This window comes from Comamonas sp. Z1, from assembly GCF_008121555.1.
GTDB lineage: Bacteria > Pseudomonadota > Gammaproteobacteria > Burkholderiales > Burkholderiaceae_C > Comamonas > Comamonas thiooxydans.
This window is the reverse complement of record NZ_VOQT01000002.1, coordinates 395798-451827: the sequence shown is the minus strand read 5'-3', so window position 1 is coordinate 451827 and position 56030 is coordinate 395798. Positions and strand designations below refer to the sequence as shown.

51 protein-coding genes (2 of these 51 running past the window's edge) are annotated in these 56030 nt (G+C 62.0%); 26 read left to right on the top strand and 25 right to left on the bottom strand.

Annotated features, from left to right (window positions below; translation table 11 throughout):
• Nucleotides 1–323, bottom strand: the start of a protein-coding gene (locus FSY45_RS05465) for an AraC family transcriptional regulator (protein ID WP_003068608.1). 712 nt of this gene lie to the left of the window's left edge; the window shows 323 of its 1035 coding nt (coding positions 1–323); its start codon is at nucleotides 321–323; the stop codon falls past the left edge of the window.
• A gap of 157 nt (nucleotides 324–480) precedes the next feature.
• Between FSY45_RS05465 and FSY45_RS05460 the strand changes: the two genes are divergently transcribed.
• The 6 genes from FSY45_RS05460 (at nucleotide 481) to FSY45_RS05435 (ending at nucleotide 6433) form a co-directional block, all read left to right on the top strand.
• Nucleotides 481–1329 (top strand): TauD/TfdA family dioxygenase, encoded by an 849-nt coding sequence (locus tag FSY45_RS05460; protein WP_012840018.1) that lies wholly within the window; start codon nucleotides 481–483, stop codon nucleotides 1327–1329.
• A gap of 114 nt (nucleotides 1330–1443) precedes the next feature.
• Complete coding sequence (locus FSY45_RS05455; RefSeq protein WP_046461673.1) at nucleotides 1444–2502, top strand: 3-keto-5-aminohexanoate cleavage protein; 1059 nt, start codon at nucleotides 1444–1446, stop codon at nucleotides 2500–2502.
• Between the two features lie 17 nt (nucleotides 2503–2519).
• The gene (locus tag FSY45_RS05450) at nucleotides 2520–3488 is read left to right on the top strand and encodes a tripartite tricarboxylate transporter substrate binding protein (RefSeq protein ID WP_046461674.1); all 969 of its coding nucleotides are present in this window, start codon (nucleotides 2520–2522) and stop codon (nucleotides 3486–3488) included.
• A gap of 79 nt (nucleotides 3489–3567) precedes the next feature.
• Nucleotides 3568–4539, top strand: coding sequence for a quinone oxidoreductase (locus FSY45_RS05445; RefSeq protein WP_046461675.1), 972 nt, complete (start codon nucleotides 3568–3570; stop codon nucleotides 4537–4539).
• 250 nt (nucleotides 4540–4789) lie between these two features.
• Entirely contained in the window at nucleotides 4790–5995 is a 1206-nt protein-coding gene (locus tag FSY45_RS05440; RefSeq protein ID WP_003068617.1) for a porin, read from the top strand.
• Nucleotides 5996–6178: 183 nt separating this feature from the next.
• Nucleotides 6179–6433, top strand: a complete 255-nt coding sequence (locus FSY45_RS05435; RefSeq protein WP_003050754.1) for an acyl-CoA-binding protein — start codon at nucleotides 6179–6181, stop codon at nucleotides 6431–6433.
• Nucleotides 6434–6620: 187 nt separating this feature from the next.
• Here FSY45_RS05435 and FSY45_RS05430 read toward each other — a convergent pair whose 3' ends face one another.
• Nucleotides 6621–7619, bottom strand: coding sequence for an isopenicillin N synthase family oxygenase (locus FSY45_RS05430; protein ID WP_148747956.1), 999 nt, complete (start codon nucleotides 7617–7619; stop codon nucleotides 6621–6623).
• A gap of 471 nt (nucleotides 7620–8090) precedes the next feature.
• Between FSY45_RS05430 and FSY45_RS05425 the strand changes: the two genes are divergently transcribed.
• Genes FSY45_RS05425 through FSY45_RS05405 form a run of 5 tightly spaced genes read left to right on the top strand, consistent with a single transcriptional unit; the run spans nucleotide 8091 to nucleotide 12388 of the window.
• Complete coding sequence (locus tag FSY45_RS05425) at nucleotides 8091–9107, top strand: ABC transporter substrate-binding protein (RefSeq protein ID WP_046461677.1); 1017 nt, start codon at nucleotides 8091–8093, stop codon at nucleotides 9105–9107.
• Nucleotides 9108–9120: 13 nt separating this feature from the next.
• Complete coding sequence (locus FSY45_RS05420; RefSeq protein ID WP_046461678.1) at nucleotides 9121–9621, top strand: nucleoside deaminase; 501 nt, start codon at nucleotides 9121–9123, stop codon at nucleotides 9619–9621.
• A gap of 53 nt (nucleotides 9622–9674) precedes the next feature.
• Nucleotides 9675–10703 carry an ABC transporter substrate-binding protein gene (locus tag FSY45_RS05415; protein ID WP_046461679.1) on the top strand — a complete coding sequence of 343 codons (1029 nt, stop codon included), beginning with the start codon at nucleotides 9675–9677 and terminating at the stop codon, nucleotides 10701–10703.
• Between the two features lie 57 nt (nucleotides 10704–10760).
• On the top strand, nucleotides 10761–11609 hold the full coding sequence (locus tag FSY45_RS05410) for an ABC transporter ATP-binding protein (RefSeq protein WP_046461680.1): 849 nt from the start codon (nucleotides 10761–10763) through the stop codon (nucleotides 11607–11609).
• 8 nt (nucleotides 11610–11617) lie between these two features.
• Nucleotides 11618–12388, top strand: a complete 771-nt coding sequence (locus FSY45_RS05405) for an ABC transporter permease (protein WP_003068629.1) — start codon at nucleotides 11618–11620, stop codon at nucleotides 12386–12388.
• A 76-nt stretch (nucleotides 12389–12464) separates the two neighbouring features.
• Here FSY45_RS05405 and FSY45_RS05400 read toward each other — a convergent pair whose 3' ends face one another.
• Both FSY45_RS05400 and FSY45_RS05395 read right to left on the bottom strand, forming a co-directional pair.
• The gene (locus tag FSY45_RS05400) at nucleotides 12465–14150 is read right to left on the bottom strand and encodes a phosphoethanolamine transferase (RefSeq protein WP_223305689.1); all 1686 of its coding nucleotides are present in this window, start codon (nucleotides 14148–14150) and stop codon (nucleotides 12465–12467) included.
• 115 nt (nucleotides 14151–14265) lie between these two features.
• Nucleotides 14266–15447 carry an aminopeptidase gene (locus tag FSY45_RS05395; RefSeq protein WP_046461682.1) on the bottom strand — a complete coding sequence of 394 codons (1182 nt, stop codon included), beginning with the start codon at nucleotides 15445–15447 and terminating at the stop codon, nucleotides 14266–14268.
• Between the two features lie 42 nt (nucleotides 15448–15489).
• Here FSY45_RS05395 and FSY45_RS05390 point away from each other — a divergent pair, with 42 nt between their 5' ends.
• The 3 genes from FSY45_RS05390 (at nucleotide 15490) to FSY45_RS05380 (ending at nucleotide 17786) form a co-directional block, all read left to right on the top strand.
• On the top strand, nucleotides 15490–16107 hold the full coding sequence (locus tag FSY45_RS05390; protein ID WP_046461683.1) for a hypothetical protein: 618 nt from the start codon (nucleotides 15490–15492) through the stop codon (nucleotides 16105–16107).
• Nucleotides 16108–16181: 74 nt separating this feature from the next.
• The gene (locus FSY45_RS05385; protein WP_046461684.1) at nucleotides 16182–17453 is read left to right on the top strand and encodes a cyclopropane-fatty-acyl-phospholipid synthase family protein; all 1272 of its coding nucleotides are present in this window, start codon (nucleotides 16182–16184) and stop codon (nucleotides 17451–17453) included.
• A 12-nt stretch (nucleotides 17454–17465) separates the two neighbouring features.
• Entirely contained in the window at nucleotides 17466–17786 is a 321-nt protein-coding gene (locus tag FSY45_RS05380; RefSeq protein ID WP_003068640.1) for a DUF1840 domain-containing protein, read from the top strand.
• 74 nt (nucleotides 17787–17860) lie between these two features.
• Here FSY45_RS05380 and FSY45_RS05375 read toward each other — a convergent pair whose 3' ends face one another.
• From FSY45_RS05375 to FSY45_RS05340, 8 genes are all read right to left on the bottom strand, one after another.
• Nucleotides 17861–18850: a tripartite tricarboxylate transporter substrate-binding protein gene (locus tag FSY45_RS05375; protein WP_003068642.1), complete on the bottom strand. Its 990-nt coding sequence runs from the start codon at nucleotides 18848–18850 to the stop codon at nucleotides 17861–17863.
• 288 nt (nucleotides 18851–19138) lie between these two features.
• On the bottom strand, nucleotides 19139–20386 hold the full coding sequence (locus tag FSY45_RS05370; RefSeq protein WP_003068645.1) for a phenylacetate--CoA ligase family protein: 1248 nt from the start codon (nucleotides 20384–20386) through the stop codon (nucleotides 19139–19141).
• Nucleotides 20387–20545: 159 nt separating this feature from the next.
• Entirely contained in the window at nucleotides 20546–21385 is an 840-nt protein-coding gene (locus tag FSY45_RS05365; RefSeq protein WP_012840001.1) for an ABC transporter ATP-binding protein, read from the bottom strand.
• 188 nt (nucleotides 21386–21573) lie between these two features.
• Complete coding sequence (locus tag FSY45_RS05360) at nucleotides 21574–22890, bottom strand: ABC transporter substrate-binding protein (protein ID WP_046461685.1); 1317 nt, start codon at nucleotides 22888–22890, stop codon at nucleotides 21574–21576.
• Nucleotides 22891–23112: 222 nt separating this feature from the next.
• On the bottom strand, nucleotides 23113–24177 hold the full coding sequence (locus FSY45_RS05355) for a branched-chain amino acid ABC transporter permease (protein WP_003068654.1): 1065 nt from the start codon (nucleotides 24175–24177) through the stop codon (nucleotides 23113–23115).
• A gap of 17 nt (nucleotides 24178–24194) precedes the next feature.
• Complete coding sequence (locus FSY45_RS05350; RefSeq protein WP_039050110.1) at nucleotides 24195–25124, bottom strand: branched-chain amino acid ABC transporter permease; 930 nt, start codon at nucleotides 25122–25124, stop codon at nucleotides 24195–24197.
• 10 nt (nucleotides 25125–25134) lie between these two features.
• Nucleotides 25135–25920, bottom strand: coding sequence for an ABC transporter ATP-binding protein (locus FSY45_RS05345; protein WP_003068658.1), 786 nt, complete (start codon nucleotides 25918–25920; stop codon nucleotides 25135–25137).
• 11 nt (nucleotides 25921–25931) lie between these two features.
• The gene (locus tag FSY45_RS05340; RefSeq protein ID WP_046461686.1) at nucleotides 25932–27857 is read right to left on the bottom strand and encodes a long-chain fatty acid--CoA ligase; all 1926 of its coding nucleotides are present in this window, start codon (nucleotides 27855–27857) and stop codon (nucleotides 25932–25934) included.
• 226 nt (nucleotides 27858–28083) lie between these two features.
• Here FSY45_RS05340 and FSY45_RS05335 point away from each other — a divergent pair, with 226 nt between their 5' ends.
• From FSY45_RS05335 to htpG, 3 genes are all read left to right on the top strand, one after another.
• Nucleotides 28084–28815, top strand: a complete 732-nt coding sequence (locus tag FSY45_RS05335) for a Crp/Fnr family transcriptional regulator (protein WP_003068662.1) — start codon at nucleotides 28084–28086, stop codon at nucleotides 28813–28815.
• 84 nt (nucleotides 28816–28899) lie between these two features.
• Entirely contained in the window at nucleotides 28900–30864 is a 1965-nt protein-coding gene (locus tag FSY45_RS28170; RefSeq protein WP_223305690.1) for a pseudouridine synthase, read from the top strand.
• 330 nt (nucleotides 30865–31194) lie between these two features.
• Nucleotides 31195–33144, top strand: coding sequence for a molecular chaperone HtpG (gene htpG, locus FSY45_RS05320; protein ID WP_034377265.1), 1950 nt, complete (start codon nucleotides 31195–31197; stop codon nucleotides 33142–33144).
• Between the two features lie 113 nt (nucleotides 33145–33257).
• On the opposite strand, the gene FSY45_RS05315 is transcribed toward htpG, so the two are convergent.
• Entirely contained in the window at nucleotides 33258–34466 is a 1209-nt protein-coding gene (locus tag FSY45_RS05315) for an MFS transporter (RefSeq protein ID WP_046460511.1), read from the bottom strand.
• Between the two features lie 21 nt (nucleotides 34467–34487).
• Entirely contained in the window at nucleotides 34488–34982 is a 495-nt protein-coding gene (locus tag FSY45_RS05310) for a RidA family protein (protein ID WP_003068672.1), read from the bottom strand.
• Nucleotides 34983–35182: 200 nt separating this feature from the next.
• Between FSY45_RS05310 and soxR the strand changes: the two genes are divergently transcribed.
• Nucleotides 35183–35650 (top strand): redox-sensitive transcriptional activator SoxR, encoded by a 468-nt coding sequence (soxR, locus tag FSY45_RS05305; protein WP_003068674.1) that lies wholly within the window; start codon nucleotides 35183–35185, stop codon nucleotides 35648–35650.
• Nucleotides 35651–35656: 6 nt separating this feature from the next.
• On the opposite strand, the gene FSY45_RS05300 is transcribed toward soxR, so the two are convergent.
• A complete protein-coding gene (locus FSY45_RS05300; RefSeq protein ID WP_080944384.1) occupies nucleotides 35657–36865 on the bottom strand; it encodes an MFS transporter in 1209 nt (402 codons plus the stop codon).
• Nucleotides 36866–36985: 120 nt separating this feature from the next.
• On the opposite strand from FSY45_RS05300, the gene FSY45_RS05295 reads away from it, so the two are divergent.
• Nucleotides 36986–37693, top strand: a complete 708-nt coding sequence (locus FSY45_RS05295; protein WP_003068679.1) for a TetR/AcrR family transcriptional regulator — start codon at nucleotides 36986–36988, stop codon at nucleotides 37691–37693.
• Nucleotides 37694–37704: 11 nt separating this feature from the next.
• Nucleotides 37705–38175: a hypothetical protein gene (locus tag FSY45_RS05290; protein WP_148747955.1), complete on the top strand. Its 471-nt coding sequence runs from the start codon at nucleotides 37705–37707 to the stop codon at nucleotides 38173–38175.
• 22 nt (nucleotides 38176–38197) lie between these two features.
• Here FSY45_RS05290 and FSY45_RS05285 read toward each other — a convergent pair whose 3' ends face one another.
• Entirely contained in the window at nucleotides 38198–39232 is a 1035-nt protein-coding gene (locus tag FSY45_RS05285) for a serine/threonine protein kinase (protein WP_046460512.1), read from the bottom strand.
• Nucleotides 39233–39410: 178 nt separating this feature from the next.
• On the opposite strand from FSY45_RS05285, the gene FSY45_RS05280 reads away from it, so the two are divergent.
• Nucleotides 39411–40076, top strand: a complete 666-nt coding sequence (locus tag FSY45_RS05280) for a 2'-5' RNA ligase family protein (RefSeq protein WP_003068686.1) — start codon at nucleotides 39411–39413, stop codon at nucleotides 40074–40076.
• On the opposite strand, the gene FSY45_RS05275 is transcribed toward FSY45_RS05280, so the two are convergent.
• From FSY45_RS05275 to FSY45_RS05255, 5 genes are all read right to left on the bottom strand, one after another.
• Nucleotides 40073–40489 carry an organic hydroperoxide resistance protein gene (locus FSY45_RS05275; protein WP_012839987.1) on the bottom strand — a complete coding sequence of 139 codons (417 nt, stop codon included), beginning with the start codon at nucleotides 40487–40489 and terminating at the stop codon, nucleotides 40073–40075. The genes FSY45_RS05280 and FSY45_RS05275 overlap by 4 nt on opposite strands.
• A gap of 52 nt (nucleotides 40490–40541) precedes the next feature.
• Entirely contained in the window at nucleotides 40542–41015 is a 474-nt protein-coding gene (locus FSY45_RS05270) for a MarR family winged helix-turn-helix transcriptional regulator (protein ID WP_039050103.1), read from the bottom strand.
• 154 nt (nucleotides 41016–41169) lie between these two features.
• Nucleotides 41170–42495, bottom strand: a complete 1326-nt coding sequence (locus FSY45_RS05265) for a serine hydrolase (RefSeq protein ID WP_187427530.1) — start codon at nucleotides 42493–42495, stop codon at nucleotides 41170–41172.
• Between the two features lie 21 nt (nucleotides 42496–42516).
• Nucleotides 42517–43332 (bottom strand): crotonase/enoyl-CoA hydratase family protein, encoded by an 816-nt coding sequence (locus FSY45_RS05260; protein ID WP_046460514.1) that lies wholly within the window; start codon nucleotides 43330–43332, stop codon nucleotides 42517–42519.
• Between the two features lie 75 nt (nucleotides 43333–43407).
• On the bottom strand, nucleotides 43408–44256 hold the full coding sequence (locus tag FSY45_RS05255) for a 3-hydroxybutyryl-CoA dehydrogenase (RefSeq protein WP_003068696.1): 849 nt from the start codon (nucleotides 44254–44256) through the stop codon (nucleotides 43408–43410).
• A 195-nt stretch (nucleotides 44257–44451) separates the two neighbouring features.
• Between FSY45_RS05255 and FSY45_RS05250 the strand changes: the two genes are divergently transcribed.
• Nucleotides 44452–46044 (top strand): GMC family oxidoreductase, encoded by a 1593-nt coding sequence (locus FSY45_RS05250; RefSeq protein WP_046460515.1) that lies wholly within the window; start codon nucleotides 44452–44454, stop codon nucleotides 46042–46044.
• Between the two features lies 1 nt (nucleotide 46045).
• Here the strand turns inward: FSY45_RS05250 and FSY45_RS05245 are convergent, their stop codons facing one another.
• Genes FSY45_RS05245 through FSY45_RS05235 form a run of 3 tightly spaced genes read right to left on the bottom strand, consistent with a single transcriptional unit; the run spans nucleotide 46046 to nucleotide 50845 of the window.
• On the bottom strand, nucleotides 46046–47260 hold the full coding sequence (locus FSY45_RS05245) for a GGDEF domain-containing protein (protein WP_046460516.1): 1215 nt from the start codon (nucleotides 47258–47260) through the stop codon (nucleotides 46046–46048).
• Between the two features lie 9 nt (nucleotides 47261–47269).
• Nucleotides 47270–48721: an AMP nucleosidase gene (locus tag FSY45_RS05240; RefSeq protein ID WP_034354761.1), complete on the bottom strand. Its 1452-nt coding sequence runs from the start codon at nucleotides 48719–48721 to the stop codon at nucleotides 47270–47272.
• A gap of 45 nt (nucleotides 48722–48766) precedes the next feature.
• On the bottom strand, nucleotides 48767–50845 hold the full coding sequence (locus FSY45_RS05235; RefSeq protein ID WP_046460517.1) for a bifunctional diguanylate cyclase/phosphodiesterase: 2079 nt from the start codon (nucleotides 50843–50845) through the stop codon (nucleotides 48767–48769).
• A 160-nt stretch (nucleotides 50846–51005) separates the two neighbouring features.
• On the opposite strand from FSY45_RS05235, the gene FSY45_RS05230 reads away from it, so the two are divergent.
• From FSY45_RS05230 to FSY45_RS05220, 3 genes are read left to right on the top strand one after another with little or no spacing between them, the layout of a single operon-like run.
• Nucleotides 51006–51980 carry a cation diffusion facilitator family transporter gene (locus FSY45_RS05230; RefSeq protein ID WP_046460518.1) on the top strand — a complete coding sequence of 325 codons (975 nt, stop codon included), beginning with the start codon at nucleotides 51006–51008 and terminating at the stop codon, nucleotides 51978–51980.
• Nucleotides 51977–52426 carry a D-aminoacyl-tRNA deacylase gene (gene dtd / locus FSY45_RS05225; protein WP_003068709.1) on the top strand — a complete coding sequence of 150 codons (450 nt, stop codon included), beginning with the start codon at nucleotides 51977–51979 and terminating at the stop codon, nucleotides 52424–52426. The genes FSY45_RS05230 and dtd overlap by 4 nt, the downstream gene beginning before the upstream one ends.
• A 54-nt stretch (nucleotides 52427–52480) precedes the next feature.
• Nucleotides 52481–54262 (top strand): dipeptidase, encoded by a 1782-nt coding sequence (locus tag FSY45_RS05220; protein ID WP_080944385.1) that lies wholly within the window; start codon nucleotides 52481–52483, stop codon nucleotides 54260–54262.
• A 45-nt stretch (nucleotides 54263–54307) separates the two neighbouring features.
• On the opposite strand, the gene FSY45_RS05215 is transcribed toward FSY45_RS05220, so the two are convergent.
• Nucleotides 54308–55633, bottom strand: a complete 1326-nt coding sequence (locus FSY45_RS05215; protein WP_046460519.1) for an amidohydrolase — start codon at nucleotides 55631–55633, stop codon at nucleotides 54308–54310.
• A 163-nt stretch (nucleotides 55634–55796) separates the two neighbouring features.
• Between FSY45_RS05215 and dbpA the strand changes: the two genes are divergently transcribed.
• Nucleotides 55797–56030, top strand: the start of a protein-coding gene (dbpA, locus tag FSY45_RS05210) for an ATP-dependent RNA helicase DbpA (protein WP_046460520.1). The gene runs 1176 nt beyond the window's last position; 234 of the gene's 1410 nt are visible here — the first part of the coding sequence; it begins with the start codon at nucleotides 55797–55799; its stop codon lies beyond the right edge, outside the window.

Here is a 56030-nt window from a genome sequence, read left to right as displayed (position 1 = left end):
TCATTGAGCATGTGCACATGCTCGATCAGCGTGCTCAGCACCTTGCGCAAGGTGGGCTGGTGCAGCAACAAAAGGCTGACGACACCGAAGTTTGAAACCTGCCGTGATTGCGCCATGCGCAGCCCGAAGTTTTCGCAACCCGTGATGCTTGCAGCTTCTTCCAGCAGGCGTCCGGCCGTCAATGCATCGATCAGCTGATCCTGCTCGCGCACCACGGCTGGACGCAGGCCGGCACGACGCAATGCCGCATCAGGGTCTCCTCCCAGTTCGCTGAAGAGTTCTGAGAAATTCGTCAGAGATGCCGCGCGCACAAAAGTGACCATGACTGCTCCACGCAAAAATTCGGAGAAATTCTGGCATGAGATGCATAGCGTGCGGCATGAAATGCACAACCTATGTGACACAGGTTTTCTACAGTGGACTTACCGGGCGGCAGAGACTAGCAACAAGCCTGGGTTCAAAAAAGTGTAGGAGACAGTGATGCAGATAAACCCTCTGACCTGTGCCATAGGCGCGGAGTTGGTCGATGTGCAACTGGCGGATGCGCTGCGCGATGATGGGCTTTTCGCAGAGATCAAGACGGCCTTGCTCAAGCACAAGGTGCTGTTCTTGCGCCGCCAGAGTATCAGTCGCGCCGAGCATGTCGGTTTTGCCCGGCGTTTTGGCGAGCTGGAGGACCACCCGGTGGTCGGCAGCGACCCCGAGCATCCCGGCCTGGTGCAGATCTACAAGACGCCGGACAAGCCGCTGGACCGGTATGAAAACTCCTGGCATTGCGATGCCACCTGGCGCGAGGTGCCGCCCATGGGCTGCGTGCTGCGCTGCGTCGAATGTCCGCCGGTCGGCGGCGACACCATGTGGGCCAATATGGCGCTGGCTTACGAGATGCTTCCATCGCATATCAAGGACGTGATAGCCCCGCTGCGGGCACGCCACAGCATTGAGTGCACCTTTGGCGCCGCCATGCCTGCGCAGAAGCGTCTGGCCCTCAAGGCGCAGTTTCCGGATGCGGAGCACCCGGTGGTTCGTACACATCCGGAAACCGGTGAAAAAGTGCTGTTTGTCAGCGGCTTCACCACTCATTTCACGAACTTCCACACGCCCGCCAATGTGCGTGTGGGCCAGGACTTCACCCAGGGCTCATCCAGTCTGCTGCAGTTCTTGATCAGCCAGGCCGCGATCCCCGAGTACCAGGTCCGCTGGCGCTGGGAGCCCGGCAGCATCGCCATCTGGGACAACCGCGCGACACAGCATTACGCGGTGATGGACTACCCGCCCAGCCATCGAAAGATGGAGCGCGCCGGAATCATTGGCACACCGACTTTTTGAGCATCGGAAAACGCCCGTGACAAGGCGCAGAACCTGGCCGGGCGGTGCGAAGCACAGTTGTACGCAAGGCTCTGAGTGCGGGCATGGCATTCATATAACAACGGAGACATCATCATGAATTTCCTCGACGGTCACCTGGTTGCCGAAAATCAGCAGCCTCTCATCATCACTGCAGCTCCTTATGCACCTTCGTGGCTGCCGGAGGACTTCCCTGGCGAAATTCCCGTCACTATGGAGGAGCAGATTCAAAAAGCCGTGGACTGCTACAACGCCGGCGCCCAGGTGCTGCACTTGCATGTACGCGAGCTCGACGGCCGCGGCAGCAAGCGGCTTTCCAAGTTCAACGAGCTGATTGCCGGCGTGCGTACCCGTGTCCCGGACATGATCATCCAGGTAGGTGGGTCGATCAGCTTTGCACCCGAAACCGATGGCGCGGCCGCCAAATGGCTGTCTGACGATACCCGCCACATGCTGGCCGAGCTGGACCCCAAGCCCGATCAGGTGACGGTGACCATCAATACCTCGCAGATGAACATTCTGGAGCAGTTCGATGCGCGGGATATCGAGGGCACTTCGATGGAGGACCCTGCGGTGTTCAATGCCTACAAGGAAATGACCGTGCCAGCGCAGCCGGGCTGGGCCGAAGAACATATACGCCGCCTCAGTGCGGCCGGCATTCAGAGTGCCTTCCAGTGCTACAACATCAACAGCTTCGAGTCGGTTGAGCGGCTGATGCGTCGCGGCATCTACAAAGGTCCGCTGGTGCTGAACTGGGTGGCCATCGGCGGCGGAATGGACCAGCCCAGCGTTTACAGCCTGGCCAATTTTGTGCGCGCCGTGCCCGACGGTGCGGTGCTCACGGTAGAAGCCTCGGTGCTGAACGTGCTGCCCATCAATCTCATGGGCATTGCCATGGGTCTGCATGTGCGCTGCGGCACCGAAGACAATCTGTGGAATCAGACCCGAACCCGAAAAATGGGCACGGTGGAGCAGATCGAGCAGTTGGTGCGCATTGCCAAGGAATGCAGCCGCCCCATCGCCACTCCTGCCCAGGCGCGCGAAATCTGCCAGATCGGCGTGTTCTACGACACGGTGGAGGAAAGCCTGGCAAGGAACGGCTTTGCTCCGAATCGCAACGGTGCTCAGCAGGGTTTTCTGCGCAAAGTCGCCTGAGGTCAAAGGAGCGCACGATGCAACGCATTCCAGTCCTGCTGTCCATTGCGCTGGCTGCAGCTTTGCCAACTGGCAGCGCCTTCGCTTTCACCGACAAGCCCGTCAAGCTCATTGTTCCGGCCCCGCCCGGCGGCACGATCGATGTGTTTGCTCGCATCATCAGCGATCAGCTGGCGCATGAGCTCAAACAGCCTGTGATTGTGGAAAACCGCCCCGGTGCCGGCGGTGCCATGGCGGTGAAATACATGCTGTCCCAGCCCTCAGACGGCAATACCCTGCTGGTGACGGTGACCAATATCCTGACCGAGGTTCCGCATGTGCTCAAGGGGGGCTTTGATGCCATGAAGGATGTCAGACCCGTCTCGCAGATGGCACGCTCCGTCATGGTCTTCATTGCTTCGCCTCAGTTCCCGGCCAAGGATGCCAAGGAGGCTATTGCCTATATCAAGGCCCATCCGGGTCAGCTGTCCTTTGCCTCCTACAGCCAGGGGACGGCATCGCAGTACGCAGGGGCAATCCTGAATCAGAAGGCGGGGCTGGACATGCAACATGTCCCGTTCCCTGGCTCGGCACCGGCGCTGGCACAGATCATGGGCAATCAGATCCCGCTGATGTTCGACGGCTCCGTGACCACCAAACCGCTGGTTCCCAGCGGCAAGGTCAAGCTGCTGGCCGTTGCTTACAAGAGCCGACTGCCCGATTTTCCCAATGTGCCGACGATGGCAGAGCTCGGTTATCCGGAGCTTGATTTCAGCAACTGGGCGGGTGTGTTTGCTTCGGCAAAGACGCCGCAGCCGTTGCTGGAGAAGATCAATGCCACGCTGCAGAAGGTCAATGCCAGCCAGGCGGTGCAGGCACGTTATTTGTCCACCGGCTTCGAACCCATCAAGCAGGAGCGCACTCTGGAGCAGCTGTCTACCGATCTGCAGGCCGAATACCAACGCAATGGCGAGATCGTCAGGAATTTCGGCATCAAGCTGAACTGAGTCGGCTCGTCAATCGGTCCGGGCATGTCTGCGACTGAGGATGCCCGGACTTGCACCTCAATAGATACAGGAGCATTTCATGACTCAGGCCATTCGCTTTTACGAGACTGGCGGTCCAGAAGTCCTGCGACTGGAAAACGTTGCCGTGGGAGACCCCGGCCCAGGCCAGGCGCGCGTGCGGCACAGCTATATCGCGCTCAACTTCATCGATGTGTACTTCCGCTCCGGGCGTTATCCGTTGGCCTTGCCCAACGGGCTGGGCTCGGATGCCGTCGGTGTGGTCGAGGCCGTCGGAACGGGTGTGACGGATATCCGGGTGGGTGACCGCGTCGGCTATCTGACCGGCCCGCAAGGCGCTTATGCACAGGCGCGTGTGATGCCTGCAGAAGTGCTGATTCCGTTGCCCGACGAAATTTCAGACCGTACTGCAGCCACACTCATGATGAAAGGCATGACGGCCCAGTATCTGTTCCGGCAGGTCTATCCGCTGCAGGGCGGTGAAACCATTCTCTATCACGCTGCTGCCGGAGGCGTAGGCCTGATTGCCTGTCAGTGGGCTCGCGCCATGGGGGTCAACATGATTGGTACGGTCAGCACGGATGAGAAGGCCGAGCTGGCCAGGGCGAACGGATGCGCGCACACCATCGTGACTTCGCGTGAAAACATCGTCGAGCGAGTGAAGGAAATCACGGCAGGCAAGGGCGTTCCCGTGGTTTACGACTCGGTAGGCAAGGACACACTGATGGACTCGCTCGATTGCCTGCAGCCGCGTGGCTCGCTGGTCAGCAACGGAACCTCTTCCGGCTCCGTGGTGGTGGACTCATCGCTGCTGGCCGCCAAAGGCTCGATCTGGATGACCAGGCCGGCCATGATGCATTACATCCAGCCCCGTTCACATATGCTGGAGATGGCTGCAGAGCTGTTCGAGCACGTGCTGGCGGGGCGCATCGTGAGCGAGCCTCAGCAGGAGTTTGCCCTGGCCGAGGCGGCACAAGCCCATCGCGCATTGGAAGCGCGCAAGACTGTGGGGGCCACGGTACTTGTGCCATGAGCTGCTGGGCGCAAATATTGGGCGGGTAAAACCATTGCGAAAATCCGTGCCGGTGCCTTTCCCAAGGCGCCGGCTTTTTTCTGTCTGACATTGGCCATGCGGCAGGGCGACATTCCTAGGGATTTCACCTTGGGATCATGGCACCAAATAAGCAATGAATGGCATCAACTGCACAAGAGCTGCAGCCTTCCTTTTCTAGAGTGATTTCGCGGATCAATACCGCGAATTCATAACGAAAAGGAGACATGAAATGCCACGTATTTCACGCTATATCTGGAGTCTTTTTGCCTTGTCCGCCAGCAGCCTGGCCAGCGCTCAGTCATCCGTGACGCTGTTCGGTGTCATGGATGCGGGCGTCAGCCGCTACATGGTGCGCAGCAATTCCTGGGATGGCTCCGGCCGCACGGCCAGCCAAGGTATATGGGCGCTGTCACCCTCGGGTAATCTGGCCAGCCGTCTGGGTGTTCGTGCCGTTGAAGATCTGGGTGCTGGAATGTCTGCCAGCATGTGGCTGGAAGCGCCAGTGACCAACGACACGGGCGGCGGCGCGCTGAACTTTGGGCGACGCTCCACCGTCAGCCTGGCGGGCAATTGGGGCGAGCTGCGCCTTGGGCGTGATCACACACCGTCGTTTCTGAATGACTGGGCCTTTGATCCCTATTCCGTCAACGGCGTGGGCGTCAATTTGCTGGCGGTGGTCAGCAGCAACCTGGCCATCAACCGTGCGCTGAGTACGCAGACCAGCGGTACGCTGCCCGAACGCTTGCTGGGAAACGGTTTGTCGGCAGGCACGGACAATTATCTGCGCGCCAACAACTCCATCGGCTACCACCTGCCTACAGGGCTGGGCGGAATTTATGGTCAGCTGATGTATGCCTTCCCGGAAAATGATGCCAGGCGCGGCCGCTATGCCGGTGGGCGCATTGGCTGGGCCAGCGGCCCCACCGATATTGCGCTGGGCTATGGCGAAAGCATGCTGGGCACTTTCAACGGCCGCAAGGAAACCATCAAGTCCTTGAACCTGGGAGGTTCGTACAACTTCGGTCCGGTCCGTGTGTTGGGCGAGTGGTCGCAGGTGCGCAATGCGCGCAGCGATGTGCGGGCCACAGACCGCTATGACGGGCTTCTGGCTGGTGTGCAAATCCCTGTCGGACTGCATCAGCTCAGGGCGTCGGTGGCCAGGGTGCAATTCAAAAATGGGCAGGGAGCCGGCGACGCATCGGTGAACAAGCTGGCCTTGGGTTATGTGCATAACCTCTCCAAACGCACGGCGCTCTACACCACGGTGTCGCGCATCAGCGTGAGCAATGGACACAACAATCCTGCGGTGATGGGTGTGACGCCGCTGGCCGTCAGCAGCCCGGTCATCATGCCGCAACCGGCCTACAGCAACAGCCCCGGCATGCAGCCACGCAGCGCATTGGGCTTTGATGCGGGTCTGCGCATGATGTTCTGAAGGCAGTCCGTTGCTGCTGCCGCGAGGCGAATCACGAAGAGGCGGATTTGAGGGAGTGCGTGCCGCAAAGGGCTGCTTGCTTGCCGGCGTTGCAGTACTTTGTGAAATAAAAAGAACGGTCGTTCTAATTTCCCGGATTTTTGGCTACACTGGCCTCGACTATTAAAGCCCAGGAGACCTTTCATGTCCGATCTGAACGCCCGGTTTGAAGAGACCGTCAAGAATTCCACCTCGCTTGGCGAGCGTCCCGACAACGCCACCTTGCTCAAGATTTATGCCTTGTACAAGCAGGCGACCGAGGGTGACAACGAAGCCAAGAAGCCCAGCTTCACCGACATGGTGGCCCGCGCCAAGTGGGATGCCTGGGCCAAGCTGGAAGGCACAACGCCGGATGAGGCCAAGCAGCAGTACATCGATCTCATCGAGTCGCTGCGCTGATCCGCGCCACCCCTGATCGCCGACAAGGCCCCGGGCTCCGGGGCTTTGTCGTTTCAATTCGGACCACATCACGCTGCACCAGAGACGGGGGGCTGGAAACTGGCGCCCCCCAGCCAGGGACACCGAGGAAGGGCCGCCCCGAAGGTGTCGTCCCCTTGGAGGAAGCGGCAGGGCTGCTCAGGGGGTGTCAGTACCTGTTCGAGAAATTGGCGCTGATGCGCTGACGCAAATATTCCGCCCCTGTGATGGGCGGATATTTTTGGGCCGGCCCTTCTATCACCGCATCCTCATTGGCCTGGCAGAAGAAGGCCAGGCTATAGCGGGCCCCCTGGTACTCATGGGGCTGAGGGTTGCGCACGCGGTGGAAGTTGCTGGGCAGCTGGTCGTCGCTCCAGCGCATCAGCATGTCGCCGATATTGCAGGTGATGACGCCATCCACGGGCTTCACGGGCGTCCATTGCTGGGTCTCGGCCTCCTTGCCGGGCATCACCTGTAGCCCACCCTGGCCGGCACGCTGGAACAACAGCGTCAGGCAGTCGAAGTCCGTATGTGCGCCTGCACGCCACAGGCCGATTTCGTCCTTGAGCGCCGGGTCCACTGCAAAGTAATGCAGCATGCGCAGCGTGCTCTGGTAGCTGGGCACGGCGGGGTCATGTGCGCGGGTGAAGAATTCATCGTCAAAGCCCATCTTGTAGGCAAAGCAGGACAGCAGCTGCATGCCAACCTGCCAGCATTGATGCTCAAAAGCCAGCGTGGCCTGCTTGAAGCCGGGCAACTCCTGCTCGCTGGGCCACAAGCCTTGCATGCGCGGGCGTGTGACCTGATAGGACTCTTTCTGGTCGGGAGTGCGTGTGGAAGGGCGAATCTGCGCCTTGTGCTCCCAGCCTGCATTGCGCGATAGCGGCCATTGCGACTTGGTTTCGGGCGGCAAGGCGAATAGCTGCTCGGCTCTACCGAACGCGGCGTCGATATCGGCCTGGGCAATGTCGTGGCCGGAAACCTGGAAGAAGCCGATTTCTATCGAAGCGCTCCAGATCTGCTCGGCAATCTCCTGCTTGCGCTGCTCGAAGTCGCTGATGTCTATGACGCGAACTTCGCGCGCCGAGGTTTCTGCGCCTTGCCCGCCCATGCGGGCTTCCTTGTCCAGTTCGCCAAGGCTGTAAGAGTGGCTGGTCATGGTCTGCATAAGAATTTCTCTTGCGATGACTTCAGACACCAGCTTTGCCAGTGAGGCTTGGTGCGGGCATCTGAAGTGTGGATACCAGGCGCGGCTGTGTGCCGCACCCACTTCAAGAGCAATGACCCGCGAAGCTGCTGACCGGAGGAAGGTCAGAGCACCGTGCTGAACGCTTCTACTCTTGATTTGAGTGCAGCAAACAGCGTGCCAGCCATTTACCAGGGCGCTGACACTCTTGGTTTTGGTGCATGGCTTCAATCTGGTGCATTGCCATGCATGAATCCATGCATCCATCTCTTTTGCATGCACTTTGTTGATACCTGGCGAGGCGCAACCCAAAGCAGGCACGCCAATTGCTAGAAGGTTGAACGAGTAGAAGCGTTCAGCCTGCATCCGCGTGCAGTGCCCGGAAATTGCTCAAGTCCTGTCAGCAGCGGCAGCTGCTGGCGTTCCTGTCGCCAGAGACCTGAGAGTTCCACCATGCTACGTCGCCAATTTCTTGCCGCCCTGCCTCTTTGCGGCGCACCCTGGGTTCATGCCCAGGGCAAGTCGCTGACTCCGCTGAAATTCACGCTGGATTTCCGCGTCAACGGCCAGACGGCGCCGTTCTTTCTGGCCCAGCAAAACGGCTACTACCGCGATGAGGGGCTGGATGTGAGTCTGGACGTAGGGTCGGGCTCGGTGGCTTCGATTACACGTATCGCCAGTGGTGCCTACCAGCTCGGACTGGGCGATATCAGTTCGCTGATCGAGTTCAATGCACAGAACGCCGGCACACCTCGCGTGCAGGCCGTCTACCAGTACTACAACCGCGCGCCCTTTGTGATCATCGGGCGCAAGGACAGAGGCATCACTTCGGACTTCGCAAGTCTCAAGGGCAAGAAGGTGGCTGCAGCGGCAGTGGAGTCCACGCGCCGAGCCTGGCCCATGGTGGCGCGGCGCAAGAATCTGCCCGCCGATCTGTTTGCCTGGTCGACGACGGAGTTCTCGGCACGCGACAACGTCATGGTGCGTGGCGATGTGGATGCCGCCACCTATTTCCATGACTCGGCGGTGTCGCTCTTTGCGCGCCTCAAGCCCGAGGAGCTTTCCATACTGCGCTACAGCGATGCAGGCGTTCATCTGTATGGCAATGCGATTCTCGCGTCCAGCCAGTTGATCGCCGAGAAGCCGCAGGTCGTGGCCGCCTTCCTGCGCGCCACCAACCGTGCGATTGTGGAATGCCTTGCCAACCCCGCAGCAGGCATTGCCGCCGTGCGCCAGCGCGAGTCGATTCTCGATGAGAAGCTGGAGCTGGAGCGCTGGTCCATCACCGCACAGTATGTGGCAGCGGCAGACACGAAAAGCCATGGACTGGGCGACTTCAGCAAGCGTTTGATGGAGCAGCAGCTGGACAGCGTGGTGCAGACCTTTGCGCTCAAGACCACGCCATCTGCCGACGCACTGTTCAACAGCAGCATGTTGCCCGCCAGGTCGGCGCGCATGCTCAAGGCCTGAGGAGGAAGCCTCCATGTCCCTGCCTCAAGCCCAGACCTTGAGCGACAGCGATGGCCGCTATCTGCGTGAAGCCATTGCGCTTGCCGATACGGCGCGCGAGCGCGGCAACCGGCCGTTTGGAGCGCTGATCGTGGCGGCCGACGGACGCGTGCTGGCCCGGGCCAGCAATGCCAACGGCGAGAGCGGCGATTGCACGGCCCATGCCGAGCTGTCCGCCATCCGCCTGGCCAGCCCCCTGCATTCCCGCGATGAGCTGGCCGTCGCCACGCTGTACTCGTCTGCCGAGCCTTGCGTGATGTGTGCCGGCGCGATCTTCTGGTCCGCCATCGGCCGCGTGGTCTATGGCATCGATGCCGAGCGGCTGCGCGTGTTCCGTGGCGAGCGGCTCGATCAGAAGGATGCCGAGCTGTCCTGCCGCGATGTGTTTCAGACCGCTTCGCACACCATCGAATGTATCGGGCCGGCCTTGATCGAAGAGGCCAGCAGTTCACACCAGGGCGCCTGGAAAGTCTGAGCCCCGGCACGCATTCAACCGCAATTCGTTGACATAGAGAGAGGGAAGCCACCATGCAAACCAAGCGCCTGTTCCTGCAATCCGTTCTGGCCCTGGGCAGCTTTGCCAGCGCCACGGCAGCCTTTGCCGCAACGCCCATAAAATTCCAGCTCGACTGGCGTTTTGAAGGGCCTGCGGCGCTGTTTCTGCAGCCAGTCGCCAAGGGCTATTTCCAGGCCGCAGGGCTCAATGTGACGGTGGATGCCGGCAGCGGCTCGGGCGGCGCCATCCAGCGCGTGGCATCGGGCTCCTACGACATGGGCTTTGCCGATCTGGCCGCGCTCATGGAGTTTCATGCCAACAACCCCGAAGTCAAGGACAAGCCCGTGGCCGTGATGATGGTCTACAACAACACGCCGGCCTCGGTCATGGCGCTCAAGAAGAGCGCCATCGCCAAGCCGGCGGACCTGACGGGCAAGAAGCTGGGAGCGCCGGTCTTTGATGCAGGCCGACGCGGTTTCCCGCTGTTTGCCAAGGCCAACAAGGTCGGCGATGTGCAATGGACCACCATGGATCCGCCGCTGCGCGAGACCATGCTGGTGCGCGGCGATATCGATGCCATCACGGGCTTTACCTTTACTTCGCTGCTGAACCTGGAGGCTCGTGGCGTCAAGGCGGCCGATGTGGCGGTCATGCCGTTTGCCGACAATGGCGTCAAGCTCTATGGCAACGCCATCATCGCCAGCGCCAAGCTGGTGCGCGAGAACCCCGAAGCCGTGCGTGCCTTCCTCAAGGCCTTCAGCAAGGGTGCCAAGGAAGTCATGGCCAACCCCGGCTCCGCCATCGCCTATGTGAAGGAGCGCGACGGCATCGTCAACACCGCTCTGGAAACCCGCCGCCTGCAGCTGGCGATCGACACGGTGATCAACACCGCCGATGCGCGCGGCGAAGGCTTTGGTCAGGTCAGCCCCACACGCATGGCGCTGATGGCGTCCCAGATCTCGGACGTCTATGCGACCAAGACACGCGTGAACCCCGAGACGCTCTGGAACGGCCGCTTCCTGCCGCCCGTCGCGGATCTCGATGTTTTCCCCAAGAAGTAATTGCTCATTGATTGATAGCTGTATGCGCTTTTGTGACAGGCGCTGCAGCCTGTTTTTATGAAATCATCAGATACAGAAGCTGCCCGGCCCTTCGTCGAATTCAAGGACGTCTGGCTGGCCTATAACGAAGAGCTGCTGCAGGCCAACCACTTTGCGGTGGAAGCCATCGATCTCACGGTGCAGCGCGGTGAGTTCATTGCCATCGTCGGTCCTTCGGGCTGCGGCAAGTCCACTTTCATGAAGCTCACCACGGGCCTGAAGATGCCGTCCATGGGCCGCATCACGGTCGATGGCCAGCGCGTGACAGGGCCCCTCAAGATCTCGGGCATGGCGTTCCAGTCGTCCTCGCTGCTGCCCTGGCGTACCACGCTGGACAATGTGCTGCTGCCGCTGGAGATCGTGGAGCCGCACCGCTCGCAGTTCAAGCAAAAGCGCAAGGAATACGAGGCGCGTGCCATAGAGCTGCTGGGCAAGGTGGGTCTGGCAGGCTATGAGCGCAAGTTTCCCTGGCAGCTTTCCGGCGGCATGCAGCAGCGCGCCAGCATCTGCCGCGCCCTGATTCACGAGCCGCAGATGCTGCTGCTCGACGAGCCCTTTGGCGCGCTTGACGCCTTCACGCGCGAAGAGCTGTGGTGCATTTTGCGCGACCTGCAGGCCGAGCAGAAGTTCAATGTGATCTTGGTCACCCATGATCTGCGCGAGAGCGTGTTCCTGGCCGATACCGTCTATGTGATGAGCAAGAGCCCGGGCCGCTTCGTGGTGCGCCGCGACATCGACCTGCCGCGCCCGCGTGATCTGGAGGTCACCTATACCCCCGAGTTCTCGGACATCGTCTACGAGCTGCGCGGCCATATCGGCGCCCTGCGCAAGAGCGGCCCCGAAACCGCTGCCGCCATTCCTCAATAAGGCGCATCATGAAACATCAAAAAACCGCCGAGCGCTGGGCTCCCTGGCTGCTGTTGCTGCTGATCGTCCTGCTCTGGCAGATCATCTGTTCGGGCCTAGGCGTCTCGGAGTTCATCTTCCCCAGCCCCTGGGCCATTGGCCATCAGCTCTATGAGTTTGCGGGCACGATTGCCATGCATGCCTGGCGCACCTACTGGGTGACGATGGCAGGCTTTGCCCTGGCGATCGTGGTGGGCGTGCTGCTGGGCTTTCTGATCGGCTCCTCGCGTCTGGCCTATGCGGCCTTCTACCCGCTGATGACGGCTTTCAACGCCTTGCCCAAGGCAGCGTTCGTGCCGATTTTGGTGGTCTGGTTCGGCATCGGCGCAGGCCCGGCCATTCTCACGGCCTTTCTGATCAGCTTTTTCCCCATCATGGTCAATATCGCCACGGGTCTGGCCACGCTGGAGCCCGAACTGGAGGATGTGCTGCGCGTGCTGGGAGCCAAGCGCTGGGACGTGCTGATCAAGGTCGGCCTGCCGCGCTCCCTGCCGTATTTCTACGGCTCGCTCAAGGTCGCGATCACGCTGGCCTTCGTCGGCACCACGGTCAGCGAGATGACGGCTGCCAACGAGGGTATCGGCTATCTGCTGGTCTCCGCTGGCTCTTCCATGCAGATGGGCCTGGCCTTTGCGGGGCTGATCGTGGTGGGAGCCATGGCCATGGTGATGTACGAGCTGTTCAACCTGCTGGAAAAGCACACCACGGGCTGGGCGCGCCGCGGCTCTCAGGGCGAGTGATACGCAGCTGCTGAAAGCGGAAAAGCCTGCCGGATCGTGCATCCGGCAGGCTTTTTTTGTGCTGCGCAGTCAATGGCTAGCTGGCCGTGCGGCAGCTGGCAAATGCATCCAGAGGCTGCTTGTAGGTTGGAGAAGTGACATCCATCAATCCCATCACCGTATGGAACAGGTTGTCGTGCGAGAGCGGCTGGTCCAGAGTCTTGCTCAGACAGGCCTGATTCAGGCCGGTGCGCGCACCCAGCGTTCCCAGCCAGGCAATCATGGGCACATGTTTTTGATCGTCGGGCGCCATGGCGTAAGGCATGCCGTGCAAATAGACACCGAGCTCGCCCAGCGATTCGCCATGGTCTGACATGTAGAACATGCCGGTTTCAAACTGGTTTTGCTGGGTCTTGAGCCAGTCTATGGTCTGGGCCAGGAAGTGGTCGGTATAGCGAATGGAGTTGTCGTAGACATTGACCACGCTTTGCTGCGAACAGCTGGACAGTGCATTGGTGGCGCACTCGGGCTTGAAAGCCTTGAGGTCTGCAGTGGAGCGCTTGAAGTACTCGGGACCGTGACTACCCATCTGGTGCATGACCAGAACCAGGCCCTTTGCCCGGCGTGCGGGGTCCAGCTTGGCGATTCGCTCGTCCAGGCCGCTGAGCAGCAGAGCATCCAGGCATTCGCCATCCTGGGCGCACAGCGTCTTGCCGGCCGGCGTATTCACGCTGTCGGCGGTATCGGCCATGGGGATACGCTTGCACACGCCTTTGCAGCCTGCCTGGTTGTCCACCCAAAGCACGGCCAGTCCGGCGGCCTGCAGCACGTCGAGCAGGTTGTCATGCTCGACCTTGGAGGCGTAAAAGCCTTCGCGGCCCAGGTTGGAGAACATGCAGGGCACCGATTCGCGGGTGCTGGTGCCGCAGGAGCGGGCATTGCGCCAGCTCAGCACATCGCGCTTGGCCAGCTCGGGGTTGGTATCGCGCTCGTAACCGTTGAGGCTGAAATTCTTTGAGCGTGCAGTCTCGCCCACCACCAGCACCAGCAGCGGCGGTTTCTGGGCTGCGGCATAGCTGGCACCCAGGGCCGCGCCGCCCGTGATGCTGACAAAAGGCCTGGGCTTGTTGAGCAGAGGATCCAGCGCCACCGAGGCTGCGGACAGCACGGGGTTGATCGGGTTGATCATGTAGCGCAGCCAAAGATTGTTGCGCACCACGGGGGCCAGATCGCGGTAGGAAACGGCCAGCGATGCGGCTATCAGGGCAATGCCGCCCAGCAGCAGCAAGGCGGTGCGCAGCATATTGCGCCAGGCGCTGTTGGCGCGTTTGAGCGGGGTTTTCCACAGCCAGATGGCTGGCAGTATGGCGATGATCAACACCTCGGCCAGCAGCTTGATGTTGAACAAGTCCGAGCTTTCGCGCGCATCGGTCTGCAGGATGTTGTGAATCATGCCCTTGTCCATCACGGTGCCGTAGCTGACCATGAAGTACTGGGAACTGGCCGCCACCAGCAGCAGCGCCACCCAGAACGGCTTGGTAAAGCGCGGCCAGGCAAACAAGGAGGTCAGCAGAAGGCTGGCGCCCAGCACCAGCGGCACAACCCGCAGGGCCAGCAGGGCCAGACTGCCGTGATAGCCATCCAGGGAAGGCAGGCGCAGCCACAGGGCCCAGTTCGCCGTCAGTGTCAGCCAGATGGCCAGGGCCAGAGCGATGAACTGAGGCGTGCGAGGTTGAAAAAGCCCCTTGAAAAATGGGGCAGAAACGGAGTCTTGGGTAGCCACGGTGGACGGCAAAAAATAGGTATCGGAGAAGTCTGGCGGGACTTTCTTAAAAACCGCTGAAGCCTCCTACATGGTTAACCCTTGTAAAAAATTGTTTTGTGTCAATTTGAAGTATTTATTGGCACTGAGTCGCTGTTTCTGCCGCTTTTCCCCATTGGGCGCATAGCCGCAGCTTGCGCTCTTCAGCAGGCAAGGCTGCCAGCTCGTGCATCTGCGCATAGAAGCTGCGCCAGGTCTCGGGAGTGGCCGGGCCTTCGCCGCGCAGTTGCTGCCACCAGCGAGTCATGGCCGGCACCCAGTCGTCATAGGCGGCCAGGGCACCGAAGCTGGCGTTATTGGCCTGGGCCACCCATTCATCGGTCTGGGTCAGGCGCCGGTAATACTGCTCGCGCAGGGCGAGGCTGGTCAGCAGGGGCTCGTCGCTGGCAATCCATTGCGCTCTGAGTTGCGCATAAGTGGCGCGGAATTCGTCAAATACTTTGCTTTTGATGGCTTCCAGCACTTTGGCATCAAAGGCTTCGGTATTTTTCTGTTCATAAATCTGTTGCAGGCGCTGGCGGGTCTCGCGCGTCAGCTGTTGCCATAGCTCGCGCCGCTGCAGGCTCTGTTGCCAACGTTGTTGCGTGGCGGCGCTGGCATGGCTGTGCAGCCACAAGGGCGTGGCCATGCGTTCCACCGTGGTGGCAAAGGATTCGTTGAAGGCCGTGTCATTCTTCACATACAACAGCTGGTGGGCCAGTTCGTGGAACAGCAGGCCGGCAAAGTCACCCTCCTGCCAGGAGGTGAAGGTGCTGAGCAAGGGGTCGCCGCCCAGCCAGTTCAGATAGCCCAGCGTGGAGTAGGCAGGCACGCCATAGACGCTGGTCTCCAACCCCAGGGACTGAAGCGTTCGTGCCTGCGCCTGTGCGTCGCTCTTGCTGAAGTAGCCTCGGTAGGCAATGCAGCCGGTGACGGGAAAGCACCATTGGTGCATCTCCAGGCTGTAGGCCGGGGCTGCCACCACGTTCCAGACCGCAAACGGACGCTGCAGCTGAGCGTAGCGGGTGTAGCTGGCGTTGTCGGGCAGAGCCAGCTCCCGGCTGGCGAAGCGGCGCATCTGTTGCGCGGTCTGCAGGCGCTGACGCAGTGCTGCGGAGGTACTGTCTTCTGCCAGCCAGTCATCAATAGGTCGTGCGGCCTGAAGAATCTGCATCTGTCCCTTGAAACCTTGCCAGTAATAGCCGGCGCTGCTGCAGCCCGTCAGGCCTGCAATTGCGGCACTAATTCCCAGCAAAGCCCTCAGGCTGACTACACTCATCCTTTTTCTCATTGCGCTTGTCCGCCTGTCTGGTTTCGCTTCATGGATTTTCTAACGCTCGCCATCATTGTCACCACCGTGCTCTACGTGCTCAAGAAGCAGGAGCAGCGTCAGCACACCCAGCTTCTGGCCCAGCATCTGGCACGCTTTCAGATCGAGAAGCTCATGGCCAATCTGATGGAGGGATATCTGCGTGTCATCGGTGAGAAGGATGCGCAGAGGCGTGAACAGATCTGGCCCGTGCTGGCCAATACCGAGAGCAGTCTGGTGAGCCAGTTTCAGCGTTTCGCGGATGAATTCGCCACCTTGCCGGCCGAGCAGACGCGTGCCAGCACCCTGCCGCTGGCGCTGCCCTATATGACCAGGGTCCTGCCTTCGGCCACCATGGATGTGCGCGAGACCATGAAGCTTCATGCCCAGGCACTGGCGGCTGCCCGTGTGGGTGAGGCGGCCGACGAGGAAGAGCGCAAGCGCCGAGCCTTCACCATGACGGCCGAGCTGATGCTGATGCAGCACACCTGCCACTGGTTCTGCCGCAGCCGCACCGTTGCTTCCATGCGCTTGCTGGCGCGTCACAAGACGGCTTATGAACAAGTGCTGCAGTCTGTGGCCCCCGCCACCCTCAAGGCCTACGACAGGCTGGTGAAAGCCCGTAACTGATCCTCTGCCAGACCTGGAGGCAGTTTTCGGCAGGGATGTTTTCCGTCTTGACCCTGCCATAGTCGATGTGAACAATGGTTTTCATGAAAAACCTGTTGAGCACATTGGAGCCGCTGCTAGCAAGACTTCCTGTGACTGCATCGATACAGCTTCCCTCGGGCGAGCGTATCGGGCCTGAACACAGTGCGGTTCAACTCATTTTTCGCTCTCCCAAGGCTGTTGCGGCGCTGCTGGACGGCCAGATCGGCTCGATCGGTTCGGCCATCGTCGAAGGCTGGGTGGAGGTCAAGGGCAGCTCCCGCGACATCATGGCGGCAGCGGCCGGGTTGCTGCGCGGCGATCCGGTCGGTCATACGCCCTCCTGGCTGGGGCAGACGGTCTCCAAGGCCAGGTCGCTGGCCATGCACACGCTGACCCGCGATGCCGAGCAGATTCAGTTTCATTACGATCTCTCCGACGACTTCTACGCACTGTGGCTGGATCCGCGCCGCGTCTATTCCTGCGCTTACTACAAAGAGCAGGGCATGAGCCTGGCGCAGGCGCAGGAGGCCAAGCTCGATCACATCTGCAAAAAGCTCAAGCTCCAGCCCGGAGAGCGCTTCTGGGACATAGGCTCTGGCTGGGGCGGGCTGATCTTCTGGGCGGCCGAGCATTATGGCGTGCAGGCCCACGGCATCACACTGTCGTGCAACCAGTTCGATCATGTGCAGCGTCTGATTGCCGAGAAGGGCCTGCAGGGCAAGGTTCAGGTCGAGTTGCGCGACTACCGGCAAATGGGTGATGTGGCGCCGTTCGACAAGATCGGCTCAGTCGGCATGTTCGAACATGTGGGCAGCGCCAATCTGCAGGAATACTTCGAAACCATTTATTCCATGCTCAGGCCCGGCGGACTGGCCCTGGTCCATGGCATCACGGCGGGCGGTGTCAGCAATGTGGAGCTGGGTGCCGGCATGGGCGAGTTCATCAACCGCTACATCTTTCCCGGTGGCGAGCTCATGCATGTCAGCCGCGTGCTGCATGATCTGGCGGCCAGCGGACTGGAAATGGTGGATACCGAGAACTTGCGCCCGCATTACGCGCGCACGCTTTGGGCCTGGTCGGATGGGTTGGAGGCCAGGCTGGGCGAAGCTCAAAGCATTTTGCAAGCCCAGTACGACGAGGAAAAGGCCGCCAAGGCTTTGCGTGCCTATCGTCTTTATCTGGCGGGCTCGGCCATGGGCTTCGAGCATGGCTGGATTGCGTTGCATCAGATGCTGTGCAGCAAACCCGATGGCGATCTGCGCAGCGGTGCGATGGCGGGTGCGCAGAGCGGCTATCCTTTCAACCGCGAATACATCTACCGTTGAAGGAATCGCTCCATGCCCTACAAATTCAAATCGCGTGCCACGGCAGACCTCATCATGCTGGACGCCAACGGCCGCAAGCTGCTGGAAATCATCGGCAAGTCTCCCGATGAGGTGCATGGCATCATCACCGTGGAGCAGATTCCGGCCGCCATCGTCGCGCTGGAGGCTGCTGCCGCCGAAGATGCGGCCAGACGTGCGCAGCCGCAAGACGAAGCGCAGGAGGAGGATGCCGTGCCTGCAAATCAGGACGGCGTGGCCCTTGGCCGGCGCATCGTGCCTTTTGTCGACATGCTCAGGCGCAGCGCCGCCGATGGCAAGGAAGTGACCTGGTAAGCGGCCTTCTTCGGTCGCCCCATGCAAAAAGCCTGCAGATGCAGGCTTTTTTGCGTTGAACGGATCGTGCGTTCTCAGTCGGCGTAGATGCCGGCGGCCTTGATGACCTTGCCCCACTTGGCGATTTCGGCTTCCACAAACTTCTTGTGGCCCGCAGGGTTGGTACGGTCGTCGGTGGCAATCACGGCTCCCAGGGCTTCCTGGCGCTTGATGAACTCGGGGTCCTTGAGCGAAGCCTTCATGGCCTCGTTGATCTTCTGCACCACATCGGCAGGCGTGCCCTTGGGCGCGTACAGACCGTGCCAGATGGTCACGTTGAAGTCCTTCAGGCCCAGGGACTGCAGCGTGGGCAGGTCCTTGAGTGCAGGCGTGGTCAGAGGCTTGGCAGTGGTCACGGCATAGGCCTGAACCTTCTTGGCGGCAATCTGCGAAGTGGTGTTGGTGGTCTGGTCGCACAGCAGGTCCACCTGGTTGCCCATCAGATCGGCAATCGCAGGAGCAGCACCCTTGTAGGGCACGGGCGTCATGTCCTGCTGCAGCGAGGCCTGGAACATCAGGCCGCACAGGTGCGATGCCGAGCCCACGCCGGCGTTGGCCAGATTCACCTTGCCCTGGTTCTTGCTGACCCAGTCCTTGACTTCGGCGAAGTTCTTGGCGGGCAGGGTGGGGCGGCCGATCAGCGTCATGGGCACATCGTTGATGATGCCGGCGTACTCGAAGTCGTTGAGTACGTTGAAGGACAGCTTGCGGTACAGCGTCGGGATGGTGGACATGCCGATATGCGTCAGCAGCAGCGTGTAGCCGTCATTGCGTGCACGTGCGGCCTTGGCCGTGCCAATCGTGCTGCCGGCACCGTCTGCGTTGTCGATGACGATGGTGGCATTGTTAAGCTGCTTGCGCATGGATTCGGCCAGGTCGCGAGCCACCTTGTCGGTGGGGCCGCCTGCCGTGAAAGGCACGATGATCGTGATCGTCTTGCCAGCGGCTGGGTAGCTGTCGGCATGGCTGCTGATGGCTGCGGTGGCGGCCAGAGCGATGGTGGCGATCTTGAAAATAGTTTTCACAGTGTCTCCCTAAAAATAATGTGCAAGCAGACCAGGACGGTTGACTTGTCGTGACGTAAAGCCGGATTCTAGGTAGCGCTAATCTGTGGGGTTTTTGTTATTTTCTAAGTGTTATCCCTTGATGGAGCGGGCGATCACATTGCATTTGCGTTAAAGCAAACCGATTGCCTGTCGCGTATTGGCGACACATGTGCAGGGGCTTGGCCAAGCTCAAGTCCCAGTACAAAAGCCCCTGTACAAAACCTTTGGGCCGCAGAGCCAGCCGAATGCCGGCAGCTCTTCAGGGCTTCACTGATAGGAGCGCGCGTCCTCGATCACCTTGCCGTCATTGGGCAGGCTGCCGGGAGACACCATCTGCACTTCGCCGCGCAGCTTGGTGACTTCGCGCAAGGCGTCGATCACCTGCAGGGCAAAGCCCGGTGCGGTTTCCGTGGTTTCAACCAGCAACTGCATCTGGTCGTTGGCCATCTCACCCGTCACCACCAGCCTGGCCCTGACGATCTGCGGAAAGCGCTTGACGACCTCGGCCACCTGTTTGGCATGCACGAACATGCCGCGCACCTTGGTGGTCTGGTCGGCGCGGCCCATCCAGCCCTTGATGCGGGCATTGGTGCGGCCCGTGGGGCAGGTTCCCGGAAGATAGGCCGAGAGGTCACCCGTGCCAAAGCGGATCAGCGGATAGTCGGGGTTGAGCGTGGTGATGACCAGCTCGCCCACCTCGCCCTCCGCCACAGGGTCGCCGGTTCCGGGGCGCACGATCTCCACGATCACTCCCTCGTCCAGCACCAGACCTTCGCGGGCGCTGGTCTCATAGGCAATCAGGCCCAGATCGGCCGTGCCATAGCTCTGGTAGGCATCTATGCCATGCTCGCGCATCCATTGGCTGAGCGAGGGAGGGAAGGCTTCGCCGCTGACCATGGCCTTGGTCAGGCTGGGCAGCTTCACTCCCATCTCCAGGGCCTTTTCCACAATGATTTTCAGAAAACTGGGCGTACCCACATAGGCTGCAGGCCGCAGATCGGCCATGGCCTGCACCTGCTGCTCGGTCTGGCCCGTGCCGCCCGCAAACACCGTGCAGCCCAGGGCCTGGGCGCCGGTTTCCATCATCGATCCGGCGGGCACGAAGTGATAGCTGAAGCAGTTATGCACCAGCTCACCAGCCCTGAAGCCTGCGGCGTACATGGAGCGGGCCATGCGCCAGTAGTCGGGGCGGCGGCTTTCGGGCTCGTAGATGGGGCCGGGGCTGGAAAACAGCCTGGGCATGTCGTGGCCAAGGCCAATGGCATTGAATCCGCCAAAAATCTGCTGCGGACGCTGTGCGGCCTGGCGCTCCAGCAGCTCGCTCTTGCGCGTCACAGGCAAGGTGGCCAGCGCTGCGCGACTGGTGATACGGGATGCATCCACACCTTTGAGAATTTCGGCAAAAGCGCTGGAGCGCTGCTGTGCATGGGCAATCTGCAGCGGCAGGCTGGCCATGCAGTCGGCTTCGCGCTGTTCGGGGCTGCGGGTTTCCAGGGCATCGTAGAAATCACTCATGGCAAATCCTGTAGAGAAAATCTGCAAGCAAAACGGAAGTCAATGGGCGCAAGCTAAAAACTGGCGCGCACCAAGCCAGAGACAGCGAGCAAGCACCGCCGCGCAGCGAGGCTGTCGTCCCCCTAGGGGGAAGGCGCGAAGCGCCTCAGGGGGCCGCCATCAAGCCAACCAGCGTTTTCTGCGTTTGTAGCTCTTGACGTCCTTGAAGCTCTTGCGTTCGCCGCCGCCCACGCCCAGATAGAACTCCTTGACGTCCTCGTTGCTGGCCAGATCCTTGGCGGAGCCGTCCATGACGATGCGCCCGCTTTCCATGATGTAGCCGTAGTCGGCGTATTTGAGCGCCATGTTGGTGTTCTGTTCGGCCAGCAGGAAGGTGACTTTTTCCTTGCTGTTGAGGTCTTTGACGATGTGAAAGACCTCGTCCACGATCTGCGGCGCCAGGCCCATGGAAGGCTCGTCTAGCAAAACCATACGCGGGTTGCTCATCAGCGCACGGCCGATGGCACACATCTGCTGCTCGCCGCCCGAGGTGTAGGCCGCCTGGCTGGTGCGCCGGGTCTTGAGGCGCGGGAAGTAGTTGTAGACCTTCTCGAGATTGGCTGCAATCTCGCCCTTGTCCGTGCGTGTGTAGCTGCCGGTGAGCAGGTTTTCTTCGATCGTCAGGTGGGCGAAGCAGTGGCGTCCTTCCATGACCTGGACCACTCCGCGCTTGACAAGTTCGGCGGGCGAGAGGTTGGCGATCTGCTCGCCCTCCAGCGTAATGCCGCCCTTGGTGACTTCGCCGCGCTCGCCTTTGAGCAGGTTGGAGATGGCGCGCAGCGTGGTGGTCTTGCCTGCGCCATTGCCACCCAGCAGAGCCACGATGCTCTGGTGGGGTACTTGTAGCGAGACGCCCTTGAGCACCAGGATCACATGGTTGTAGATGACCTCGATGCCATTGACTTCCACCAGCGGTGCGGTCTGGGCAGAAGTGGAAACTGTGTGCGCGATATCGGTCATGCGGTCACCTGATAACTCAAAATAGATAGCTGTCTGCACTTTATGGATAAGCGCTCGAGGCTGATTTTTATAAATCCGGTTGCGACGAGGCGGGCCTTGGTCAGAGACATCAAGCAAGGACCTGGGCAGGCCGCGCCGTCGTCCCCCTCAGGCGCTTGGCGCCAGTGAGGGGGAAGGCGTGAATCGCCTCAGGGGGTGCAGGTTCTTACCTTGACGTTCTTTTCCTTGGCGTACTTTTCCGCAAATTCCTTGTAGAGCGGATCGACCATGGACTTGTCGGCCTGGTACCAGTCGGAAGTCACCTTGAACTTGCTGCCATCCCAGGTGGCAATACGGGCCCAATCGGCGCCCAGGTGGTTGTCGCAGCTGGTCTTGAAGGGGCGGATGATCTTGCCGAAGCCCAGCTCGTTCAGGCGCTCCTGCGTCATGTTCAGGTTCTCCAGGCCCCAGCGCACCTGCTCGGGTGTCATGACCTTGCCCTTGCCGAACTTTTCCTGAGCGGTGCGGATGGCCTCTACCTGCAGCATGGAGATCACCATGCCGCGAGTATGTGCCAGCTGGCCCAGTTCCTTGGCGTCCTTGGCTGTGCCCTGACCCTTGTCGTAGAGCATGGACTTGATGTCGCCATGCACCTTGTCGCTCTCGGCCGTGTTGTGGATGGTCACCGTGTTGTAGCCCTTGGCGCCGGCACCGATGTCCTTGACGTCATGGTCGGAGCCGCCCCACCAGACGGCATACATCTTCTCGCGTGGGTAGCCCGTGGCCTGCGCCTCACGCACGGCCGTAGGAGTCATCACGCCGGCCGACCACAGCAGTACATAGTCGGGGCGGTTCTGGCGAATCTGCAGCCATGTGGATTTTTGCTCCACGCCGGGGGCGGTCACGGGCAGCTTGATCAGCTCAAAGCCATCCTTGGCGGCGCGCTTTTCCAGCAGCGGAATCGGCTCCTTGCCATAAGGCGAGTCGTGATAGACCAGAGCGATCTTCTTGCCCTTGAGGTTGCCTTTTTCCTTCTTCAGAATGTCCTGCACGATGGAGTCGGCGGCTGTCCAGTAGTTGCCCAGCAGCGGGAAGTTCCACTCGAAGACCTTGCCGTCCACGGACTGGGACAGACCATAGCCTGGGGTGACCACCGGCATCTTGTCGCCGGGAGCCTTGTCGGTCACGGCAAAGGTGATGCCGGTGGACTGGGTGTCAAAGCCCGAGGCGCCGCCGTCCTTGTTCTTGAGGCGCTCGTAGCATTCCACACCCTTGGCCGTGTCATAGGCGGTTTCGCATTCCTCGAATTTGATCTTCACACCGTTGACGCCACCCTTGGCATTGACCAGCTTGAGGTAATCCTGCTTGCCGTCCGCCCATGGAATACCCAGGGGCGCGAACTGGCCCGTGCGATACACCAGCAGAGGCACGAACTGCTCCTGGGCCTGAGCCGCAGGCGAGGCCATCAAGGCTCCCATGCCTGCAGCAATAGCAGCGGCAGCAATCGCAACTTTCTTGAACATCATCGACTGTCTCCTTGGGTTGTATGGGACGCTGTCCCGGTTGCAGGCACTCTGCGGTGTCTTGATTAATAAGAGCTAGGGCTCAAGCATTGGAAACTGTCTTTGGATTTGGCAACAGCCATCTCAGAGACATCGAGCAAGGGGCGTCCCGCCGCGAGGATGTCGTCCTCCTCCCGCGAAGCGAGAGAGGAGGAAGGCGCGTAGCGACTCAGGAGGTGTTTCATATCAATGCGGAAACGGCCAGACGCGCAGCTTCTGACGGGCCGTGGCCCAGAGCTTGGCCAATCCGTGGGGTTCCACAATCAGGAAGAACACGATGAGCGCACCAAAAATCATGTGCTCGAGATAGGTCGCCGTGGCAGTGGACAGCGGCAGGCCCAGCCAGTGGGGCACCTGGTTGAGCAGCAGCGGCAGCAGCACGAAGAAGGCGGCGCCGAAGATGCTGCCCACGACCGAGCCCAGGCCGCCGATGATGATCATGAACAGCAGCTGCAGCGAGCGGTCCAGGCTGAAGGCCGCGGGTTCCCAGGCACCCAGGTGGACAAAGCCCCAGAGCGCGCCGGCCACGCCGACGATAAAGCTGCTGACCGCAAAGGCCGACAGTTTGGCGTAGGTGGGGCGAATGCCGATCACTGCAGCTGCCACGTCCATGTCGCGCATGGCCATCCATTCACGTCCTACAGAGCTGCGCACCAGATTTTTGGCGGCCAGGCCGAGCAGACACAGAATTGCCAGGCAGAGCAGGTACTTTTCCATGGGCGTGTCGATGGCCCAGCCCAGAATGGCCAGGGGCTTGGCGCTGACCGAGCCGGAAGAGGAGTTGTTCGTCACCCAGGCCGCGCGGGTCGCCAGCCAGTCCACAAAGAACTGGGCGGCCAGCGTGGCCACGGCCAGATACAGGCCGCGAATGCGCAGGCTGGGCAGACCGAACACCACGCCGAACGCCATGGCCACCACGCCACCGCCCAGAAGTGCTACCAGCAAAGGCATGCCTTCAATGCGGGCCTGCAGGTTGTAGGCCGCATAGGCACCCACGGCCATGAAGGCGGCGGTACCCAGCGAAATCTGGCCGCAGTAGCCGACGAGGATATTGAGTCCCAGCGCCGCCAGCGACATGATGACGAAAGGAATCAGAATCGCCTGAAAGGTGTAGTCGCTGGCAATGAAGGGAATGGCCAGGAAGGCAAAGGCCAGCACCAGCAGGATGACCCAGCGGTCCTGCGCGACGCCGAAGATCTGCTGGTCTGCCGCGTAGCTGGTCTTGAACTGGCCGTTTTCACGATAAAACATATTCTTGTTCTCCCCGTTCAGACGCGGTCAATGATCTTGTCGCCGAACAGACCTTGGGGCCGTACCAGCAGGAAGCAAAGGGCCAGACCATAGGCAAACCAGGTCTCGATGCCGCCGCCCACCATGGGGCCGATGTAGACCTCGGAGAGCTTCTCTCCCACGCCGATGATCAGGCCGCCGATGATGGCGCCGGGCAGTGATGTCAGGCCGCCCAGAATCACCACGGGCAGGGCCTTCAGGGCCACCAGCGACAGCGAATACTGAACGCCCAGCTTGCTGCCCCAGATGATGCCGACGACCAGAGCCACGCCGCCGGCCACCGACCAGACGATGACCCAAATGCGCGACAGCGGAATGCCGATGGACTGGGCGGCCTGGTGGTCGTCGGCCACGGCACGCAGCGCGCGTCCGGTCTTGGTTTTCTGAAAGAAGATGCTCAGGCAGATCACCAGAATGGCGGCGATGCAGGCCGCATACAGGTCTTCCAGGCTGATCATCACGCCGCCTTGAAACAGGCTGTCCATGATGAAGACGGGGTCCTTGGGCATGCCTACGTCAATCTTGTAGACCTCGCTGCCAAAGACCATGGGACCGAGGCCGTCGAGCAGATAGGCAATGCCCAGCGTGGCCATCAGCAAGGTGATGGGCTCCTGATTGACCAGATGGCGCAGGGCCAGGCGCTCGATCACCCAGGCCACGACCACCATCAGCGCCAGGGTGACGACGATGGCCAGCAGGTTGCCGACGAGACCGGGCTCCATGCCCAGCCAGCTGGGAATCCATTGCGAAAAACGCGCCATGGCCAGGGCCGAAAACAGCACCATGGCGCCTTGCGCAAAGTTGAAGACACCAGAGGCCTTGAAGATCAGCACAAAGCCGATGGCGATCAGTGCATACAGCGTGCCCACCATGAGGCCGCCGAACAATGTCTCTAAGAAAAATCCCATGACTGCTCCTTCAGTGGCCTGCGCCCAGATAGGCGCGGATCACGTCTTCGTTGTTGCGTACTTCATCGGGAGCGCCGTCGCCGATCTTCTTGCCATAGTCCAGCACCACGACACGGTCCGAAATGTCCATGACCACGCCCATATCGTGTTCGATGAGCACGATGGTGGTGCCGAACTCCTCGTTCACATCGAGGATGAAGCGGCACATGTCCTGCTTTTCTTCCACATTCATGCCGGCCATGGGCTCGTCCAGCAGCAGAACCTGAGGTTCCATGGCCAGGGCCCGGCCCAGGTCCACGCGCTTTTGCAGGCCATAGGGAAGCTGGCCCACGGGAGTCTTGCGATAAGCCTGGATTTCGAGAAAGTCGATGATGTGCTCGACGAACTCGCGGTGCTGCATTTCCTCGCGTTGCGCAGGGCCGATGCGCAGGGCCTGCATGAGGATGTTGCTCCTGATCTTGAGGTTGCGGCCGGTCATGATGTTGTCGATCACGCTCATGCCCTTGAACAGCGCCAGGTTCTGGAAGGTGCGTGCGACACCCATCTCGGCCACCTGGCGGCTGTTCATATGACTGAAGGTCTGGCCGCGAAAGGTGATGGAGCCTTCGGACGGTGTATAGACGCCGTTGATGCAGTTGAGCATGGAGCTCTTGCCGGCGCCGTTGGGGCCGATGATGGAGCGGATTTCGTGCTCTTTGACATTGAACGAGATATCGGTCAGGGCTTTGACGCCGCCGAAACGCAGACTGATGTTCTTGATGTCCAGAATCACTTCGCCGCTGGTTCTTGTATTCATGAAAATTCCTCTCAGGCGGCAGCCGGGTGGAGCTTGGCTTCGACGATGGTCAGCGTGGCGCTGACGCTGCCTGTGCGGCCGTCCTCGAACTTCACCAGGGTCTCGATGAACTGCTGCTGCTTGCCGGTGTAGAGCGCATCCACCAGCACGCCGTACTTGTCGGCGATGAAGTTGCGGCGTACCTTGCGGGTGCGGGTCAGCTCGTCGTCATCGGGGTCCAGTTCCTTGTGCAGCACCAGAAAGCGCGCCACCTGGGTGTCGGCCATGCCGGGCTCGCTGGCCAGGTCGGCGTTGACCTTGTCTATGCAGTCGGCCACCAGCTCCAGCACCTTGGCCTTGCTGGCCAGGTCCACATAGCCGCCGTAGGGCAGACCCTGGCGCTCGGCCCAGTTGCCCACGGCCTCGTAGTCGATGTTGATGAAGGCGCAGACCTCGTCCTTGCCATGGCCGAAGCAAACGGCTTCCTTGATATGCGGGAAGAACTTGAGCTTGTTCTCTATGTAGTTGGGCGCGAACATGGCGCCGCGGCTGGTCTTGCCCACATCCTTGGCGCGGTCGATGATGCGCAACTGGCCGTTGGCGTCGATCACGCCGGCATCGCCGGTATGGAAGTAGCCGCTGGCGTCGATCACCTCGGCCGTGGCGTCGGGACGCTTGTAGTACTCCTTGAGCACTGACACACCCTTGACCAGCACCTCGCCATTGTCGGCAATCTTGAGCTCGATGCCCGGAGCCGCCTGGCCCACGCTGGAGAGTTCCACCTGACGGTCGCGCTGCAGGCAGACATAGGCACAGGTTTCGGTTTGACCGTAGAGCTGCTTGAGGTTGATTCCGATGGAGCGGAAGAAGCGAAACAGCTCGGGGCCGATGGCAGCGCCTGCCGTATAGGCCACGCGGATGCGCGAAAGGCCCAGAGCATTGCGCAGCGGCCCGTAGATGAACAAGCTGCCCAACTGGTATTTGAAGCGATCCATGGCACTGACGCTCTTGCCGTCCAGAATGTCCGAGCCTACGCGACGTGCCACCTCCATGGCCTTGGCATACATCCATTGCTTGAGCGGCGAGGCATCTTCCATGCGAATGGAAACCGAGGTCAGCATGCCCTCGAATATGCGCGGCGGAGCAAAGTAGTAGCTGGGTCCGATCTCGCGCAGGTCGATGGCGATGGTCGAGGCGGATTCCGGGCAGTTGATGGTGAAGCCCGCCACCAGCCATTGCGCAAACGAGAACAGATGGTCTCCCACCCAGGCCGGCGGTAAGTAGCAGATCACATTGTCCGAAGCATTCAGGCCATCGGTCTGCACGCCGCCGCGGGCAGATTCGCCAAAGCTGGCGTGGGTCTGGCACACCCCCTTGGGCTTGCCCGTGGTGCCCGAGGTGTAAAGGATGACCGAGACATCGTCGGGCGAGACAGCCTGGACCATGGCCTCATAGGCTCCCGCGTGCCGTGCATCCCATTCCTTGCCCTTGGCCAGCAGCTCATCGGTGCTGATGAGTCCGGGTTGGTCATATTTGCGCAGGCCGCGCGGATCGTCATAGATGATGTGACGAATGCCGGGAACGCTCTCGCGCACTTCCAGCAGCTTGTCCACCTGTTCCTGGTTCTCGGCGAAGGCGAACGCGATCTCCGCGTCCTCCATCACAAAGCGCATCTCGGCGGCCACGGCATCCTGGTACAGCGGAATGGGCACTGCGCCACAGGCCTGAACGGCCAGAAAGCCCATGTAGACATGGGGCCGGTTATCGCTGATGAACGCCAGGTTCTGGCCACTTTCAAGCCCCAGTGCGCGCAGGCCGCAGGCCATGTGGCGCACGGTCTGTGCGGCTTCGCGCCAGCTCCAGGTTTGCCAGATGCCATACTCCTTTTCGCGCAGGGCGGGCGCATCGGGGCGTTCTGTCGCGTGCTTGAGCAGCTGTTGCGGGAACGTGGTTGTCATGCCTGATCCTCTTGGTTGGGGTTGGAGCCGCCGCGGCTACCCTTCACGAAAGTCTTGCAGACATGCTATGAGCGACTTTGACGTCAGGATGTCTGTTTGACGACAATTTGAGGGAAAGCCTGTATAGTGAAAATCCGCTGTAACAAATGCTGCTGAAAATGGCGCATTTGCTGCCTCGTGGAAATCCCGCTGTTGCGCCAGCGCGGCTTTGGCAATGCTTCTGGGCATGAGTCAAGAACTGTCCCTGCATCAAAGGCGGCGCAAGCCTTTGAGCTCAGAACTCGATGGCATTCCCTGGTGGCCCGTTCTGTTGCCCATAGAGCGTGAAAACGTGGCACGCGTGCTGCTCGTCGGCGATGCCGAGCCGGGTGACTATGTCTGCCGCACCGGTCGCCCGCCTACCTACTGGTTTGGCGTGGTCGACGGCCTGCTCAAGATGAACACCGAAAGCGCCGACGGAGTCAGCATGACGCTGGCCGGCCTGCCTCCCGGCGGCTGGTTTGGCGAGGGAACGGTCATCAAGCGCGAGCCCTATCGCTACAACGTGCAGGCCATCCGCAAGACTGTTGTGGGCGGCCTGCCCATAGACATGTTCCACTGGCTGCTTGATCACTCCATAGGTTTCAACCGTTTTGTGATGAACCAGCTCAACGAGCGCCTGGGCCAGTTCATCGCGGCGCGCGAGATCGACCGCATGAGCAATCCCGATCTGCGCGTGGCGCGCACTCTGGCCGCCTTGTTCAACCCCTTGCTCTATCCCGGCGTGGGGCAGATTCTGCGCATCACCCAGCAGGAGCTGGCCAATCTGGTCGGCCTGTCGCGTCAGCGTGTGAACGAGGCCTTGTCCGTGCTGCAGCGCGAGCGCGTGATCCAGATCGAGTATGGTGGCCTGCGCGTACTGGACCTGGAGGCACTGCGGCATGGAGAGTTCTGCGCGTCGCGCAAGGCGCTTGCCTGAGGTACGCCCTATAACCTAGCTCCGCGCTGGAATTGTGGATAACTCTCGCCTCGCGCCCGCGCGTCGCGAGACAATTACGCCCAAATGTCAGTCAAACCTCCTAAAGAGTCCGGCGCCCCTGGTGCTGGCAAATCCTCCGCGCCCTCGGATTCCTCGTCGGCGCGCCCTGTTTTGCGTGCACCGGCCAAGCCAGCCAAGGCCGAAAAGCCTGCGGCAGCCCGTGGCTCCAGGCCCGCAGGCGGCACCGATCGCGGCTCCGATCGCGGCTCGCGCGGCGAAGGCCCGCGTGGCGAGCGCGGCGCACGCCCTCAGCGTGAGCGTGACGAGCGCCCCCGCGCTTCCGGCTTTGGTCGACCGGACGGCGGCCGTCCTGCTCGTGACGACGGTGAACGTCGCGGCGGCTTCTCGCAGCGCGATGAGCGCCGTCCCCGCGCCGATCGCGACGAAGGCGGCGAGCGCCGCTTTGGCGGCGGTGACCGCGGTTTCCGCCCCTATGGCGAGTCGCGTGATGGTGATCGCAGTGGCGAGCGCCGCGAGTTTCGTCCCCGTGATGACCGCCCTCAAGGCGGCCGTGACTTTGGTGACCGTCCACGCTCGTCCGGTTTTGGTCGTCCCGACCAGGGCCGCTTTGAGCGCTCCGAAGGCGGAGAGCGTCGTGAATTCCGTCCTCGTGACGACCGCCGTGATGACCGTCCGCAAGGCGGTCGTGACTTTGGCGACCGTCCACGTTCGTCCGGTTTTGGCCGTCCTGACCAGGGCCGTCCTGAGCGTTCCGAAGGCGGCGAGCGCCGTGAATTCCGTCCACGCGACGGCGAACGTCGTGGCGGTGGCGGTGATCGCTTTGAAGGCCGCCGCGATGAGCGTCCTCAGGGTCGTGACTTTGGTGACCGTCCGCAAAACCGTGGTTTTGGTCGCCAAGACCGCTCCGAAGGTGGCGAACGCCGCGAATACCAGCCCCGTGATGGCGAGCGCCGTGGTGGCGATCGCCCGCAAGGCCGCGACTTTGGTGATCGTCCGCAGAACCGTGGCTACGGTGACCGTCCCGAAGGCCGCTCCTTTGATCGTGACGACCGTCGCGGGGATGCCCGTCGCGGTAACGACCGCCGCAACGACGAGCGCCGTGGCGAGCGTGGTGGCGAGCCTGAAAAGCGTCATATTCCGGGCTCGTTTGTGTCGGAGGCCACACGCCGTCCCACGACCGGCATTCGCACCTATCGCCCCGCAGCCGATGGCTCGGACCGCGCAATTCCCGTCAAGCGTGCGCCCGAAGTGGAGGCGCGCCAGGACGACCGTCCCGGTGCCGTGCGCATCAACAAGCGCATTGCCGACATGGGCATGTGCTCGCGTCGCGAAGCCGATGAGTGGGTGGAAAACGGCTGGGTCACGGTCAACGGCGAAGTCGCAACCATGGGCCAGAACGTGGTGCCCGGCGACAGGATCGAGATCGACCAGAAGGCTCAGGAGCGCCAGGACCAGCAGGTCACCATCCTGCTGAACAAGCCCATGGGCTATGTCAGCGGTCAGGCCGAGGACGGCCATGAGCCCGCCGTGGTGCTGATCACCAACGAGAACCGCTGGAACGAAGACCGCAGCAAGACGCGCTTCAACTTCAGCCAGCTCAAGGGCCTGGCTCCCTGCGGCCGTCTGGACATCGACTCCGTGGGCCTGCTGGTGCTGACCCAGGACGGCCGCGTGGCGCGCCAGATCATTGGCGAGGACTCGGAAGTCGACAAGGAATACCTGGTGCGCGTGACCTTCGGCGACCGCGACGTGGATGTGCAGTCCGTCTTCCCCGAGGAAAAGCTGGCTCTGCTGCGCCACGGCCTGTCGCTGGACGAGCAGCCGCTCAAGCCGGCCCAGGTGGACTGGCAAAACCCCGAGCAGCTGCGCTTTGTGCTGACCGAAGGCAAGAAGCGCCAGATTCGCCGCATGTGCGAACAGGTCGGCCTCAAGGTCGTGGGCCTCAAGCGCATCCGCATCGGCGGCGTGACCCTGGGCAATCTGCCCACCGGCCAATGGCGCTATCTGGCTGCGCATGAAAACTTCTGACACCCCCTGAGGCGCTTCGCGCCTTCCCCCTCTCTCTACGCGCTGCGCGCTATGGGAGGGGGACGACACCCTCGCTGCGGGACGGCGGGGCCGCCCAGGCCCTTCCTCGGAGTCTCTTGCTTGGGGGGGGGGGGGCAGTTTTTCAGTGAAATTGGCCTGTGCCCCTTTATTGATAAGCGCAAGTAGCTATTCTTTTTGAATAAGCACTTGCGCTTTTTTCTTGCCCGAATAGCCCTTGAAATATCAGGGGCAGGCCCTAGCTATGACTGCGAATCGCCTTGAGAGGACCTCCGGGCGGCTTTTGATTTTCAGTTTTTCGCTCACAAAGACATGACAAAGCAAACCCATTCCTTCCAGGCCGAAGTGGCCCAATTGCTGCATCTGGTCACGCATTCGCTGTATTCCAACCAGGAAATCTTCCTGCGCGAGCTGATCTCCAATGCTTCGGATGCTTGCGACAAGCTGCGCTTTGAGGCGCTGGGCGATGCCAGCCTCTACGGCGATCAGCCTGAGCTGGAAGTGCGCGTTTCCTTCGACAAGGCTGCCCGCACGCTGACCATCACCGATACCGGCATCGGCATGAGCGAGCAGGAGGCCATCGACAATCTGGGCACGATTGCCAAGAGCGGCACCAAGGCCTTCATGGAAAAGCTCAGCGGCGACCAGAAGGCCGATTCGCAATTGATCGGCCAGTTCGGCGTGGGCTTTTACTCGGGCTTCATCGTGGCCGACAAGATCACCGTGGAAACCCGCCGCGCCGGTGCTCCGGCATCGGCCGGCGTGCGCTGGATCAGCGGCGGCACGGGCGACTTCGAGATCGAGCAGATCGAACGCGCCCAGCGCGGCACCAGCATCATCCTGCACCTGCGTGAGGACGCCGAGGAGTTTCTCAACGGCTACAAGCTCAAGCAGGTCATCTCCAAATATTCCGACCACATCAGCCTGCCCATCCTGATGGAAAAGGAAGAGTGGAAGGACGGCGAGAACGATCAGCCCGGCGAGATGGTCAAGACCGGCGAATGGGAAACCGTGAACAAGGCCAGCGCCCTGTGGACCCGCGCCAAGAAGGACATCACGGAAGAGCAGTACAAGGAGTTCTACAAGGCCATCAGCCATGACTTCGAGGACCCTCTGACCTGGAGCCACAACCGAGTCGAAGGCAATACCGAGTACACGCAGCTGCTCTACATCCCCGCCAAGGCCCCGTTCGACCTGTACCAGCGTGACAAGCATGCCGGCATCAAGCTCTATGTGAAGCGCGTCTTCATCATGGACGACGCCGAGGCGCTGATGCCCCAGTACTTGCGCTTTGTGAAGGGCGTGATCGACTCTGCCGATCTGCCGCTGAACGTGAGCCGCGAGCTGCTGCAGGAAAGCCGCGATGTGCGCCTGATCCGCGATGGCTCGGCCAAGCGCGTGCTGTCAATGCTGGAAGACCTGGCACGGCACGACAGGCACGAAGCTGCGGCCGAGGCTGCCGATGGCGTGCAGGACGTGGTCAGCGAAGAGGACAAGGCCAAGGAAGGCAAGTTCACACAGTTCTACAACGAGTTCGGCGCCGTGCTCAAGGAAGGCCTGGGCGAGGACTTCGGCAACAAGGAGCGCATTGCCAAGCTGCTGCGCTTTGCCACCACCACGCACGAAGGTCTGAACACATCGTTTGCCGACTACAAGGCACGCATGAAGGAAGGTCAGGACGCGATCTACTACATCACGGCCGACACCCTGGCTGCGGCCAAGAACAGCCCGCAGCTCGAAGTGTTCAAGAAGAAGGGCATCGAAGTCCTGCTGATGACCGATCGCGTGGACGAGTGGGCGCTCAACTATCTGCACGACTTTGACGGCACGCCGCTGCAGTCCGTGGCCAAGGGCGCCGTGGATCTGGGCAAGCTGCAGAACGAGGAAGAGAAGAAGGCCGCCGAGGAAGCCGCCGAAGCCTTCAAGCCCGTGCTGGCCAAGCTCAAGGAAGCACTCAAGGACCGTGCCGAAGACGTGCGCGCCACCAGCCGCCTGGTCGACTCGCCAGCCTGCCTGGTGGTCAGCGACGGCGGAATGAGCCTGCAACTGGCCCGACTGCTCAAGCAGGCCGGCCAGGCAGCGCCCGAGTCCAAGCCGGTGCTGGAAGTGAATCCCGATCACGCCCTGGTCAAGAAGCTGGACGGCTCGGTCCACTTCAACGATCTGGCCCAGATACTGTTCGACCAGGCCGTGCTGGCCGAGGGCGGCATGCCCGAAGATCCGGCTGCTTATGTCAAGCGTGTGAACGCGCTGCTGGCCTGAGCGGTTCGTTCTCCCCGATAAAAATCCCCGCAGAGTGGTGGCTCTGCGGGGATTTTTTCATGATTTCTGGCTGTATCGCTTATGGGTAGAGTGCTAACAGCTATCAAAATTGATTAGCTGCGTGAACGTTCAAGCAGGCAGCGATCCCAGAGCACCATGGTCAGGGTGAGCAGGCCCAGCAGGCCTCCCATGAGACTGGTGCCGGTCCAGCCATGGTGTAGCCAGGCCCACGAGCCCAGTGCCGAACCGAGGGAGGCGCCGAGGAAGTACGTGGTCATATAGACGGCATTGAGGCGCGATCTGGCTTCGGGCGCCAATGCATAGACCACGTTCTGGTTGCTGATGTGCAGGGCCTGCAAGGCTCCGTCGACCACCAGTAGGCCCAGCATGAACCACCAGATGCTGCTGCCGCCCAGCCACAGGCACAGCCAGCCCAGCAGCATCAGAATGGCGCCGGCCAGCGTGGTGGACTGCTCCAGCCCTTTGTCGGCCATGCGGCCTGCCACATTGGCCATCAGTGCGCCGGCAATGCCGACTATGCCGATCAGGCCGATCATGAGATCCGAGAGTTCAAAGCCCGGCCCGGCCAGCAGCAGCGCCATGGTGGAGAACAGCACGCTCACGGTGGCAAAGCCGGTGCCGCCAATCAGCGCGCGGCTGCGCAGGCGCGGATGCCGGCGCAGCAAGTCCCCCAGGGACTTCATGACTTCGCCATAGCTGACGGGAGCGGCGGGAGCCGCCTTGGGCAGGGCACGTGCCAGCAGCAGGGCCATGAAGGCCGTAGCGATGGCACCTGCCCAGTAGACGGTGCTCCAGCCGCCTAGATCGGACAGGATCCCCGCCACGCTGCGCGAGGCCAGAATGCCTATCAGCAGGCCGCTCATGACCAGCCCTACGGCGCGGCCGCTGGTGCCGGGGGCGGCGAAGGTGGCCGCCATGGGCACCAGTACCTGGGCGGCCACCGAGAAGACACCGGCCATCAGCGTGCCGGCAGCCAGCAGCGCAAAACTGCCTGCCAGGCCGCTGATACCCGAGAGCAGCATGCCGCAGGCGGCCAGCAGCATCAGCGTCAGAACCAGGCGGCGGCGCTCCAGCATATCGCCCAGCGGCACGAGAAACAGCAGCCCCAGGCCGTAGGAGACCTGGGCCATGGTCACGGTGCTGGAGGCCTGGGCATCGCTGATCTGCAGATGCCGGACCATGGAGTTGAGCAAGGGCTGGTTGAAGTAGTTGGCTCCGGCGCACAGACCGCAGGCCGTGGCCATGAGCAGCAGGGTGGTTCTGGAGAGGACGGTAGTGGCCGCTGGTGTTGTGGTCTTCATGAGGCGTTCAGGTGCAGGGTGTCAGGCGGGAGTGGCGGCTTTGGCGCCCACCGCCATGGGCAGGGCCGCCGTGGCCTCCACCTCGATCAGCATGCCGGGCAGGGCCAGCTTGGGCACGGGAATCAGCGTGCAGGCCGGAAAGCGCGGCCGCTGGTCGCCGGCCTCGCCGCTGCCCCAATGCTGTCTCACGGCGCTTTGCCAGTGCTCGAAGCGCTCCAGCGAATGATCGACGATGAGCACGGTGAGCTTGAGCACATGGCCCATGTCCGCGCCGCCGGCGGCCAGGGCGGTCTTGATATTGGCCAGAGCCTGCGCAGCCTGCCGGGCAAAGCTGTCTGGCAGCTCGGCCAGGGCGTTTTCTCCGCCCTGGCCCGAGACGAAGAGCCAGCGCAGCGGCTCCTGGACGGTGACCACGTGGGTGTAGCCATTGGGCAGGCTGTCATAAAGACCGGCGGGCTGCAGATAGCACGGTTGCGGGGAAGGGGCTTGGGCAATGAAACTGGGCTTGGCGTCCATGAAAGTCTTTCAGGCAAGGCGGCTTCGGCAGGGCCCGTCAGCGGCAGGCCTTTGTCTCGGAAGCTGCTGGAATTGTTCAACCTCAACTAAGCTTGAGGTCAAGCGGTTTGTATGACCACACAGGATTGCGGTCATGGCGGCCAGGCAGGGACAACGGGAAGCAGCGGGAGATGACTGTGCAGTGTGAAGAGGCTGGCGATATGAATGGATGCGGCAGCGGCCTGGTGGCCGAGGCTGAGGGAATGCCGGATCTCAGTGTGGGAGAGGTCGCCAGCCGCAGCGGGGTGGCGGTATCGGCCCTGCATTTCTATGAGAAGCAGGGCCTGATCGAGAGTGCGCGCACCGCAGGCAATCAGCGCCGCTATGCACGAGCGGTGCTGAGGCGGGTGGCCGTGATCAAGGTGGCCCAGCGCATGGGAGTGCCTTTGGCCGAGATCGCGCAGGCACTGGCCCATCTGCCGGCCAACCGCGTGCCCGGCAAGGCCGACTGGAGTCGCCTGTCCTTGCATTGGCAGGCACAGCTCGATGCACGCATCGCGATGCTGACTCAGCTCAGGGATCAGCTCGATTCCTGCATAGGCTGTGGTTGCCTGTCTCTGCAGGCCTGCCCGCTGCGCAACGACCATGACTGTCTGGCGGCGCAGGGAGCCGGCCCGCATTTCAGATAGTCGTGCCTACTGGCGCGGAACGGGCAGCACGCGTGCCCTTGCGCTGATGATGCCAAGCAGTGCGGACAGCAGGCCCAGACAGGCACAGAAGGCTATCAGTGCGCCCGTCAGCCCGATATGGTCGGACAGCCAGCCCATGCCCAGGATGGGGACGATGGTGCCTACATAGCCCACGACCAGATAGGTGGAAAGCAGGCCAGTGCGGTTGACGGGCTTGGAGACCTTGTTGACCACGGCCATGCCCGACAGATTGCACAGTGCATGACCGCAGGACATGCTCAGAACACTCAGAGCGAACAGCCATGGCGAGCCGGCAAACAGATTGAGAACCAGCAGGGCATTGGTCGCCGCCAGGGCGAAGAAGCCGATGATGATCAGTCGCTTGGTGGGGTAGGGTCGGGCGACGAGCTGGATGCCGGCCGACAGAAACAGGATGACGCCAATGGACAGACCAGAGACTGCCGGTCCGTGCCAGGGCAGCATCTGGGCCATAAAGCTGGGGGCCATGGCGGCAAACAGGCTGAACATGCCGAAGGCGGAGAACGCCGCCATGCAGCCCAGCGCATAGTGGTAGAGAAAGGGCTTGCGCGGCTGGGAGATGCTGGGCAGAACATCTTTCAGCGTCAGGCCGGGAGCGTTGTGGACAGGCGCACTGGTCGCCGGCAGCTGGATCTTGAACAGCGCATGGATGCCCAGAAAGCTCAGTGCGATGGGCGGCAGATAGCTGCTGACCAGGGGGAATGGCACCCATTGTGCTATCAGGCCGCCCACCACGGGCCCCAGGCCGAAGCCGAAGGCAATCGTCAGGCTGGTGGTCGCAGCCGCACGCTGCAGGTCCCCCTTGTTGTTGAGCTGGGTCATGCCTATGGAAGCCGAGGTGGTGATCAGGCCCGAAGCCAGGCCGATGACGAAGCGGGAGGCACCCAGGCTCCAGGCATTCCAGGACAGGGCCGAGCCGATGACGCCCACGGTCATCACCATCAGTCCCAGGCGCAGCACTTTGAGAAAACCGAAGAGGTTGGTCAGACGGCCCAGAAACAGCAGGCTGATCAAGGCGCCCAGCATATAGGTCACGAAAATCTGCGTGATATGGCTGGGTTGCAGCCCCCAGGCCTGCTGGTAGAGCGGGTAGAGCGGGCTGGCAAGCGCCGTTCCCATGACGCCGACGCACATGGAAAAGCAGACCCAGGCATAGGGGCTCAGACGGGATTGCATTGGGAAGGCTTTGGTGGAGCAGTCATCCGCATGCCCGGTGCGGGCAAGTCGGCTTGGCCTAAAATTATTAAAAATGACTAATTGGTCAATTTTATGAATTCTAGAAAAGGATTTCAGCGCATGGCGAATGGCGCAGCGGCTGCCCCTTGCGCAGACCCGGATATCGGCACCCAGGCAAAGCGTCAGCGGCGCACGCGTGGCCCGAGTCTCGACAAGACAGCGCAGACCCGTCAGCAGATTGCGGAGGCCGCACTGGCCGAGTTCGTGGAGTGCGGCGTGGCCCGCAGCACCATGGAGCGCATTGCCTGCCGCGCGCAGGTGGCCAAGGGCACGCTGTATCTCTACTACCCCTCCAAGGACGAGCTGCTGCGGGGTGTGGTGGAGCATGCGCTGCGGCACTCGGCCGTCTATCAGCCGCTCCGGCGCCGCAAGGGCGAAACGGTGCGCTCCTTACTGCGCCGCAGTCTGCTGCCGACGCTGGAGGCCGTGGACAGCAGCGAGCGTGGCATGCTGGCACGCCTGGTGCTCAGCGAGGCACGGCATGCGCCCGAGCTGGCCAGACTGTACAAAGAGCTGGCTTTTGATGCTTGGCAGAACTATGTGCAGGACTTGCTGGCGCTGGCCGTGAAAGAGGGTGAGCTCAAGACCCGCTCGGTCAGCCGCAGTGCCCAGTTGCTGGCCAGCCCGTTCTGGATGGCGCTGGTGCACAACAACCTGCTGGCCTCCGAGGGCTCGCAGAAACTGGCCCTCAAGCCGCTGGTCGAGCTACTGATTGATAACCTTTTTGCGGGCACGGCCGGTGACAATGCGGCTGTCAAACGTCAGTGAGAGTCAGTGAGATGAATTCCATGCCAGTCACCATCAAGCCCGGTCATCACAGAATCCTGAGCACGGTTTGCGCCGCTGCTCTGGTGCTGGCCTTGCCCGCCTGCGGCTCCGTCGGGGCCGGAGTGGGCGTCGGGATTCCGGTGGGGCCGTTTTCCGTGGGCGTGGGTCTGGGTAGCGGCGGTCTCAGCGCAGGCGTCGGCACGGGCGTCGGGCCTGTCGGTGTGGGCGTAGGCGTCAATCAGCGCGGGCAGGTGCTGGGAAGTGCTGGTGTCGGCGCTTCCACTGGTGTGGGCGGTGCCAGCGTGGGTGTCGGGGTGGGATCCTCCACCGTGCTGCATGATCCCAACCGCCCGCAGGCACCGCAGGCACCGCAGGCGCAGCCCGCGCCGCCGCCGGCCCCCGCGCAGAGCAGCGATGCCGTGCAATGGCGCGATGCACGCGGGCAGCTCGTGCCCGAATGCCGCTTGCAGGGGCGCTGCTAGCTCTTTGCAGGTATGGACCGCCCTAGGCGTAGAGTGGCTCCTGCTGCATGGCTTCGATCTGTTCGTTCAGCATGTCTACCTGGCTCTGCCAGTAGTCTGTGCTGCCGAACCAGGGGAAGTTGATGGCAAAGATCGGGTCCTGCCAGCGGCGCGCCAGCCAGGCGCTGTAATGCAGCAGGCGCAGGGTGCGCAGCGGCTCGATCAGTGCCAGCTCGCGCCGGTCGAAGCTGCGGAACTGTTCATAGCCTTCGAGCAGGGCCGACAGCTGCTGGGTCTGCTGGCCCCGGTCGCCCGAGAGCAGCATCCACAGATCCTGCACGGCAGGACCGCTGCGTGCATCGTCCAGATCGACAAAATGCGGGCCGCCGTGGCCTTCGTCATCCAGCGGCGTCCAGAGAATGTTTCCCGGGTGGCAGTCGCCATGCAGGCGAATTTGCGTTGCAGAATGCAAGCCAAAATGGCCTGCGGCGCTTAATCCGTCAGCGGATGGTGCTATTAATGAGAGAGCTTTGTCGCAAGCCTGCTGCCAGCGGCTGCGCACTTCGAGCGCCACGACCTCATGTTCGAGCAGGTAGTGCATGGATTCGTAGCCAAAGCTTTTCAGGTTCAGCGCCGGGCGATGCGCAAAGGGCCGAGCGGCACCCACGGTGTGGATGCGGGCCAGAAAGCGGCCTGTCCATTCCAGCACCTCCCAGTCGTCCAGCTCGGGGCGGCGCCCGCCGCGCCAGGGACTGATGCTGAACAGAAAGCCCGCATGCTCATGCACGGTCTGCCCTTGCAGCACCAGCGGCGCAACCACGGGAACTTCCCCGTCCGCCAACTCCTGGGAGAAGGCGTGCTCTTCCTCGATCTGGGTGCGGCTCCAGCGGCCGGGGCGGTAGAACTTGGCGACGACCTTGTCGCCCTCGTCCTGGTGGGCCAGATAGACGCGGTTTTCATAGGAGCTCAGCGCCGTCAGCCGCCCGTCCGGCACAAGGCCCGTGCTGCACAGCGCATCGATCACGCAGTCCGGCGTGAGGTCTGCATAAGGGTGAGATGGGTCTTGGGTATCGCTCATCGCAGTATTGTCAGGCTCAAACAGGCTCTTGCGAACCGGACGGCATAGCGCATGCGTCGGCAAAATTGCTTTTGATTTGATAGCTGCTGCCTGATTCTCAGGTTGATGTTGACGGCCGGAAATCCCTGGGAAACCGAGCGGGTGCCGCGCATGTAGCCGAAGCTGGCACACTGCCCGCATGCAAGAGAGCGAAGAACTTTCACAGCCCTGCGAGGATCGGGATTTTGCCGAGTGGCACAAAGGCTGCCCCTGGTGCGCAGTCTGGGTGGTGATGCTGCAAGGCCCTGACCTGGAGTCCTTGCTGCAGCAGGCCAGATCCAGACTCGGTGATGCCCTGTTGCCGCGCCATGCGCGCCAGCCGCATATCACGCTGGCCTATAGGGGGCTGTGCCGGGGCGGGGACAGGCATGAGGCGCGGGAATATGACCGGCTGGCGCTGCGCGCCGATGTCGCCATGCTGCAAAGCCTGCGGCTGCGCCCTTTTGCCGTGCAAGTCGCGGGGGCTGGCAGCTTCACCACCGTGCCTTATCTGGGCGTCGGCCGGGGGCAGGAATGCTTGCAGCGCCTGCATAAGGCGCTGGTGCCCATGGAGCCCGCGCCGGGCTGGCGCTATGTACCCCATGTGACCTTGGGCCACTATGCGAGACGGCTGCCACTGCGAGAGGCTGTGGACAAGTTGCTGGCACTGATCCAGGACTTGCCGGTCTTCGAGGTAAGGGTGTTGGCGCTGGCCCGCTATGCGGCGGCCGATATTGCCGGGCCGCTGACGCTTGAAGGCATCTTCGAACTGGGCACCGGGCGCTATGTTGCAGCGCCCGGTGCCCTGTGGCCTGAGCCGCTTTAGGCGATGGTCAGCGTCACGTCGATATTGCCGCGCGTGGCGTTGGAGTAGGGGCAGACCTTGTGAGCGGCGTCCACCAGTTGCTGGGCCGCAGCCTTGTCCATGCCGGGCAGGCTGATCTTCATGCGCACAGCGATGCCGAACACTTCGCCCACGGGGCCCAGATCGACTTCGGCATCCACCGACAGGTCGGCGGGCAGGGTGATCTTCTGGCGAGCGGCGACGGCCTTCATGGCGCCGATAAAGCAGGCGGAATAGCCGGCGGCAAACAGCTGCTCGGGGTTGGTGCCCTTGCCGGCGCCGCCGGGAGAGCTCAGCTGGATGTCCAGGCGGCCATCATCGGTGCGCGAAGCGCCTTCGCGGCCGCCGGTGGTGTGGGCGTGGGCGGTGTACAGAACCTTGTCGAGTTGGGCCATGGTGTCTTCCTTTGCGAGATTGCCCGGCAATGCGGGCGGGTGGAGGAAATCGTCAGGAGTGGCTGCGGCGCGGTGCCAGCCGTGCGCGCAGTGTGCCGAGCTGGCCCGTGAGAGCCTGCAGTTCGGGCAAGGTGCACTGCGTGCTCCGAAGCACGCAGGCAGGTATTTTTTCGGCTTCGGCGCGCAGTGCCCGGCCGGTATCCGTGAGGGCGATGCGCACGCGGCGTTCGTCCTGTGCATCGCGCTGGCGTGCCAGCAGGCCTGCGCTCTCCAGTCGCTTGAGCAAGGGCGTCAGCGTGCCTGAATCCAGGTAAAGACGTTCGCCCAGTTCCGAGACCGTGAGTTGGTCGCCTTCCCAGAGCACCAGCATGACCAGATACTGAGGGTAAGTCAGGCCTATGGCATCCAGCAAGGGTTTGTAGAGCTTGGTCATGGCCAGCGATGCCGAGTACAGCGCAAAGCAGACCTGATTGTCCAGGCGCAGCAGCTCGGAGCTGTCGGGGAGAAGGTCGTCATCGGATCGCATAGGTTGAATTATTGCAAACAATTAAATTGTGTGCAATTTAATTTGCAGATCACCAAACCGCAGGAGACAGTGCAGAGGTCTGGTGCAATGCAAACAGGCTCCGTGAGCGGAGCCTGTCGCGGCTGAGGCTGTCTCGTGCCTAGCGGGCAAGTGCCTAACGGGTGGTCAGTGCATCGGCCAGCGCCTGGTACATGGGCAGGCTGGTCGGGTCTATACCCGCATTGCCAGCAATCGGGTGGGAGGCGTAGCGCACCACCACCATCTGGGCCTTGGGGTCGATGTAGATGGCCTGACCGTGAATGCCGCGCGCCATATAGGCACCGTTGGGGTTGTGCGAGACCCACCACATATTGCGATACGACCAGCCGGGCAGCGTGGCATAGCCGGCCTTCACGAACTTGGCAGGGTCGGCGCCGCGGCGGATGTCCTGGACCACGGCCCTGGGCAGCACCTGCTGGCCGCTGGCGGCGCGGCCTTCGTTGCGCATCAGCTCGCCGAAGCGGGCCAGGTCGCGCAGCGTGGTGTTGAGGCCGCCGCCGCCCGATTCCGTACCTATGCGATCCACCATGAAGTAGGCGTCCTGCTCGGCTCCGATGCGGCTCCAGATGCGTTCGGACAGCAGCTGGGCCAGAGGCTTGCCGCTGGCGCGGCGCACGATCCAGGCCAGGACTTCGGCGTTGGCCGTCTTGTAGGCAAAGCCCTGGTCATGCTCGCCCTCTTTCTGCAGGGTCTGCAGAAATTCGTAGAAGCTCCTGGGGCCGGCATAGTCCTTGCCCTGGGGCATCATGCCGCCGGCACGGGCGTAGTCCCAGACTTCGGCCTTGGGGTCGGCGTAGTTCTCGGAGTATTTCACGCCGATCGTCATATCCATCACCTGGCGCACCGTGGCGTCGCCATAGGCGGTGTTCTTCATCTCGGGCAGATAGTCGGTCACCGGTGCCTCGGGCTTGATGAGCCCCTCGTGGGCCAGCAAGGCGGCCAGGGTACCGACAAAGGACTTTGTGACCGACATGGCCAGGTGCGGGCGCTGCGGCTCCAGTGCGCCAAGATATTTCTCATAGATCACGCGGCCCTTGTGCATGACCAGAATGCCATCGGTGTAGTTGCGATCCAGTGCCTGGACAAAGCTCAGTTCCTCGCCCGTGCCCATGACCTTGAAGCGCACTTGCTCGATGTCGACCGGAGCCGAGCGCAAGGCGCTGGGAGCGCCCGGGCCGCGCCAGACATTGGCCGTGGGCGTGATTTCTCGGATATGCGAGAAGGTCCAGCGTATGCGGGGAAAGGTATTGCCCACGGGGTTGTCGAAGGTGATGAGCTTGTCGGCAGCGGGCGGAAAGCCCTGCATCCAGCCCATGGCCTGCACGCTGGTGCTGGCCGGGTCGGGCAACGCGGGTGCTGCAGCCTGTGCATGGACTGCAGAAACCATAGCTGTCAGCGCAAGTGGCGCAAGCGTTCTGCGCGCAAAAGACTTCAAACTCATCATCACCTCTTGGACTTGGGATCAACGACCGGTAAAACGGGCTGGGCGTTTCTCGATGAAGGAGCGCACGCCTTCGGCGGCGTCCTCACTGTTGGCCAGGCGCTGCTGCACGGGGATGAAATCGGCCACGGCGGCGGCCTGGCCCAGCTCTATGGCCTTGAGGACATTGAGGCGCGTGGCCACCACGGCCTGCGGCGCCTGGGCGGCAATGCGCTCGGCAATGCGAAAAGCTTCGTCCAGTTCCTGGCCTGCAGGCACCACTTTTTGCACAAAGTGGCAGCGCAGGGCTTCGGCTGCATCGAAGGCGTCGCCGGTCAGCAGATGCAGCATGGCATTGCCCACGCCGGCGCGCTCGGGCATGCGCAGCGTGGCGCCGCCCGTGGGCATGATGCAGCGCTGTACTTCCATCTGTGCAAAGCAGCTGCTGTCGGCTGCGACGACGATATCGGCGCCCAGCATCAGCTCTATGCCGACGGTAAAGCAGATGCCCTTGACGGCTGCGACCATGGGCTTGGTGCGGCGGCGGTAGCCGGGCAGGCCATAGTCATGAGGCTCCACGAGACCTGCAGGGATGACCTTCTGGCCGCTTTTCATGAACTCGGCGATGACAGGCAGATCCAGTCCCGCCGTGAAATGTTCGCCGAAAGCATGGAGCAGGCCCACGCGCAATTCTGGCTCGTCGTCGAGCCGGGTATAGGCCTCTGCCAGTTGCTGGAACATGGCCGGCGTCCAGCCATTGCGCTTGGCTGGGCGGTTGATGCCTATCAGCAGCACATGGCCGCGGACTTCACAAGAAATGCAGCCCTCGGGCGGAGGGCTGGGATGGTCGATTTGCATGGCAGGTCTCCTGCTGCAACCTTAGACGGCTGTCGCAGCCGCCGCAGTCGCGCACAAGACCTGGAGGCCGGCGATTTAGTAGGTGTAAACACCCTGGCCGGTCTTGCGGCCCAGACGACCGGCAGCCACCATTTCGCGCAGCAGGAAGCAGGGGCGGTACTTGCTGTCGCCGAATTCCTTGAGGTAGACCTCCATCACGGCCAGGCAGACGTCCAGACCGATCATGTCGGCCAGGGCCAGCGGGCCAATCGGCTGGTTGCAGCCCAGCTTCATTCCGGCGTCGATGTCCTCGGCCGAGGCCGTGCCTTCGCTGAGCACCTGGAAGGCCTCGTTGATCATGGGCACCAGAATGCGGTTGACCACAAAGCCGGGAGCGTTCTTGACGGTGATGGGCGACTTGCCCAGTTTTTCCGACAGGGCCTTGACGGCATCGTGGGTGGCGTCGCTGGTCTGCAGGCCGCGGATGATCTCCACCAGGGCCATCATGGGCACGGGGTTGAAGAAATGCATGCCGATGAACTTGTCGGCACGCTGCGTGGCAGCTGCCAGCTGGGTGATGGAGATGGACGAGGTGTTGGTGGCAACGATCACGTCCTGTGCCAGCAGGGTATCGAGCTGCTTGAGGATCTTGACCTTGAGCTCGTAGTTCTCGGTGGCGGCTTCGATCACCAGCTGGGCCGACTTCAGATCGTCGTAGCTGGTCGAGGTCTTGATGCGTGCCAGCGCTGCGTTCTTGTCGGCTTCGCTGATCTTTTCCTTCTTGATCAGGCGGTCCAGGCTGCCGGCCACGGTGGCCAGGCCTTTTTGCACGGCGGCCTCGGAGATGTCCACCATCACCACGTCGATGCCAGACACGGCGCAAGCCTGCGCGATGCCGTTGCCCATGGTGCCGGCGCCGATGATGCCTACGGTTTGGATTGCCATTTTTTGTCTCCATTCAGATAAGTGCGTTTGAACGGGAAAATGTTATCCCGGTTCTGACCGGGTTTGACCCTAGTCGGGCATGGTTGGGGTGTTAAGAGTCATCACGATGACAGTATTTTTTCTGCACGACCGTGTTTTTCCGCGTTTCGCCGCTGCAGACCTCTGGTCAGAATTTGCGGCAAAAGGAGTGCGGACATGCGTGACTATCTGGTAGTGGGAGGCGGCTCCGCTGGTGCGGTGCTGGCAGCCAGGCTCAGCGAGAACTCGCAGGTCAGCGTGACCTTGCTGGAGGCCGGTGGCGAAGACAAAAGCGTGCTCATCCACTGCCCGGCAGGGCTGGCGCTGATGGCCAAGCAGAAAAACTTCAACTGGGCCATGAGCACAGTGCCGCAGGCCGGCCTCAATGGTCGGCGGGGCTACCAGCCGCGCGGCAAGGTGCTGGGCGGCTCCAGCTCCATCAATGCCATGATCTATCTGCGCGGCCAGCCTGCGGACTACGAATATTGGAGCGCTCAGGGTAATCCAGGCTGGGGCTGGAGCGATGTTCTGCCCTATTTTCTGAAGGCCGAATGCAATACGCGTGGCGCGGATGCGCTGCATGGTGCCAGCGGCCCTTTGCATGTCTCCGATCTCTGCGATCCGAACCCGCTGGCCCAGGCCTTTGTGCGCGCGGGCGTGCAGGCCGGTCATGCGCACAACCTCGACTTCAACGGCCCTGCTCAGGAGGGCGTGGGTCTGTATCAGGTCACGCATCACAAGGGCGAGCGCTGCAGTGCCGCCAAGGCTTATCTGACACCGGTGCGAGGCAGCAGGCCCAATCTGGAAATCCTGACCGGTGTGCAGGTGCTGCGGGTGCTGATGGAAGGTCGCCGAGCTGTCGGAGTGGAGTATGTGCAGGGTGGTCAGACCCGGCAGCTGCGATGCCGGCGCGAGGTCCTGCTCTGCGCTGGCGCACTGCAGTCGCCGCAGCTGCTGATGCTTTCTGGCATAGGGCCGGGCGAGCACCTGCAGCAAACAGGCGTTGATGTCGTGCATCACCTTCCCGGTGTGGGCGAGCATTTGCATGACCACCCCGATGTGGTGCAGGTGGTGGACGGCCCGCAGATGACGGACAGCTTTGGCCTGTCGTTTGCCGGCCTCAGGAATGTCTGGCAGGGCATGGGACGCTGGCGCAATGAGCGCCGGGGCATGCTGACCAGCAACTTTGCCGAGGCCGGCGGCTTTGTCCGCAGCGGGCCGCAGGAGCGTGCACCCGATCTGCAGCTGCATTTTGTGGTGGGCAAGCTGGTCGACCACGGTCGCAAGACGGTGCTGGGTCACGGTTATTCCTGCCATGTCTGTCTGCTGCAGCCAAGGAGCCGGGGCAGCGTGAAGCTGGCCTCTGCCGATGCCAGAGCCATGCCGCTCATAGACCCTGCCTTCTTTGCCGAGGCCGACGATATGCAGCGCCTGGTGCGCGGCGTACGCCGCATGCGCGAAATTCTCGGGCAGCCTGCGCTGGCCCGTTTCGAGGGGCGGGAGCTGGAGTATTCGGCACAGGCGCGCAGCGATGCGGAGATCGAGCAGTTCATCCGCAATTACGCCGACACCATCTATCACCCTGTGGGAAGCTGTCGCATGGGGCCTGGCGTGAAGGATGTGGTCGATGCACGCTTGCGGGTGCATGGCGTGCAAGGGCTGCGCGTGGTCGACGCATCGGTCATGCCGCGCATCGTGAGCGGCAATACGAATGCGCCGACCATCATGATCGCCGAGAAGGCGGCAGATCTGATCAAGGCCGAGTGCTGACTCAGGCCAGCGGAGCCAAGTCGGAGGGGGCATGATCCTCGCCGGGCGGAGGCGTCAGAGTGGTGCATTCCGCCCTTCCCCGGCCCTGATTCTTGGCATGTTGCAGGGCGGTGCCGGCATGGCTGGCCAGCTCGTTGAGGCTCAGGCTCTTCCAGGCTGAGGGGACCAGGGCACAACCCGCACTGAAGTCCAGATCCATCTGCAGTTCGTACTGCGCGCCGATCTGGAATGCGGACTGGATGCGGGTCAGCAGCGACCTGGCACCCAATTGATCGGCGTGAATCAGCAGGCAAAAGGATTCACCCTGCCATCTGGCCACGACCTCGTCGCCGCGCATCTGCTTTCGCAGAGTGCGTGACATGAGCTGCAGCGCCGCGTCTCCGGCCTGATAGCCATGGCGGCTGTTGACCCGGGAAAAGTGATCCATGTCGATCAGAATCAAGGCCAGCGGCAGGCCTTCGCGTCGAGCTCTGTTCAGCATGAAGCGGGCCTGGTTCTTGATGGCCTGGCGCAGCGGCAGGCCGGTCAGGCTGTCTTCTGGTGCGTTTGCGGATCGCTGGCGGACTTCTTCGTCACGGCAGGCCATCAGGATCGATACGAAAAGAATGGCAGAACCCATGGGGATCAGCCACGAAAGCAGCATATGTGGGCTGGGTTCCTCTGCAAAGCTGCGCAGCCAGGGAGCGTTCAAGGTGAAGTAGCCGCGTATGAGCAGAATGCTTGCGATGCAAAGGCCAGCACCCAATAGCAGATAACGCCAGGCCGTGGCCGAGTTGGTTTGAGGCGATAAGGTCAGGCAGACCAGAGTGACAAGGCTCAAGCCGTAGCTGATATTGAACCAGGCCAATCGGTAGGGCTTGCTCTCGATCAGAACCAGCACGCCCGCAAGTGTCAGCAGGCACAGAACGGCCAGGGAGCGGGTGAGTATCTTGTTGCGAGGTCCAAGCCAACCCTTGAGTGCTTTATGCAGCTGCCACAGTGCGCCGGTTGCAGCAGCGGCACTGGATATCGACAGCAGCGCATTCCATGTGAAGGGGAGTACATGCCCGGCGCAGAAGACGAGCAACCAGGCCAGCCCCTGCAAAAGCAGGAATTGCTGAGCATTTCTGGTCGCCCGGCTCATTTGCTGACCCATAAACCATGGCAGTGCAAAAGCGACCGTCATCAAATTGACGGCCACCATCAATGTCATGGAAAACGGGTCGGTTTCCGGCATGGCTGGGCTTTACTGGAAGGCCACTTCGTCAAAGCTGCGCAGCTTGCGGCTGTGCAGGCGGTCGGAGCCGCCTTCGCGCAGTATGTCGACGGCACGCATGCCGATGCGCAGGTGCTGGTCCACGCGCTCTCGATAGAAATGGTTGGCCATGCCAGGCAGCTTGATTTCGCCGTGCAGCGGCTTGTCGCTCACGCACAGCAAGGTGCCATAGGGCACGCGGAAGCGGAAGCCGTTGGCGGCAATGGTGGCCGACTCCATATCCAGCGCCACGGCTCGACTCTGGCTGAAGCGGCGCTGGGGCAGGTTGTCGGGCAGCAGTTCCCAGTTGCGGTTGTCGGTGCTGGCCACGGTGCCGGTGCGCATGATGCGCTTGAGATCGGCACGCTCCATCTGCGTCACATCGGCCACGGCCTGCTGCAGCGCGACCTGGATTTCGGCCAGCGCAGGAATCGGCACCCATAGAGGAAGCTCTTCGTCCAGCACATGGTCTTCACGCACATAGGCGTGGGCCAGCACATAGTCGCCCAGCTGCTGGCTGTTGCGCAGGCCTGCGCAATGGCCCAGCATCATCCAGGCATGGGGGCGCAGCACGGCGATGTGGTCGGTGATGGTCTTGGCATTGGCCGGGCCCACTCCGATATTGACCATGGTGATGCCGCTGTTGTCCGCGCGCACCAGGTGGTATCCCGGCATCTGCGGCAGGCGCGGCGGCGCCGTGCCGAGTTCGTCGACGGCTTCCGCGGGCAGGCCTGCGCGGCGGGTCACCACATTGCCGGGTTCGACAAAGGCAATGTATTCGCTGTCCTCCTTGGCCATTTCAGCGTGGCCCAGGCGGATGAATTCGTCGATATAGAACTGGTAGTTGGTGAACAGCACGAAGTTCTGAAACCAGTCGGGGGCCGTGCCTGTGTAGTGGCGCAGGCGGTGCAGCGAGTAATCCACGCGCGGGGCGGTGAACAGCGACAGAGGCAGGGCCTCGCCTGCCGCCGCGCGCCAGGTGCCGTTGGCAATGCCGTCGTCCATGGATTCCAGATCGGGCAGATCGAACACATCGCGCATCAGCATGCGGCGCTCTGGCGAGAGAGAGCCTTCGATATGGTCGTTGTCGGCGAACGAGAAATGAATCGGGATGGGTTTGTCGCTGAGGCCCACTTCGATGGGGACCTGGTGGTGCAGGATCAGCAGGCGCAGTTGCTCGCCGAAGTAGCTGGCAAACAGGTCGGGCCGGGTCAGCGTGGCCTCGTAGGTGCCCGGGCCTTCCACAAAGCCGTAGGTCAGCTTGGTATCGGCTTGCGCCACCGTGGTGGTCTTGATGCGTACGAACGGGTAGTAGGCATGAATGGGCGCGGCCGGAGTTTCACCCGCCACGAAACGCTGCATGGCAGCTCGCAGATGATCGATTTGCTCGCGGTACAGCTGCTGCACATGGGCCAATGCCTGAGGGGCATCCGTATGAAACATGCTGCTGCTTTTATGAGAGGGTGTCGGTGTATTCGAGGCCATGCACTATTGTCTTTGTAGCAGTTGACAGTGTTGCGACATCCATGCCGAAGCCTGCTCGGCAGATAATGGCGCTGACACGAGAAACCCTTGCATCATGGCACAGCCCATCTCCCTCAGAAGTTGCAGCTGTTCAGTGCTTTCCACACCCTCGGCCAGAATCTCCAGATGCAGGCTACGGCCCATCTGCACGATGGCATTGACAATGGCGGCCGCATCAGGGTTGTGGGGCAGATCGGTCACGAATGAGCGGTCGATCTTGAGTCGGTCTATGGGGTGCTTGCGCAGATAGGCAAGAGACGAGTAGCCGGTACCGAAATCGTCGATTGCCAGTCCCACGCCCAGTGCCTTGAGGGCATGCAGAGTCTGCTGCATCTGATTGCCCGAGAGCATCAGCGTGGTTTCTGTGACCTCGATGTGCAGATAGCAGGCGTCCAGCCCCGTGTCGGCCAGTGCCTGCGCCACTTCCTTGACTACATCGCGCTGGCGGAATTCCTGTGCCGACAGGTTGACGGCCACGGGGATGGCGGGAAAGCCTTGTTGCTGCCAGGCACGGGCTTGACGACAGGCCTGATAGAGCACCCAGCGGTCCACGGCCGCGATCAGCCCCCGGTTTTCGGCAAAGCCGATGAACTCGTCGGGCGAGACCAGGCCGCGGTGCGGGTGCTTCCAGCGCACCAGGGCTTCGAAGCCTGAAAGCTCGCCGGTCTGCATGAGGGTCTGCGGCTGGTAATGCAGCTCGAACTCACCGCGTTCCACGGCGTTGCGCAGCATTTGCTCCTGCATCAGCATGCGTGTGGCCCGGCTTTCGAGTGCAGGAGTGTAGAACTGGGAGAAGCTGCGGCCGCGACTCTTGGCCATCTGCATGGCGGCCTCGGCATTGCTCAGCAGGGACGCCGGACATTTCCCGTCCTTGGGATACATGGCGATGCCGACACTCACGGAAATCACCAGTTGGGTACCCTCGATCAGATAGGGAGCCTCTGCTGTGGCCCGAAGTCTCGTCAGCAGGGCCTCGGTCTCCAGCAGGCCGGGGTTGTCGGGCAGCACGACCACAAAGTCGTCGCTGCCGGTGCGGGCCACGATGTCCTGAGCACCCACAGTGCTTCGGAGCCGCTTTGCAAGCTCGCACAGCAGCAGATCCCCTGCCTGATGACTGAGCGAATCGTTCACCGCCTTGAACTGGTCCAGGTCCAGTGACAGCACCGCCAGTCGTGATCGCTCGCCGGCAGCCCTGGCGATGGCATCGGCCAGCAAATGGTTGAGACGCGCTCGGTTGGGCAGATGTGTCAGCAGGTCATGCTGGGTCAGATAGTCCATGTGCTGCCGGGTCTGAAGGCTTGCGGTCAGGTCGCGCAGCAGGACGATGCGGTGCCTGTCCTTTTCTCCAGGCATGGTGCAGGCCTCTATCTCTACGGGGATTAGCTGGCCGTTCTTGTGCATGATCACGGACTCGAGGCGATCTTCTCGCTCGCTGCGCATGTTCTGCAGCGCCCGCAGGCGCGCTTCAGGTGCCACGTAATCGAGAACCGGCGTGCCGCGCAGTTCGCCAAGCGAGTAGCCAACCAGCCGGGCCAGTGCGTCATTGCCGTCCGTGATGATGCCGTCACGATGCAGCACGATGGCCTCGGTGGTGATGGCAGCGAACTTGCGCATGCGCTCTTCGCTGTCGCGTATCTGCTGTGTCGCCAGATGGTGGTGGCTGACATCGGTCATCAGCGCCACAACGCCCTTGAGTACGCCTTTTTCCTCATGAGGGCGCAGCACTGCCTCGATGTGCTGCAGTCGGCCAATCTCGTTTTCGACCTGGCGGGTGTAGCGCAGCGTCTGAGTGTTGTCGACGGCCACGGAGTCCAGATAAGGTTCGATCTGTGTCCAGACCAGCTCGCCCACAATGTCACGCACATCCATGCCCACTATGGTTTGCATGGTGTGGCCAAAGTGCTCTGCATAGCGCGCGTTGGCAAAGCGACAGGCGCGTGTGTCGGCATCAAAATAAGCCAGCATAGCGGGCGCTGTATCGGCCACCAGTCGAAGAATGGCGTCCTCATCCCTCGGTTGCTGTGCTATCAACGTATCAGGCATGCGCCTCCCTTTTTTCTGGGAGTATTTATATAGGAATCAGGTCAGCCTCGACCATGACATGTCCATCACGATAAGGGATTCTGGGTTGCTTTATAGACAACTTGCAAAGACTATTGATGTATCAAAGCACTTGGTGATATAGAGGCTGTAGAACCTGAACATGTCCAAATCTGACGTCTCAACATATTCACAATGGCTGCAGCCGCACAATTTGCTGCGCCTGTCCGTGGTGGTGGCACTGCTCACCATTGTGCTCAAGACCCTGGCCTGGTGGCTGACCGGTTCGGTAGGCCTGCTGTCCGATGCGCTGGAGTCCTTTGTGAACCTGGCCGGAGCCATGTTTGCTCTGACCATGGTGACCGTGGCCAAGCGACCGGCGGATACCGAGCACCCTTATGGACATTACAAGGCAGAGTACTTCTCGGCCGGTTTCGAGGGCGTGCTGGTCATAGGCGCCAGCCTGGCGATTGCCTGGGCGGCGCTGTCGCGGCTGTGGAACCCGCAACCACTGGAGCAATTGAGCTGGGGCCTGATGCTGTCGCTGCTCAGCACCGTCTTCAACGGGCTGCTGGCCTGGGTCATGCTCCGCTCTTCACGCAAATACCGCTCCATGGCGCTGGAGGGCGATGCGCGGCATCTGCTGACCGATGTCTGGACTTCGGTGGGCGTGGTGGTCGGGCTGCTGGCCGCCGCCTTGACGGGCTGGCTGTGGGTGGATGCACTGGTGGCTCTGGCAGTGGCTGTGCATATTTGCGTGCAGGGGGTGCAACTGGTCTGGCAGTCCTCGCAAGGACTGATGGATCAGGCGCTGGACGCGCCGCAGCGTCTCAAGATTGACACTTTGCTGGACGGCTATGTCAAGAGCAACGAGGGGGTGAACTTTGACAATATCTCCAGCCGCCAGGCGGGGGAGCGCAGCTTTGTGGACTTTCACATGCATGTTCCCGGTCAGTGGAGCGTGCAGCGAGCGGCACAATTGCGCTCCGAGATTGAAGCCGCGCTGCTGCGGGCCATTCCAGGCCTGTATGCCCGCATCGAGCTGCTGCCCATGGGCATGAACACGGTCAGCGAAGTGGCCGATGGAGAGCAGGGCGGCGAAGCACAGGGTGCGGCCAAGGAAGGTTTGAGTACATGATGAGTGTGATTCAGCGCGTCAAGCAGGCGCGCGTGGAGGTCGACGGCCGTATTACGGGCCAGATCGACCAGGGCTTGCTGGCGCTGGTCTGTGCCGAGCGCGGCGATACCGAGGCCGAGGCCGACAAGCTGTTGGCCAAGATGCTCAAGCTGCGCATCTTCAGCGACGAGGCCGGCAAGATGAATAAAAGCCTGCAGGACATTGGCGGAGGACTGCTGGTGGTCAGCCAGTTCACGCTGGCGGCCGACACCAGAGGCGGCAATCGCCCCAGCTTTACCGCAGCCGCCGCGCCCGACGAAGGCCGACGCCTCTACGAATACTTTGTGGACCAGGCCAGGCTTGCCCACGCTCAGGTGCAGACCGGCGAGTTCGCCGCCGACATGCAGGTGCACCTGGTCAATGACGGACCCGTCACCATTCCCATGCGCATGGAGCCGCAGGCCTAGGCAGTTCCGGGCCTGCGAACCCATCCGTCACCACGATTCCACCAAGAGCTGTTCATGAAGCAATCCTGCAATTCCTCTTTGTCCCTCATAGCCGCCGGCCTGATTCTGGGTCTGGTAAGCGCCAGTCTGCCCATCCAGGCGCAGACCTTGAAGAAACCCGCGCTGGACGCACTGATCGCATCGTCCGCCCCGACCCCGCCCGAATCCTTCAAGGCCTTTGCGCAGCAGGCTGCCAGGGCCGAGCCGGGTGTGGCGCCAGCCGTGCAGCGATACACGCGCGGCCAGACGCTGTCGGATGGCGAGCTCGCGGATATCGCGCGATTGTTGGGTGTGTACAACCGTCTGACACAGGAGACAGCGGTGCTGGAAAGCCTGCAGCGCATGGTGGCGCTGCCCACGGTGCGCGATCCCAAGGTGCCCCCGCATGAGAGTCCGGCCATCCTGGACTTCGGCAAGCTCGTGGCATCCATGGCCACCGAGTTCGGGCTGCGCTTTCGCAATGTGGACAACCGCATTTTTGAAGTGACGCTGCCAGCCGATGCGGCGAGCCGCGCCAGCGAGGCCACCGAGTTCGGCATCCTGACCCATGCCGATGTGGTGCCGGTGGTGGCCGCCGAGTGGGTGCTGGACGGCAGGCAGATCAACCCTTTTCAGGTCACCCGTGTGGGCGATCGGCTTTATGGGCGCGGCACGATTGACGACAAGGGCTCGATAGCCACCGTGCTGTATGCGATGAAGGCAGTCAAGGACAGCGGTCTGCCGCTGTCGCGCAGCATTCGTCTGATGATAGAAACCACCGAGGAAACCGGCGGCGATGCCATGAAGTACTACCAGAGCAAGACCTCGCTGCCGCAGTACAACATCGTGCTGGACAGCAAGTACCCGGCCGTGGTCGCTGAAAAGGGCACGGGCGCGCTCAAGGCCTTGTTTACGGATGTCGCCGTGGATGCCGCCAGGCCTGCCATTACCGCCATGAGCGGCGCCGCCTCGGCCAACTCCATTGCGCAGACGGCCAGCGCTACCGTCTCCGCCACCGATGCGGCTGCGCTGGACCGGATTGCGCAGCGGCTCTCCAAGGAGAAGGACGACTTTGTGCGCCAGCATGAGGCGCAGGGCAAGTTCACCATCGACGTGCAGCGCGCCGAGGGTCAGGTCACGGTCAAGGTCAGCGGCGTATCCGCTCACGGGTCGCGCCCTGAGGAAGGGGTCAATCCCGTGCCGCGCCTGGCGCTGTTCCTGCAGCAGAGCCTGATGCCCGAGCAGGGCGCGGCGCTGCTGCAGCCCAATCAATACAGCCAGGCCCTGCGCTATATCAATGGTGTGTTTGGTCTCGACTACTTCGGCAAGCAGCTGGGTATTGCCTATGCCGATGATTTCATGGGGCCGCTCACGTTGTCGCCCAATCTCATCAAGTCGGCGGACGGTAAGCTGGAGGTGACGGCCAATGCGCGCATGCCGCGGGGCAAGACGCCGGAGCAGCTGCGCGCCGAGGTGGAGCAGGGCATTGCCCGCTGGAGTGAGGCGGCCAAGGTGCCGGTCAGCGTGCAGTACACCCAGGGCAACTGGATGGCTCGCGACCCCAAGGGCGCATGGCTGAGCACCCTGCTCAATATCTTTGGCGACACCACGGGACTGGACGCCAGGCCCGTGCCGACCGCAGGCAGCACCACGGCCAAGCTCATGCCCAACGCCATCAACTTCGGCCCGGCCATGCCCGGCAAGAAGTACACGGCCCACAATGCGCTGGAGTACCAGGAGCTGCCGGATCTGCGCACGGACATGCAGATGTTCACCGAGATGCTGGTGCGCATCGGCAATCTGAAGCAGATGCAGTGATGCGCTGAAGGCAAGGCGCAGCCCCGATGGCGGGGCTGGCGCTGCTTACTGCATCACGTTCATGACCGCCAGGGTCATGGTTTCCACGCCGGTCTTGAACGTGGGTTCTGGCTCGGGGGCGAAGAAGGGTGAGTGATTGAAGGGCAGCGGCTTGCCACCGGGCTGACTGGCCTCGGCCACCTTCTTGGGGTCGTACACGCCCAGGGTGTAGAACATGGATGGAACGCCCTGATTGATGAAGTCCGAGAAATCTTCGCTGGCCGTGATGGGTGAGATGGGGATCACATTGCGGTCGCCGAGTGCGGCCTTGAACAGCTTGACCGTGCGGTCTACCAGTGCCGCGTCATTGACCACTGCATCCGAGCCCTTGGTCAGTTTGATCTCGGGGGCAGGAGCGCCCGACATGGCGGCTTCGGCCTTGGCCGTGCGCTCAATGCCTTCGTGCATTCTGGTGCGCACCTCGCTCTTGTAGCTGCGGATTGTTCCGAGCAGCCGCGCCTGGTCGGGAATGATATTGCCCGCGCTGCCCGAGTTGAAGGCGCCCACGGTGACCACGCCGAACTCCATGGGATCTTTCTCGCGGCTGATCACGCCTTGCACATCCACCACGAAGCGCGAGGCCATGAGCACGGGGTCTATGCCTTTGTCGGGCATGGAGCCATGGCTGCCACGGCCGTGAAACGTGATGTCCAGCGAGTCCGAATTGGAGGTCGCCGGCCCGGCCACATAGCCGACCATGCCGTAGGGCATGGAGCCGGTATGCAGAGCAAAAGCGTAGTCGGGTTTGCCGAATTTCTTGAACAGACCGTCGGCCATCATGGCCTTGGCCCCGGTCACGGTTTCCTCGGACGGCTGGGCCACGAACATCAGCGTGCCCTTCCATTGCTTCTTCAGGCCCAGCAGTGCCTGGGCCGTGCCCAGCCAGCTGGTCATGTGCATATCGTGGCCGCAGCTATGGGCGACAAAGCTCTCCTTGCCGTTGTACTGGGCCTTGGCCTTGCTCGCATAGGGCAGGCCGGTTTTTTCCTCCATGGGCAGGGCGTCCAGCTCGGTGCGTACCATGACGGTGGGGCCCGCGCCATTGCGGTAGATGGCGACCAGGCCGGTCTTGCCAATGCCCTCGGTGACTTCAAAGCCCAGCTTGCGCATCTCGGCAGCCAGCTTGGCGGCGGTGCGTGTTTCCTGAAAACCCAGCTCGGGGTTGGCATGCAGGTCTTCGTAGATGCCGCGCAACTGCGGATACATCTGGGCGATCAGCTGCTGCAGCTGGGGTTTGAGCGGCTGGGGATCCAGCTCTGCTGCCTGGGTCGAGCCCAGGGTGAAGGCCAGCGCGGCGACGGCGCAGAACTTGCGGGTAAGGCTAGGGTGCATGTGAGGGTCTGTGGTTGGCTTCAAACAGAGGCGGCCATTGAAGACCGCGCTTTCAGACTAGGAGCATGGCCGGCTCGAATTGAAGAGGGGCAACCCGCAAACGACACCGTGAATAGCGATGGCTCAAGGCTTTTGCGGCGCAGGCCCGGGATAATCCGCTCCCATGAATACCTCCACCAGCGCCGCCCAGGCCTCTGATTCCACCGCTTTCTCGGCGCTGCCCCTGTCCCCCGAAATGCTGGCCAACCTCCAGCAGCTCGGCTATGCGCAGATGACGCCCATCCAGGCCGCCAGCCTGCCGTTGACCCTGCAGGGCAAGGACCTGATCGCCCAGGCCAGCACCGGCAGCGGCAAGACGGCTGCCTTCGGCCTGCCCATGGTGGACCGCCTGAACCCG

Excerpts from the sequence above, each read along its gene's own strand:
- FSY45_RS05460 (WP_012840018.1), top strand. The coding sequence starts at position 481 with ATGCAGATAAACCCTCTGACCTGTGCCATAGGCGCGGAGTTGGTCGAT.
- FSY45_RS05455 (WP_046461673.1), top strand. The coding sequence starts at position 1,444 with ATGAATTTCCTCGACGGTCACCTGGTTGCCGAAAATCAGCAGCCTCTC.
- FSY45_RS05450 (WP_046461674.1), top strand. The coding sequence starts at position 2,520 with ATGCAACGCATTCCAGTCCTGCTGTCCATTGCGCTGGCTGCAGCTTTG.
- FSY45_RS05445 (WP_046461675.1), top strand. The coding sequence starts at position 3,568 with ATGACTCAGGCCATTCGCTTTTACGAGACTGGCGGTCCAGAAGTCCTG.
- FSY45_RS05440 (WP_003068617.1), top strand. The coding sequence starts at position 4,790 with ATGCCACGTATTTCACGCTATATCTGGAGTCTTTTTGCCTTGTCCGCC.
- FSY45_RS05435 (WP_003050754.1), top strand. The coding sequence starts at position 6,179 with ATGTCCGATCTGAACGCCCGGTTTGAAGAGACCGTCAAGAATTCCACC.
- FSY45_RS05430 (WP_148747956.1), bottom strand. The coding sequence starts at position 7,619 with ATGCAGACCATGACCAGCCACTCTTACAGCCTTGGCGAACTGGACAAG.
- FSY45_RS05425 (WP_046461677.1), top strand. The coding sequence starts at position 8,091 with ATGCTACGTCGCCAATTTCTTGCCGCCCTGCCTCTTTGCGGCGCACCC.
- FSY45_RS05420 (WP_046461678.1), top strand. The coding sequence starts at position 9,121 with ATGTCCCTGCCTCAAGCCCAGACCTTGAGCGACAGCGATGGCCGCTAT.
- FSY45_RS05415 (WP_046461679.1), top strand. The coding sequence starts at position 9,675 with ATGCAAACCAAGCGCCTGTTCCTGCAATCCGTTCTGGCCCTGGGCAGC.
- FSY45_RS05410 (WP_046461680.1), top strand. The coding sequence starts at position 10,761 with ATGAAATCATCAGATACAGAAGCTGCCCGGCCCTTCGTCGAATTCAAG.
- FSY45_RS05405 (WP_003068629.1), top strand. The coding sequence starts at position 11,618 with ATGAAACATCAAAAAACCGCCGAGCGCTGGGCTCCCTGGCTGCTGTTG.
- FSY45_RS05395 (WP_046461682.1), bottom strand. The coding sequence starts at position 15,447 with ATGAGTGTAGTCAGCCTGAGGGCTTTGCTGGGAATTAGTGCCGCAATT.
- FSY45_RS05390 (WP_046461683.1), top strand. The coding sequence starts at position 15,490 with ATGGATTTTCTAACGCTCGCCATCATTGTCACCACCGTGCTCTACGTG.
- FSY45_RS05385 (WP_046461684.1), top strand. The coding sequence starts at position 16,182 with ATGGTTTTCATGAAAAACCTGTTGAGCACATTGGAGCCGCTGCTAGCA.
- FSY45_RS05380 (WP_003068640.1), top strand. The coding sequence starts at position 17,466 with ATGCCCTACAAATTCAAATCGCGTGCCACGGCAGACCTCATCATGCTG.
- FSY45_RS05370 (WP_003068645.1), bottom strand. The coding sequence starts at position 20,386 with ATGAGTGATTTCTACGATGCCCTGGAAACCCGCAGCCCCGAACAGCGC.
- FSY45_RS05365 (WP_012840001.1), bottom strand. The coding sequence starts at position 21,385 with ATGACCGATATCGCGCACACAGTTTCCACTTCTGCCCAGACCGCACCG.
- FSY45_RS05360 (WP_046461685.1), bottom strand. The coding sequence starts at position 22,890 with ATGATGTTCAAGAAAGTTGCGATTGCTGCCGCTGCTATTGCTGCAGGC.
- FSY45_RS05355 (WP_003068654.1), bottom strand. The coding sequence starts at position 24,177 with ATGTTTTATCGTGAAAACGGCCAGTTCAAGACCAGCTACGCGGCAGAC.
- FSY45_RS05350 (WP_039050110.1), bottom strand. The coding sequence starts at position 25,124 with ATGGGATTTTTCTTAGAGACATTGTTCGGCGGCCTCATGGTGGGCACG.
- FSY45_RS05345 (WP_003068658.1), bottom strand. The coding sequence starts at position 25,920 with ATGAATACAAGAACCAGCGGCGAAGTGATTCTGGACATCAAGAACATC.
- FSY45_RS05340 (WP_046461686.1), bottom strand. The coding sequence starts at position 27,857 with ATGACAACCACGTTCCCGCAACAGCTGCTCAAGCACGCGACAGAACGC.
- FSY45_RS05335 (WP_003068662.1), top strand. The coding sequence starts at position 28,084 with ATGAGTCAAGAACTGTCCCTGCATCAAAGGCGGCGCAAGCCTTTGAGC.
- FSY45_RS28170 (WP_223305690.1), top strand. The coding sequence starts at position 28,900 with ATGTCAGTCAAACCTCCTAAAGAGTCCGGCGCCCCTGGTGCTGGCAAA.
- htpG (WP_034377265.1), top strand. The coding sequence starts at position 31,195 with ATGACAAAGCAAACCCATTCCTTCCAGGCCGAAGTGGCCCAATTGCTG.
- FSY45_RS05315 (WP_046460511.1), bottom strand. The coding sequence starts at position 34,466 with ATGAAGACCACAACACCAGCGGCCACTACCGTCCTCTCCAGAACCACC.
- FSY45_RS05310 (WP_003068672.1), bottom strand. The coding sequence starts at position 34,982 with ATGGACGCCAAGCCCAGTTTCATTGCCCAAGCCCCTTCCCCGCAACCG.
- soxR (WP_003068674.1), top strand. The coding sequence starts at position 35,183 with ATGAATGGATGCGGCAGCGGCCTGGTGGCCGAGGCTGAGGGAATGCCG.
- FSY45_RS05300 (WP_080944384.1), bottom strand. The coding sequence starts at position 36,865 with ATGCAATCCCGTCTGAGCCCCTATGCCTGGGTCTGCTTTTCCATGTGC.
- FSY45_RS05295 (WP_003068679.1), top strand. The coding sequence starts at position 36,986 with ATGGCGAATGGCGCAGCGGCTGCCCCTTGCGCAGACCCGGATATCGGC.
- FSY45_RS05290 (WP_148747955.1), top strand. The coding sequence starts at position 37,705 with ATGAATTCCATGCCAGTCACCATCAAGCCCGGTCATCACAGAATCCTG.
- FSY45_RS05285 (WP_046460512.1), bottom strand. The coding sequence starts at position 39,232 with ATGAGCGATACCCAAGACCCATCTCACCCTTATGCAGACCTCACGCCG.
- FSY45_RS05280 (WP_003068686.1), top strand. The coding sequence starts at position 39,411 with ATGCAAGAGAGCGAAGAACTTTCACAGCCCTGCGAGGATCGGGATTTT.
- FSY45_RS05275 (WP_012839987.1), bottom strand. The coding sequence starts at position 40,489 with ATGGCCCAACTCGACAAGGTTCTGTACACCGCCCACGCCCACACCACC.
- FSY45_RS05270 (WP_039050103.1), bottom strand. The coding sequence starts at position 41,015 with ATGCGATCCGATGACGACCTTCTCCCCGACAGCTCCGAGCTGCTGCGC.
- FSY45_RS05265 (WP_187427530.1), bottom strand. The coding sequence starts at position 42,495 with ATGAGTTTGAAGTCTTTTGCGCGCAGAACGCTTGCGCCACTTGCGCTG.
- FSY45_RS05260 (WP_046460514.1), bottom strand. The coding sequence starts at position 43,332 with ATGCAAATCGACCATCCCAGCCCTCCGCCCGAGGGCTGCATTTCTTGT.
- FSY45_RS05255 (WP_003068696.1), bottom strand. The coding sequence starts at position 44,256 with ATGGCAATCCAAACCGTAGGCATCATCGGCGCCGGCACCATGGGCAAC.
- FSY45_RS05250 (WP_046460515.1), top strand. The coding sequence starts at position 44,452 with ATGCGTGACTATCTGGTAGTGGGAGGCGGCTCCGCTGGTGCGGTGCTG.
- FSY45_RS05245 (WP_046460516.1), bottom strand. The coding sequence starts at position 47,260 with ATGCCGGAAACCGACCCGTTTTCCATGACATTGATGGTGGCCGTCAAT.
- FSY45_RS05240 (WP_034354761.1), bottom strand. The coding sequence starts at position 48,721 with ATGTTTCATACGGATGCCCCTCAGGCATTGGCCCATGTGCAGCAGCTG.
- FSY45_RS05235 (WP_046460517.1), bottom strand. The coding sequence starts at position 50,845 with ATGCCTGATACGTTGATAGCACAGCAACCGAGGGATGAGGACGCCATT.
- FSY45_RS05230 (WP_046460518.1), top strand. The coding sequence starts at position 51,006 with ATGTCCAAATCTGACGTCTCAACATATTCACAATGGCTGCAGCCGCAC.
- dtd (WP_003068709.1), top strand. The coding sequence starts at position 51,977 with ATGATGAGTGTGATTCAGCGCGTCAAGCAGGCGCGCGTGGAGGTCGAC.
- FSY45_RS05220 (WP_080944385.1), top strand. The coding sequence starts at position 52,481 with ATGAAGCAATCCTGCAATTCCTCTTTGTCCCTCATAGCCGCCGGCCTG.
- FSY45_RS05215 (WP_046460519.1), bottom strand. The coding sequence starts at position 55,633 with ATGCACCCTAGCCTTACCCGCAAGTTCTGCGCCGTCGCCGCGCTGGCC.